The sequence below is a fragment of the Aminobacter niigataensis genome, assembly GCF_014200015.1.
Classification (GTDB): Bacteria; Pseudomonadota; Alphaproteobacteria; order Rhizobiales; family Rhizobiaceae; genus Aminobacter; species Aminobacter niigataensis.
Genome location: NZ_JACHOT010000003.1, coordinates 53,743 through 110,203, shown reverse-complemented (window position 1 = coordinate 110,203; position 56,461 = coordinate 53,743). Strand labels below are relative to the sequence as shown.

At 62.8% G+C, this 56,461-nt stretch carries 52 protein-coding genes and 1 tRNA gene (2 of these 53 running past the window's edge); 41 read left to right on the top strand and 12 right to left on the bottom strand.

All coding sequences use genetic code 11. The annotated features are described in order from the left end of the window. On the top strand, positions 1-172 hold the 3' portion of the coding sequence (locus GGQ99_RS13570; protein WP_183262948.1) for an NAD(P)/FAD-dependent oxidoreductase. 1,112 nt of this gene lie to the left of the window's left edge; only the last 172 of its 1,284 coding nucleotides appear in the window; its start codon lies beyond the left edge, outside the window; its stop codon occupies positions 170-172. A gap of 100 nt (positions 173-272) precedes the next feature. Then, on the top strand, positions 273-1,070 hold the full coding sequence (locus GGQ99_RS13565) for a M55 family metallopeptidase (RefSeq protein ID WP_183262947.1): 798 nt from the start codon (positions 273-275) through the stop codon (positions 1,068-1,070). Between the two features lie 124 nt (positions 1,071-1,194). On the opposite strand, the gene GGQ99_RS13560 is transcribed toward GGQ99_RS13565, so the two are convergent. Continuing rightward, positions 1,195-2,526, bottom strand: a complete 1,332-nt coding sequence (locus GGQ99_RS13560; protein ID WP_183263176.1) for an aminotransferase-like domain-containing protein — start codon at positions 2,524-2,526, stop codon at positions 1,195-1,197. A 104-nt stretch (positions 2,527-2,630) separates the two neighbouring features. Between GGQ99_RS13560 and GGQ99_RS13555 the strand changes: the two genes are divergently transcribed. From GGQ99_RS13555 to GGQ99_RS13490, 14 genes are all read left to right on the top strand, one after another. Next, entirely contained in the window at positions 2,631-3,623 is a 993-nt protein-coding gene (locus GGQ99_RS13555) for an ABC transporter substrate-binding protein (RefSeq protein WP_183262946.1), read from the top strand. 198 nt (positions 3,624-3,821) lie between these two features. After that, on the top strand, positions 3,822-5,402 hold the full coding sequence (locus GGQ99_RS13550) for a peptide ABC transporter substrate-binding protein (RefSeq protein WP_108605516.1): 1,581 nt from the start codon (positions 3,822-3,824) through the stop codon (positions 5,400-5,402). Positions 5,403-5,514: 112 nt separating this feature from the next. Beyond that, positions 5,515-6,675 (top strand): M20 aminoacylase family protein, encoded by a 1,161-nt coding sequence (locus GGQ99_RS13545; protein WP_108609553.1) that lies wholly within the window; start codon positions 5,515-5,517, stop codon positions 6,673-6,675. A gap of 139 nt (positions 6,676-6,814) precedes the next feature. After that, a complete protein-coding gene (locus GGQ99_RS13540; protein ID WP_183262945.1) occupies positions 6,815-8,092 on the top strand; it encodes an NAD(P)/FAD-dependent oxidoreductase in 1,278 nt (425 codons plus the stop codon). 75 nt (positions 8,093-8,167) lie between these two features. Further along, entirely contained in the window at positions 8,168-8,797 is a 630-nt protein-coding gene (locus GGQ99_RS13535) for a glutathione S-transferase family protein (protein WP_210307878.1), read from the top strand. 42 nt (positions 8,798-8,839) lie between these two features. After that, positions 8,840-10,453: a peptide ABC transporter substrate-binding protein gene (locus GGQ99_RS13530; RefSeq protein WP_183262944.1), complete on the top strand. Its 1,614-nt coding sequence runs from the start codon at positions 8,840-8,842 to the stop codon at positions 10,451-10,453. 43 nt (positions 10,454-10,496) lie between these two features. Next, positions 10,497-11,420 (top strand): oligopeptide ABC transporter permease OppB, encoded by a 924-nt coding sequence (gene oppB, locus GGQ99_RS13525; RefSeq protein ID WP_108605513.1) that lies wholly within the window; start codon positions 10,497-10,499, stop codon positions 11,418-11,420. Further along, positions 11,413-12,543: an ABC transporter permease subunit gene (locus GGQ99_RS13520; RefSeq protein ID WP_183262943.1), complete on the top strand. Its 1,131-nt coding sequence runs from the start codon at positions 11,413-11,415 to the stop codon at positions 12,541-12,543. Before oppB ends, GGQ99_RS13520 begins: the two co-directional genes overlap by 8 nt. A 46-nt stretch (positions 12,544-12,589) precedes the next feature. Next, a complete protein-coding gene (locus GGQ99_RS13515; protein WP_183263175.1) occupies positions 12,590-14,230 on the top strand; it encodes an ABC transporter ATP-binding protein in 1,641 nt (546 codons plus the stop codon). A gap of 774 nt (positions 14,231-15,004) precedes the next feature. Next, positions 15,005-16,105 (top strand): mandelate racemase/muconate lactonizing enzyme family protein, encoded by a 1,101-nt coding sequence (locus GGQ99_RS13510; RefSeq protein ID WP_183262942.1) that lies wholly within the window; start codon positions 15,005-15,007, stop codon positions 16,103-16,105. After that, entirely contained in the window at positions 16,035-17,138 is a 1,104-nt protein-coding gene (locus GGQ99_RS13505) for a TRAP transporter substrate-binding protein (protein WP_245439559.1), read from the top strand. The genes GGQ99_RS13510 and GGQ99_RS13505 overlap by 71 nt, the downstream gene beginning before the upstream one ends. A gap of 93 nt (positions 17,139-17,231) precedes the next feature. Next, positions 17,232-17,837 (top strand): TRAP transporter small permease, encoded by a 606-nt coding sequence (locus GGQ99_RS13500; protein ID WP_183262941.1) that lies wholly within the window; start codon positions 17,232-17,234, stop codon positions 17,835-17,837. Further along, a complete protein-coding gene (locus GGQ99_RS13495) occupies positions 17,837-19,117 on the top strand; it encodes a TRAP transporter large permease (RefSeq protein ID WP_108605507.1) in 1,281 nt (426 codons plus the stop codon). Before GGQ99_RS13500 ends, GGQ99_RS13495 begins: the two co-directional genes overlap by 1 nt. 340 nt (positions 19,118-19,457) lie before the next feature. Continuing rightward, positions 19,458-20,441, top strand: a complete 984-nt coding sequence (locus tag GGQ99_RS13490; RefSeq protein WP_245439556.1) for a LysR family transcriptional regulator — start codon at positions 19,458-19,460, stop codon at positions 20,439-20,441. A gap of 381 nt (positions 20,442-20,822) precedes the next feature. Here GGQ99_RS13490 and GGQ99_RS13485 read toward each other — a convergent pair. After that, positions 20,823-20,912 (bottom strand) — tRNA-Ser (locus GGQ99_RS13485). Positions 20,913-21,254: 342 nt separating this feature from the next. Here GGQ99_RS13485 and GGQ99_RS13480 point away from each other — a divergent pair. From GGQ99_RS13480 to GGQ99_RS13460, 5 genes are all read left to right on the top strand, one after another. Next, a complete protein-coding gene (locus tag GGQ99_RS13480; protein WP_183262940.1) occupies positions 21,255-21,947 on the top strand; it encodes a hypothetical protein in 693 nt (230 codons plus the stop codon). Positions 21,948-22,038: 91 nt separating this feature from the next. Continuing rightward, positions 22,039-22,359 carry a hypothetical protein gene (locus tag GGQ99_RS13475; RefSeq protein WP_183262939.1) on the top strand — a complete coding sequence of 107 codons (321 nt, stop codon included), beginning with the start codon at positions 22,039-22,041 and terminating at the stop codon, positions 22,357-22,359. A 59-nt stretch (positions 22,360-22,418) separates the two neighbouring features. Next, entirely contained in the window at positions 22,419-23,084 is a 666-nt protein-coding gene (gene msrA, locus GGQ99_RS13470; RefSeq protein ID WP_108605504.1) for a peptide-methionine (S)-S-oxide reductase MsrA, read from the top strand. 194 nt (positions 23,085-23,278) lie between these two features. Then, complete coding sequence (locus tag GGQ99_RS13465; protein WP_108605503.1) at positions 23,279-24,268, top strand: BMP family lipoprotein; 990 nt, start codon at positions 23,279-23,281, stop codon at positions 24,266-24,268. Between the two features lie 101 nt (positions 24,269-24,369). Then, entirely contained in the window at positions 24,370-24,741 is a 372-nt protein-coding gene (locus GGQ99_RS13460; RefSeq protein WP_108605502.1) for a VOC family protein, read from the top strand. Positions 24,742-24,762: 21 nt separating this feature from the next. Here the strand turns inward: GGQ99_RS13460 and GGQ99_RS13455 are convergent, their stop codons facing one another. Beyond that, a complete protein-coding gene (locus GGQ99_RS13455) occupies positions 24,763-24,972 on the bottom strand; it encodes a SlyX family protein (protein WP_108605501.1) in 210 nt (69 codons plus the stop codon). A 164-nt stretch (positions 24,973-25,136) separates the two neighbouring features. On the opposite strand from GGQ99_RS13455, the gene GGQ99_RS13450 reads away from it, so the two are divergent. The 6 genes from GGQ99_RS13450 (at position 25,137) to deoA (ending at position 31,708) form a co-directional block, all read left to right on the top strand. Beyond that, positions 25,137-26,669: an ABC transporter ATP-binding protein gene (locus GGQ99_RS13450; RefSeq protein ID WP_183262938.1), complete on the top strand. Its 1,533-nt coding sequence runs from the start codon at positions 25,137-25,139 to the stop codon at positions 26,667-26,669. Next, positions 26,666-27,805: an ABC transporter permease gene (locus GGQ99_RS13445; RefSeq protein ID WP_108605499.1), complete on the top strand. Its 1,140-nt coding sequence runs from the start codon at positions 26,666-26,668 to the stop codon at positions 27,803-27,805. Before GGQ99_RS13450 ends, GGQ99_RS13445 begins: the two co-directional genes overlap by 4 nt. A 1-nt stretch (position 27,806) precedes the next feature. Continuing rightward, positions 27,807-28,778, top strand: a complete 972-nt coding sequence (locus GGQ99_RS13440; RefSeq protein ID WP_108605498.1) for an ABC transporter permease — start codon at positions 27,807-27,809, stop codon at positions 28,776-28,778. Positions 28,779-28,916: 138 nt separating this feature from the next. Further along, positions 28,917-29,309: a cytidine deaminase gene (gene cdd / locus GGQ99_RS13435; RefSeq protein WP_183262937.1), complete on the top strand. Its 393-nt coding sequence runs from the start codon at positions 28,917-28,919 to the stop codon at positions 29,307-29,309. Continuing rightward, the gene (locus GGQ99_RS13430; RefSeq protein WP_108605496.1) at positions 29,306-30,112 is read left to right on the top strand and encodes a purine-nucleoside phosphorylase; all 807 of its coding nucleotides are present in this window, start codon (positions 29,306-29,308) and stop codon (positions 30,110-30,112) included. Before cdd ends, GGQ99_RS13430 begins: the two co-directional genes overlap by 4 nt. A gap of 276 nt (positions 30,113-30,388) precedes the next feature. Then, positions 30,389-31,708: a thymidine phosphorylase gene (deoA, locus tag GGQ99_RS13425; protein ID WP_183262936.1), complete on the top strand. Its 1,320-nt coding sequence runs from the start codon at positions 30,389-30,391 to the stop codon at positions 31,706-31,708. Between the two features lie 37 nt (positions 31,709-31,745). Here the strand turns inward: deoA and GGQ99_RS13420 are convergent, their stop codons facing one another. Continuing rightward, complete coding sequence (locus tag GGQ99_RS13420) at positions 31,746-32,960, bottom strand: MFS transporter (RefSeq protein WP_183262935.1); 1,215 nt, start codon at positions 32,958-32,960, stop codon at positions 31,746-31,748. A 72-nt stretch (positions 32,961-33,032) separates the two neighbouring features. Between GGQ99_RS13420 and GGQ99_RS13415 the strand changes: the two genes are divergently transcribed. Then, positions 33,033-33,983, top strand: coding sequence for an AraC family transcriptional regulator (locus GGQ99_RS13415; RefSeq protein ID WP_183262934.1), 951 nt, complete (start codon positions 33,033-33,035; stop codon positions 33,981-33,983). Between the two features lie 10 nt (positions 33,984-33,993). Here the strand turns inward: GGQ99_RS13415 and GGQ99_RS13410 are convergent, their stop codons facing one another. The 3 genes from GGQ99_RS13410 to GGQ99_RS13400 form a co-directional block, all read right to left on the bottom strand. Next, positions 33,994-34,536: a TIGR02281 family clan AA aspartic protease gene (locus tag GGQ99_RS13410; protein ID WP_183262933.1), complete on the bottom strand. Its 543-nt coding sequence runs from the start codon at positions 34,534-34,536 to the stop codon at positions 33,994-33,996. Positions 34,537-34,638: 102 nt separating this feature from the next. Continuing rightward, complete coding sequence (gene upp / locus GGQ99_RS13405) at positions 34,639-35,265, bottom strand: uracil phosphoribosyltransferase (RefSeq protein ID WP_055981536.1); 627 nt, start codon at positions 35,263-35,265, stop codon at positions 34,639-34,641. 104 nt (positions 35,266-35,369) lie between these two features. Beyond that, a complete protein-coding gene (locus GGQ99_RS13400) occupies positions 35,370-36,344 on the bottom strand; it encodes an adenosine deaminase (protein ID WP_183262932.1) in 975 nt (324 codons plus the stop codon). Positions 36,345-36,453: 109 nt separating this feature from the next. Between GGQ99_RS13400 and ubiE the strand changes: the two genes are divergently transcribed. From ubiE to GGQ99_RS13340, 12 genes are all read left to right on the top strand, one after another. Beyond that, positions 36,454-37,230: a bifunctional demethylmenaquinone methyltransferase/2-methoxy-6-polyprenyl-1,4-benzoquinol methylase UbiE gene (gene ubiE / locus GGQ99_RS13395; protein WP_183262931.1), complete on the top strand. Its 777-nt coding sequence runs from the start codon at positions 36,454-36,456 to the stop codon at positions 37,228-37,230. Between the two features lie 13 nt (positions 37,231-37,243). Beyond that, entirely contained in the window at positions 37,244-38,818 is a 1,575-nt protein-coding gene (gene ubiB, locus GGQ99_RS13390; protein WP_183262930.1) for a 2-polyprenylphenol 6-hydroxylase, read from the top strand. An 86-nt stretch (positions 38,819-38,904) separates the two neighbouring features. Next, positions 38,905-39,165, top strand: coding sequence for a FitA-like ribbon-helix-helix domain-containing protein (locus GGQ99_RS13385; RefSeq protein WP_183262929.1), 261 nt, complete (start codon positions 38,905-38,907; stop codon positions 39,163-39,165). Continuing rightward, positions 39,162-39,560, top strand: a complete 399-nt coding sequence (locus tag GGQ99_RS13380) for a type II toxin-antitoxin system VapC family toxin (protein ID WP_183262928.1) — start codon at positions 39,162-39,164, stop codon at positions 39,558-39,560. The genes GGQ99_RS13385 and GGQ99_RS13380 overlap by 4 nt, the downstream gene beginning before the upstream one ends. Positions 39,561-39,569: 9 nt before the next feature. After that, positions 39,570-40,787 (top strand): bifunctional phosphopantothenoylcysteine decarboxylase/phosphopantothenate--cysteine ligase CoaBC, encoded by a 1,218-nt coding sequence (coaBC, locus tag GGQ99_RS13375; RefSeq protein ID WP_183262927.1) that lies wholly within the window; start codon positions 39,570-39,572, stop codon positions 40,785-40,787. Positions 40,788-40,911: 124 nt separating this feature from the next. Further along, a complete protein-coding gene (gene gstA / locus GGQ99_RS13370) occupies positions 40,912-41,517 on the top strand; it encodes a glutathione transferase GstA (RefSeq protein WP_183262926.1) in 606 nt (201 codons plus the stop codon). A gap of 356 nt (positions 41,518-41,873) precedes the next feature. Next, on the top strand, positions 41,874-41,963 hold the full coding sequence (locus GGQ99_RS13365) for a K(+)-transporting ATPase subunit F (protein ID WP_183262925.1): 90 nt from the start codon (positions 41,874-41,876) through the stop codon (positions 41,961-41,963). A 34-nt stretch (positions 41,964-41,997) separates the two neighbouring features. Continuing rightward, positions 41,998-43,701: a potassium-transporting ATPase subunit KdpA gene (gene kdpA / locus GGQ99_RS13360; protein WP_183262924.1), complete on the top strand. Its 1,704-nt coding sequence runs from the start codon at positions 41,998-42,000 to the stop codon at positions 43,699-43,701. A gap of 37 nt (positions 43,702-43,738) precedes the next feature. Next, on the top strand, positions 43,739-45,811 hold the full coding sequence (gene kdpB, locus GGQ99_RS13355; RefSeq protein ID WP_183262923.1) for a potassium-transporting ATPase subunit KdpB: 2,073 nt from the start codon (positions 43,739-43,741) through the stop codon (positions 45,809-45,811). 13 nt (positions 45,812-45,824) lie between these two features. After that, positions 45,825-46,394, top strand: a complete 570-nt coding sequence (kdpC, locus tag GGQ99_RS13350) for a potassium-transporting ATPase subunit KdpC (RefSeq protein WP_183262922.1) — start codon at positions 45,825-45,827, stop codon at positions 46,392-46,394. A gap of 63 nt (positions 46,395-46,457) precedes the next feature. Continuing rightward, positions 46,458-49,181 carry a sensor histidine kinase gene (locus tag GGQ99_RS13345; RefSeq protein WP_183262921.1) on the top strand — a complete coding sequence of 908 codons (2,724 nt, stop codon included), beginning with the start codon at positions 46,458-46,460 and terminating at the stop codon, positions 49,179-49,181. After that, a complete protein-coding gene (locus tag GGQ99_RS13340; RefSeq protein WP_183262920.1) occupies positions 49,178-49,870 on the top strand; it encodes a response regulator transcription factor in 693 nt (230 codons plus the stop codon). The genes GGQ99_RS13345 and GGQ99_RS13340 overlap by 4 nt, the downstream gene beginning before the upstream one ends. A gap of 22 nt (positions 49,871-49,892) precedes the next feature. On the opposite strand, the gene map is transcribed toward GGQ99_RS13340, so the two are convergent. The 3 genes from map to gyrB all read right to left on the bottom strand — a co-directional run bounded on the left by map (position 49,893) and on the right by gyrB (position 53,444). Then, positions 49,893-50,669, bottom strand: coding sequence for a type I methionyl aminopeptidase (map, locus tag GGQ99_RS13335; RefSeq protein ID WP_108605479.1), 777 nt, complete (start codon positions 50,667-50,669; stop codon positions 49,893-49,895). Continuing rightward, positions 50,666-50,875 (bottom strand): ParD-like family protein, encoded by a 210-nt coding sequence (locus tag GGQ99_RS13330; protein WP_108605478.1) that lies wholly within the window; start codon positions 50,873-50,875, stop codon positions 50,666-50,668. Before GGQ99_RS13330 ends, map begins: the two co-directional genes overlap by 4 nt. Positions 50,876-50,996: 121 nt before the next feature. After that, the gene (gene gyrB / locus GGQ99_RS13325; protein WP_108605477.1) at positions 50,997-53,444 is read right to left on the bottom strand and encodes a DNA topoisomerase (ATP-hydrolyzing) subunit B; all 2,448 of its coding nucleotides are present in this window, start codon (positions 53,442-53,444) and stop codon (positions 50,997-50,999) included. 378 nt (positions 53,445-53,822) lie between these two features. On the opposite strand from gyrB, the gene GGQ99_RS13320 reads away from it, so the two are divergent. Next, positions 53,823-55,658 (top strand): PAS domain-containing sensor histidine kinase, encoded by a 1,836-nt coding sequence (locus GGQ99_RS13320; RefSeq protein WP_183262919.1) that lies wholly within the window; start codon positions 53,823-53,825, stop codon positions 55,656-55,658. 21 nt (positions 55,659-55,679) lie between these two features. Here the strand turns inward: GGQ99_RS13320 and GGQ99_RS13315 are convergent, their stop codons facing one another. Continuing rightward, positions 55,680-56,114: a response regulator gene (locus tag GGQ99_RS13315; protein ID WP_108605475.1), complete on the bottom strand. Its 435-nt coding sequence runs from the start codon at positions 56,112-56,114 to the stop codon at positions 55,680-55,682. A 138-nt stretch (positions 56,115-56,252) separates the two neighbouring features. Then, on the bottom strand, positions 56,253-56,461 hold the 3' portion of the coding sequence (locus tag GGQ99_RS13310) for an NADPH-dependent FMN reductase (RefSeq protein WP_183262918.1). It continues 361 nt past the right edge of the window; only the last 209 of its 570 coding nucleotides appear in the window; the start codon falls outside the window, past its right edge; the stop codon is at positions 56,253-56,255.

The following is a 56,461-nucleotide window of genomic DNA, read 5'->3' as shown; positions in this document are numbered from 1 at the left end:
GCCCGGCACCGTGTTTGGCCGCGAGCTGGCCTTGCTGATACTTGGCGAGAAGGGGCAGGACGACCTGCCACTGCCGATGAGTGGCTTGAAGCCCCCCTCGCTGCGCGGTCTGAAGGAGATCTATTACGAGGGAGGTGCGCAGGTCGCCCATCTGGTTCGTGACCGCGTGTGAAGCAAATTCCGGAAAGCGGGAAGGGCTAGTGGCCGCCGCGAGCTTCGATGAACCTCAATTGCCGCAGATGTGTAGACAATAAGGCAAAAGGACCAGCCAATTGAAAGTCTTTATTAGCGCTGACATCGAGGGCACAGCCGGCATTTCCAGTTGGGATGAAGCGCGCAAGTCTGGCCCCGGCTATGCCGAGTTTCGTGAATATATGAGCGCCGAGGTGGTTGCTGCCTGCGAAGGTGCCCGGGCAGCTGGAGCTTCTGAAGTGGTTGTGAAGGATGGACATGAAACTGCGCGGAACGTCATTTCGGCCCGTCTGCCGGACTATGTGACGATCATCCACGGTTGGCCCGGCAATCCACATTCAATGATGTGTGGATTGGATGACAGCTTTGATGCGGTCCTTTTCACCGGCTATCACGCCAAGGCCGGCAGTTCCGCAAATCCGTTGGCGCACAGTTTCAACGGACGCATTTCGCGGTTCTACTTCAATGGTGAACTATCCTCCGAATTCACCCATAACGCCCACATTGCCGCTTATCATCGTGTGCCTACCGTATTCATCTCAGGAGACGCGGGCATCTGCGGTGACGCCTCGGCGCTGGTTCCGGCAATCGCCACGGTGGCCGTCTCGACAGGCATAGGGCCGGCCTCTGCATCAATGACTCCCGCGCGGGCATGCGCCGATATCCGCTCTGGCGTTGAGAAGGCCCTGAAGGCAGATCTTTCGGCCTGCCTTCTGCAAATGCCAGACGAAGTGGACATGCAGATCGAATATGCAAACCCGACGGAGGCCTATCGCTGCAGTTGGTATCCGGGTGCTGAGCTCATGTCAGACTGTCGATTGCGGTTCCGGCATAAGGACTTTTTTGAGGTCATGCGGGCGTTTCGCTTCATCGGCTGATTATTGCCAGCCGTCTTGCCGCTTGCTCCTTCGTGGTTTTAGGCAGCTTGGGGCTCAGGGGTTCAAAGGCATCGGTACTTGGTATGAGAGTTCCAGTGTCGAAGTTTGCCTGCGAGGACCGTCTTCATGTTGCCCCTCCGATCGCCACCGTGATGGCATCCGCCACTTCGTCGTAGCGGTTTTCCAGCGTGCTGGTGGAAACTCGGATATGGTGTGTAGGGTTGATGAGAAATTTGGATCCCGGTTGAACCGCGATGCCACGAGCAGCCAGCGTTATCAACGCGAACTGCTCCGACTGTACCGGAACCCAGAGGCAAAAGCCTTCGCCGTCCGGGAGCGGTATTCCTCGTTTTGCTAGCGCTTCGGAAAGTTCTGTGCGGCGCTGGCGATAAACTTTTCGCGCTTTATCGATGGACCCAAGCGTATCCGCATCATTGAGTAGCCAGGCAGCAGCCGACTGCAGGATGCGGCTGGTCCAGCCCGCACCGAAGCTGCGAAAGGATTGGATCTGATCGACCAGCTTGGTCGAGCTGGAGAGGATGGCCAGCCGCAGATCGGGGCCCAGCGTTTTCGAAAAAGACCGGATGTGAATGACCTGGTCGGGAAGGACCCCGCCCAACGAAGTGGCAGGCGAAGTGGCGATGTCGGCGATGCCGTCGTCTTCGATGATCAGCGTGTCGCTGCCCTCCAGTACGTTTGCAAGTTCACCGATGCGTTGCTGGCTGACGGTCTGGCAGGTCACTGAATGCAGGCGGGGCTGAAACAGGAAGGCAGCCGGTTTGTGAGCCATCGCGGCCGCGAGTGAGGCGGGGAGCGGCCCGTCCCGGTCACTTTTGACTGGCAGGATGCGAGCTCCCAGATCCTCAAGGATATCAAGCAGGCGCAGCGCCGTGGGATCCTCGATCGCGATGTGGGAACCGGGCACGAAGAACGCATGAAGCACTGTGTAGACGGCATTGTAGCCGCCGCTGGTGGCCAAAAACGCCTCTGGCCGATAGGGCCATGACCCCTGCACGGCGTCCCGCAGTTCAGGAAGGATACGAATGCGTTCGTAGCTGTTGAGATTTGCGGCACTGGCACCGTGTCTCAACGCTTCCACGAGCGGTGGAAGCAGTGCCGGATCAGGCCCCGCTTTGGACAGGTCTAGGACGTGTTCTCCGTAATCGCCGGACTGAGCAAGCCGGAACGGTCGGGCCGCAATGTGATCGCCACTGACCCAACTGCCGTTACGGCCGCGGCCTGTAATGATCTTCTGTTTTCTCAACTCGCTCCAGGCGTCGGAAATAGTGGCCGGGCTAACCCCGAGCGCGAAGGCAAGGTCGCGCACCGGCGGAAGCTTGGTTCCCATAGTCAGCGAGCCTGCCCGGATGAGCGCGCTGGTCTCCACCGCTATCCCCCGCTTGGTTCGGTCGTTCAAATGTTCTGCAAACCATCCAACCGACCCCGGTTCCGCCATTTCTTCGGTTCCTGTCATTTAATGTTCAGTAACATAATAGCATTTGATCAGGTAATTCTGAACATATAATCTGTATCTAACGATGACACTTGAGTGAAGTGCCCATGTCCATAAAGATTCATTTGGCGGTTCGAGATTGGGATTTTCTCATCCCCTTGCTGCGTGGCGACGTTGCGTCCGACAAGGTCGATATCGAGATCCAACATGTGAGTACTGTTCCGAAAAATTTCGCGGCTGAACACGCGCACGACGCCGGCGAAATATCCTTCAGCCGCTACGTTTCCGCCCGGGGTAGGGGTGAGACTGATGTGGTCGGCGTTCCCAATTTCGTCCTGAGAAGCTTTCGGCATCGCTGCATCATTACGAAGAAAGACAGCCACATCGTCCGACTTGAAGAGCTCGCCGGCAAGCGGATCGGCCTATCGGGCTGGCAGGATACGGGCAGTGTATGGACCCGCGCCGCGCTCGCTCATGCCGGCGTCGGCATCGACGACGCCTTTTGGTTTCTGGGCCGGCTGACGCGGACGGAGCCGCTGGGCAGGGATGTTCTGGAAGGGTTCGGCCGGCCGGGCCGAATAGAGGCGGTGGCAGGCGAGCGCTCCCTGCTGGAGCTTCTGGTCGCCGGAGAACTTGACGCGGTTTTTTGCCCGGTCCTGCCGGAGGGCTTCTTCAGCCCGAATTCTGAGCTTCGCCATCTGCTTCCCGATTTCAGGGATCAGGAACTCGCCTATAGCCGAGCGGTCGGTTACGTGCCGGGCGTCCATACATTTGGCGTCAAGGCGCCGCTTGTGGCTGCTCATCCATGGCTCCCGCAGGTGCTTAGCGATCTGATCGACGCATCGAGACGGATGTGGCTCGAACAACGCCGCATCAATGTCGAAACCACACCCTGGATGATGGATGAACTATGCCGGGTGGCGCGCGATCTTCCGGCAAGCTGGAGCGACAGCGGGTTTGCGGCCAACAAAGCCATGATCGCCGATTTCGCCAGGCAACTTCACGTCCAGGGGATCGCGCCGAGGCTGCTATCGCCAGCCGAGATTTTTCCCGAATACGCAAACGGCTCGGGCTCCAAGGAGGAGGGCCAGTTGGCGTAAAGCGGCGGCTGGGGAGTTTTCGATCGGGCCGGTCGGCCCATCGGGTACCTGAGGCAGACGCCATTTTCCTGTCACGGATGCGCTCAATGGAAGCGCTTCTGTTCTTCTGTGGCGTGCAAGCTGCAGTGGATGTTTCGTTTGATGTTTATCTGCAATGGGAGAGCAATGATGTCGCAACGATCCAGAATTTTGCCAATCATGTCCGGTGTGGTCACGGGGCTTCTATGTGTGACGCTACTCGGGCTGACGCCGGCTTCGGCCGAGTCGGTGTTGCGCCGCTCGGTGACGGGCGAGCCGAATTCCCTCGATCCGGCGCGGGTCAATACCGGCGGCCAGTTTGCTTTGAGGGATCTTTTCGAGGGGCTGACCGTCTATGATCCGGCCGGCAAGATCATTCCGGGCGCGGCCGAGTCCTGGACGATCTCGCCGGATGGCATCGTTTACACCTTCAAGATCCGCGAACAGGCGAAATGGTCGGACGGTTCGCCAGTGACGGCGGAAGACTTCGCCTATTCCCTGCGCCGCCTTCAGGATCCGAAGACGACGGCCCTGCACCCCGACCTGCTGTATCCGATCAAGAACGCCGAAAAAATCAACAAGGGCGAACTGCCGCTCGACCAACTCGGTACGCGCGTCATCGACGATCACACGCTGGAAATCACGCTTGAGCGGCCGACCTCTTATTTCCTCAATCTGTTGGCGCACCATTTCACATTGCCTGTAAACCGGGCCAGCGTTGACAAAGAGGGCATCGACTTCGTCAAGCCCGGCCGCATGGTTTCGAACGGCGCGTTCAAGCTGGCGGAACACGTAGCCAACGACAGCATGACCATCGTCAAGAACGACCAGTACTGGGACGCGGCCAACGTCAAGCTGGGCAAGGTGATCTACTATCCGATTCCGGAACAGGCAGCCTTGGTTCGCCGCTTCGAAGCTGGTGAAGTGGACATGGTTTTCAACTTCCCAGCCTCCGAGTTGCCGCGGCTTCGCACGGCCTATGGCGATCAGGTCCATGTCGCGCCGGTGCTGCGTACCATCCACTACACCTTCGATACGCGCACCGCGCCGTTCGATGATGTGCGGGTGCGCAAAGCCTTGTCGATGGCCGTCGATCGGGATTTCCTCGCCGAGACGATCTACTATGGCTCGGCGACGCCGACCTACTCGTTCATCCCGCACGGCATTGCATCCTACGGCAAGCCGTCTGAGCCGGACTATGCGACCTTCTCCCAGATCGATCGCGAAGAAAAAGCAATCGAACTGATGAAGGAAGCCGGCTACGGAACGGGTGGAAAGCCGCTGGAAATCACCATCCGCTATAACATCGACGCCAATGTCGAGCGGACGGCAACGGCGATCGCGAACACCTGGAAAGAAGCGTTCGGCGCGGATGTGAAATTGCACAACCTCGACCCGGCTTCGCACAATTCCTACCTTCAGGAAGGCGGCGCGTTCCAGGTGTCGGCCAATTCCTTCCTGTGCGACTATCCGGATGCCGAGAACTTCCTGGTCCTGCCGATGAGCACCAGCACGATCTACAACTACTCGCACTACAAGAATCCAAAATACGACGAATTCATGCATGCGTCCTATGCGGAGCTCGATCCGGTGAAGCGCGCCGCGGCCATGCACGGTGCGGAATCGGCGCTGCTGGAAGACCAGCAGGTCATGCCGCTGCTGAACCCCGCCGATCTGTGGCTCGTTTCATCGCGGGTCCACGGCTACCAGGACAACGTCTCCAATGTTCACCTGAGTAAATTCATCAGCGTTCACGAATAAACCGCCTGAGCGAAATGAGCTGGCCAGAAGTCAGCTCACTTCGAACACTTCAAGAATTGACCTGAGTTGCGATCAGCACGGACGCAGACGCCAAGCTGTGATGAGGATTATCATGCCTGTACTAGAACGAATAAATTCCTTCAAGGATGAGCTTGTCGCAATCCGCCGGGACATTCATGAGTATCCCGAACTCGGCTTCGAGGAAGTCCGCACGTCGAAGATCGTTGCCGAGAAGCTGAAGAGTTGGGGCATCGAGGTTCACACCGAAATCGGCAAGACCGGCGTCGTCGGCGTCGTCAAGGGTTCGTCAGAAGGCACGCGCATGATCGGCCTGCGCGCCGATATGGATGCCTTGCCGATGGATGAGGAAACCAATCTCCCCTACGCCTCGAAGCATCCCGGCCGCTTCCATGGCTGCGGCCATGACGGCCACACGGCAATGCTTCTGGGCGCGGCCCGCTACCTTCAGGAGACGCGCAATTTTTCCGGCACCGCCGTCCTGATCTTCCAGCCGGCGGAGGAAGGGCTTGGCGGCGCGCGTGCCATGATCGCGGATAAGCTGTTCGACCGTTTCCCTTGCGACGAGATCTACGGCATCCACAATTCGCCGAACGGTTTCCCCAACCGGGTTGGCATCAAGCCGGGCATATCAATGGCTGGTGCAGACTTCTTCGACGTCCGCATCCGCGGCAAAGGCAGTCACGCCGCCAAGCCTGAAGCATCCAAGGACCCCATCCTGATCGCCTCGGTCATCGTGCAGATGCTGCAGACGATCGTCGCCCGCAATCTCGATCCGATGAAAGCTGCCGTATTGTCCGTGACGCGGATCAACTCCGGCACTGCCTACAATGTCATTCCGCAGGAATGCGTCATCGCCGGCACGTTGCGTTTCCTTGACCGCGAGGTCGCCGAAACCCTGCGCCAGCGCATGCGCGCTATTATTGCGGGGGTGGCGACGAGTTTCGATGTCGAGATCGAAGTCGATCTACGCAATGTCTTCGACGTCCTGGTCAACACCGAGGAACTGGTTGAAGGCTATGCCGCAGCCGCCCGCGATATCGTCGGCGCTGAAAATGTCGTGATGCGAAACGAAGCGGTCATGGGCAGCGAGGATTTCTCGGACATGCTCTTCCTGAAGCCGGGCGTTTACTGTCACCTGGGCCACGCTGAAACAGTTTCCGTCCACAACCCGGGCTTCCTGCTCGACGAGAACATCCTTCCGGTCGGGGCCAGTCTCTACGCCAGAATCGTGGAACGACGCCTGGCCGCCTGAACGGCGTATTCAAGCCTGTAGGCACTGAAATCGGAGTGGAATGGATGCGGTCCATTCCTCCGAACGAGAGAGCTATTTCGATCCGACACCGGAAGTCCCGTGCCGGCAAAAATCAAAACTGTAAGAACGAGGTCAAACCATGTCTGCTCCCAAAACTAGCCGGAAGAAAGCCATCGTCGTCGGAGCCGGAGCCGTCGGCGCAAGCAGCGCGGCATATCTTCAGCGCGACGGCTTCGATGTCACGATGTTCGACCCGGACGGCATGGGTCGGGGCTGCGGCGAAGGCACCGTCGGCATCTTCGCGACCAACATCATCGCGCCGGCCAGCTCCGAAGGTGGCGTCAAGGCGATGCTCGCGGCGGCGAAAAGTGACAAGCTCGACACGCTTATGGTGAACAAGCCGCATTTGCCCGATTTTCTACCCTGGCTGGCTTCGTTCGTGTCCGCGTCCGGCCCGCAGACTTTCGAAGCCGGCAAGAAGGTTCTGCAAGAGGCGCAAAGCCTGGCCGTCTCAACGGTCCGAGACATCATGGGCGGCGCTGCCTTTGACGCGCACGCCGAAGAGCGCGGCTGGATGTTCGCCTATGAGAGCGAAGAGGCATTCCAGGCGGCGCAGGGCGACCGCGATCTGCGTAAGCGCCATGGTGTCGTCCTCGAGGAAATCGGCGAGGCTGAAATACGAGAGCTTGAGCCCGATCTGCCGTCCATCTTCAAGCGCGCGACCCTGTTCCCCCGCGCATATCACACCGCCGACGTACGCAAGATGGTCTCGGCGATCGGCGATGTAGCGCTTCGCGGCGGCGCCACCCTGCAGCAGCGCGCGGTGGACGCGGTCCAGTGCCTGAGCGACGGTAGTTTCTCGGTGACGGCTGGCGGCGAAACCTTTGCGGCCGACGTCGTGGTCATTGCGGCGGGGCCGCACTCCTCTAAGTTTGCAGATGATCTGGGAAGCCCCATCCCGCATTCGGCGGAACGCGGTTACGGCGTGACCTTCCCGAAGGCCGCAATCAAGCTCAACCGGCCGGTGACGTTCACGAAGCAGAAGATGGTTGCAGCACCTATGGCGGCGGGGCTTCACCTGATCTCGACCGGTGAGTTCGCGCCACTGGAGACCGCCCCCGATTATCGCCATACCGATAATCTGACGGCGGCAGGCAGCAGCATCTTCGCAGGCCTGAACACCGAAGGCGCGAGCCGCTGGTCCGGCTGGCGCTCGACGGTGACCGACGGCCTGCCGGTCATCGGCGAGTCGCCGCGTCACAAGGGCCTGATGTTTGCCTTCGGTCATAGCCACCTCGGCCTGACGCTGGCGGGTTTGAGCGGATCGCTGATCAGTGCCCTGGCGATGGGTCGCAAGCCGGTCATGGACGTGGCGCCGTTCCGCGTCGACCGCTTCTCGCTGGTGCCCAAGGTCTGACCACGCAAAGCCATTCGACATGAAGCTTCGCCCCGGCTTTCGAGCTGGGGCGAGAGAAAGCCAAGGGACATTCGCATGATCAGATTATTTTACTCTCCCCGTTCGCCCTACGTCCGCAAGGTGATGATCGTGGCGCATGAGCTCGGTCTGGCTGAGCAGGTCGAGTTTATCGACTGCGCCGCGCACCCGATTGACCGCGATGCGTCGATCGTCAAGCACAACCCACTCGGTCAGGTTCCGACTGCGTTGCTCGACGATGGAACCATGCTCGCCGACAGCGGTGTCATCTGCCAGTACCTCGACGCAATGAAGCCAAGCAGCATGTTTCCGGTGAGCGGCCCCGCCCGCTGGCGCGCGCTGACCGACGAGGCGGTTGCCGACGGCGTGCTGGAAGCGCTGCTTCTGGCCCGCTACGAGATGGTCGTCCGTCCGTCGGAAAAGCTGTGGCCGGAATGGCGGGATGGACAGTTCGACAAGATGAACAAGAGCCTCGATGCGTTCGAACGCGCTGCCGGCGACCTCGGCAAGCGCTTCGACATCGGCACCATTGCCATCGCCTGCGCGCTCGGCTTCATCGATCAGGTGCCGTGTTTTATTGACATAGACTGGCGAACCAGCCGCCCGGCCTTGAGCGCCTGGTATGCGGCAGAGACGGCGAAACGGCCCTCGTTCCAGATCACCAAGGCCGAACGACCGGCTGCATAACATCTCAGAACGACACCATAGAACAACAAGGAGGAGGAATTGATGTCTCTGCTATCGCTATGCAAGCCCGCGAAGTTCGGACTGGCCTTGCTGATTTCGTGCAGCGCCCTGTTAGCCGGTGCGTCGGCGCAGGCGGAATCCGTGCTGCGTCGCGGCATAGTCGGCGAACCGAACGCCTTCGATCCGGCAAAGGCTTCGCTCTGGCACGAATACTATCTCATGAAGGACATTTTCGAGGGCTTGGTCAGCTACGATTCGACGGGCAAGATCGTTCCAGGCGTGGCGGAATCGTGGAGCACCAGTCCGGACGATACGGTCTACACGTTCAAGTTGCGGCCTGACGCGAAGTGGTCGGACGGCACGGCCGTCACCGCGCATGATTTCGTCTACTCGCTTCGCCGCGAACTGGATCCGGCGACCGCCGCGATGGACCCGCGCCTTCAGTTCCCGATCAAGAACGCTCGAGCCATCAACAAGGGCGAAATGCCGGCCGACCAACTCGGCGTGCGTGCGATCGACGACCACAATCTGGAAATTACACTGGAGCGCCCGACGCCCTATTATATCAATCTTGCGGCTCACGGCACGGCTTTGCCTGTCAACAGGGCGAATATCGAAAAGGACGGCAGCAAGTTCGCGCGGCCTGGCACGCTGGTCTCCAACGGACCGTTCAAGCTGGTGGAGCATGTCTCCAACGACCACATCACCCTGGCAAAGAACGAAGCCTATTGGGACGCCAAAAACGTCAAGCTCGACAAGGTGATCTTCACGCCGCTGGTCGATCAGGCCGCATCGGTTCGCCGCTTCGAAGCACGCGAAATCGACATGATCACCGGCTTCCCAGCCGCCGAGTTGGGGCGCCTTCGCAAGGCCTTTGGCGACGAAGTCCGCGTCTCGCCGAGCCTCACCGTCGAGTACTATGTCTTTGACACAAGGCAGCCTCCGTTCGACGACATCCGGCTTCGTCGCGCGCTATCGATGGTCATCGACCGCGATTTCCTCGCCAAGGAAATCTTCTACGATTCGGCAAAGCCGTCCTATTCCATGATGGCGCCCGGCATCCCGGCATATGGCGCGCCCTCAAAAGTGGATTTCGCCGATCTTTCCATGATCGACCGCGAAGACATGGCACTGGAGCTGATGAAGGAGGCCGGCTACGGCCCTGGCGGTAAGCCGCTCGACATCACCATCCGCTACAGCACCAGCGCCACGAACGAACAGGCGGCAACGGCGATTGCCAGCATGTGGAAAGAGGCGTTCGGCTTCAATGTCACGCTGCACAATCTCGACCTCGCCTCGCACTATGGCTACCTGCAGCAAGGTGGCGAATTTCAGGTAGCGCGCGCTTCCAGAACACCGGAATATGCTGATGCCGAGGCTACCCTGTCACTCGACTTGAGTAGCCAGAAGACCTACAATTACGGCCGATACAACAATCCCGAATATGACGCCCTGTTGGCCCGTTCCTATACGGAAGCGGACCCGTCAGTGCGTTCGGCTACTCTCCACAAGGCTGAATCCCTGCTCATGCACGATCAGGTCATCATGCCTTTGCTGAACATAGGAAATTTGTGGATGGTTGCGTCCAAGGTCGAGGGTTTCCACGACAACGCCCTGAATGAGCACCCAAGCAAATATCTGAGTGTCTCTGAATAGAAACCGGTAGCCGCTTCAAGAAGGCGATGGATAGGAGTTGCGGATGATTTTCTTCGTCCTGCGCCGTATGTTAAGTGCCGTTCCGACATTGTTCGTCGTCGCTACACTGTCGTTCTTCTTGATGCGGTTCGCGCCTGGCGGTCCGTTCTCGCTGGAACGGCCGCTGCCGCCCGAGACCATGGCGAATCTGATGAGGACCTACCACCTCGACGAGCCGTTGTGGCTTCAGTATGTCTATTACATACGCAATGCGCTGGTCGGCGATTTCGGCCCGAGCTATGTCTACAAGGACAGTACCGTTGCCGAACTGATCGGCAGCGGCCTGCCCTATTCGTTGCAACTGGGCAGTATGGCGTTGCTGCTGGGGTTGCTGGGCGGCGTCACCGTCGGCACGATCGCGGCGCTGCGCCAGAACAGCTTCATCGATTTCGCCGTGATGTCGGTGTCGACCATCGGCATTACCGTGCCGAACTTCGTCGTCGGACCAGTGCTGACCCTGATTTTCGCCATCGGGCTTGCCTGGCTGCCTGCCGGCGGTTGGGGTGACGGATCAGCAAGATATCTGCTGCTGCCCGTCATCACGCTGGCCCTGCCGCAATTGGCCGTCTACGCCCGTCTGATGCGCGGCTCGATGATCGAGGCGCTTCATGCCGATCACGTCCGCACCGCTCGCGCTTATGGCCTGCCGCCACGGGTCGTCGTTGTCATGCACGCGATGCGCGGCGCGCTGTTGCCGGTGGTGTCCTATATGGGGCCGAGCGCCGCCGCTTTGTTCACAGGCTCGGTGGTAGTCGAAACCATATACTCCGTTCCTGGGATCGGCCGCTACTTCGTGCTCGGCGCGCTCAACCGCGACTACACGCTGGTGATGGGTACCGTCATTCTCATCGCCGTTCTCGTCATTGTCTTCAACCTGCTGGTCGACATTCTCTATGGCCTGTTGGACCCGAGGGTACGCCATGACTGATGCCGTTTCCGTAACCGCACCGGCCGCGCCGACCGTCGGTCGCAGCCTGTTCCAGCTGGCGGCCATGCGCTTCCGGCGCAACCGTGCCGCGATGGCGAGCTGCGTCGTGCTGGCGATGATCACGCTGTTTTCTTTCCTCGGACCGTTCTTCGTCGCGCACAAATATGACCAAGTCTACTCGTCTTATGTCGCAATACCGCCGAGTCTCGAGGCGCGGCCAGCCGTTTCGACGCTTCGAGATGTGGCGGAAAGCATCGTCAAGCGTGCCCGGGTGACGCTTCTGGAGTTCTCGACAGAGGGTCAGGAATTCAGCGCGACGATCACGTCGCCATCCCCTATCGATCCACGCTCCATCCGCTACTTTGACCGGGTCGACGAATTTGCCGATACGCGGATTGTCGAGACGCTGGACGGCGGCAATACGTTGAAGCTGGCTGGCTCGCTCAACCGGCAGTACTTTCTATTTGGCACCGACACCAACGGCCGCGATCTTATGACCCGCATTATGCTCGGCGGGCAGATATCCATCGTCGTCGGCTTGCTGGCCAGCCTGGTGTCGCTCGGCATCGGCGTGCTCTACGGCGCGACTTCGGGCTATCTCGGCGGCCGTGTCGACAACGTCATGATGAGGCTGATCGAGATCCTTTATTCGCTGCCTTTCGTGTTCCTTGTCGTGGTGCTGGTGGTGTTCTTCGGTCGCAGCTTCATCTTGATCTTTATCACGATCGGCGCGGTGGAATGGCTCGACATGGCGCGTATCGTGCGCGGCCAGACGCTGGCGCTCAAGCGGCGGGAATTTGTTGGTGCAGCCGAAGCTCTTGGACTGTCCGACTGGCAAATTATCCGCCGGCATATCATTCCCAACACCATCGGCTCGGTCATTGTGTTCGTGACGGTGGTGGTACCCAAGGTCATCCTGCTGGAAAGCTTCCTGTCTTTCTTGGGATTGGGCGTGCAGGCGCCGCTGACCAGTTGGGGCGTGCTGATCTCGGACGGCGCCAATTCGATGCAGTCCGCGCCGTGGCTGCTGATTTTTCCTGCCGCATTTTTCGTAGTAGCGCTTTTTTCGTTGAATTTCATTGGCGACGGACTGCGCGACGCCCTTGATCCCAGGGATCGCTGACATGATGAACTCCACCATCACCGATACCCGCGCCAACAGCGTCGAAATGGCCGAAGTCCCCGACATGGTGCTGAGCGTGCGCGGCCTAACCGTAAATTTCACTACGCCGGACGGGACGGTTTCAGCGGTCAAGGGTATTGACCTCGACGTGCGCGCCGGAGAAACGCTGGCCGTGGTGGGCGAATCCGGTTCAGGCAAGAGCCAGAGCATGATGGGCATCATGGGACTTCTCGCCGCCAATGGCCGCGTCAGCGGGTCAGCCCGGTATCGCGGCCGCGAGCTGATTGGCGCGAGCGAGGCCGAACTCAACAAGGTGCGTGGCGCGCGCATTTCCATGATCTTCCAGGAGCCGATGACCTCGCTGGATCCGCTCTATACAATCGGGCGGCAGATTGCAGAACCTATCGTATACCACCGCGGCTGCAGTTTTTCGGCGGCTCGCAAGCAGGTGCTCGAACTGCTGGAACTGGTCGGAATTCCCGAGCCGGAACGGCGCATCGACAGCTATCCGCATGAGATGTCGGGTGGCCAGCGCCAGCGCGTCATGATCGCCATGGCGCTGGCCAACGAACCCGATCTGCTGATCGCGGACGAGCCGACCACCGCGCTCGACGTAACCATTCAGGCACAGATACTGGAACTGCTTGGTTCGCTTCAACGCCGCTTCGGCATGGCCATCGTGCTGATCACCCACGATCTCGGCGTCGTCCGCCATTTCGCCGAGCGCGTCATGGTGATGCGCAACGGCGAAGTGGTCGAACAAGGCTCAAGGAGCGATATCTTCGAGCGCCCGCAGGCCGACTACACGAGAATGCTGCTAGACGCTGAACCGAGCGGCCGTAAGGAGGCTCCGTCAGCTTCTGCGCCGGTCATTCTGGAAGCCAAGGACGTGGTCGTCGACTTCGGCCGCCGCCGCCGTTTTTCCAGCCCCAAATTCAATCCCATTCTGCGGGCCGTCGACCACATCTCCCTGCAACTGCGTCAGGGCCAGACCATCGGCATCGTCGGCGAATCCGGCTCTGGCAAGTCGACGCTGGGGCGCGCTTTGCTGCGCCTTGTGCCTAGTACCGGCGTTTATCGCTTCGACGATCAGGATATTTCCAATTTTGACAAGGCCGCGATGCGCCCGCTTCGCCGCCGACTGCAATTGGTGTTTCAGGACCCCTATGGCTCGCTTTCGCCACGCCTCACGGTCGGTGAAATCATCACCGAGGGCTTGCGCATCCACGAACCCTCCCTCGACAAGGCGGAACGCGACAGGCGTGCCATACTGGCACTTGCCGAGGTCGGGCTCGATCCGACGGCGCGCAACCGCTATCCGCATGAATTCTCCGGCGGCCAGCGCCAGCGCCTCGCCATTGCCAGGGCCATGATCATAAAGCCTAGCGTTGTCATTCTCGACGAACCGACCTCGGCGCTTGACCGATCCGTTCAGGGCCAGGTGATCGAACTGCTGCGCACGCTCCAGCTGACCCATGGCCTGTCCTATGTCTTCATCAGCCACGATCTGTCGGTGATCCGGGCGATTTCCGATTATGTAGTGGTCATGAAACGCGGCCGCATCGTTGAGGAAGGCACGACACAGGCCATCTTCGAAAAACCATGCGAGCCTTACACGAGAACGCTGATCGGCGCGGCGCTGAACTTGAAGGCTGTTGATGACGAGGCGGATTGCACCACTCGTTGACACAAGTGGAAAACCTCATGTCGCTTGGCATCTAGCTGGGTCTGCCTCACTTGCGTTGATTTTACGACTGACAGATTGCGTCTCTTCGATAGGAAGACGGGCAATAAGTTAGACTTTGTTGCCGGAGAAGAGCCGCCTCTCATCTTTGAGATGCGAGGATTTGCCGTTGATTTCTCCTAGGTGCGCCCGTCAATCGGGCATCCGTTTGTCTGCATGCGAGGAGCAGGCGAATTTCCCAGGCATCCGGCCCTGTCCGCGATCTCAACCCTTGTGATACCGGTCTTCGCCTTCAGCTGTGCGCATCTCTCGAGCGCCGTGCATCTGGCCCTGGCATGGGCCGGGAGGTCCTGCCCGCCGACGATGTTGCGGCGGCAGCGCGCAACGATCAACGGTCGACGGAAAGCAGGGCCGACCCGGCTTCGCTCATAAGGGTCTGAAGTCTTGCTTCGGCTCATTCCGGGGAGACTGACTTGATGCGCGGCATCAAGCTCGGTTTCTCGGAACCAAGGTATCGGAATTACAAATTTGTAAATACGTCCGAAGATTATATTGTTTATCTGAATAAAAACATTGAATGAGATGGGTCTTCTGACATCAAGATGAAAGAAGCATTATCAGTTTTTATTTCTGGAATTCGAGATCTTCTCCGTTCTTTCCTTATACATCGAAATATCAAATCAACCGTTCTGCTGAACGACCGCGGTCGAAACCCATTGTGACTTTGCGCGCCTTAAGGTGCTGCGAAGTCCATACCAACGAGAGTATGCAACAGGCATGAAAATCAAGGATATCCGCGTCAGCATCCATGCTTTCAAGAACTTCATCCCGATCATCAATAAGCCCATCGAGGATGACTATCGCATAATCTGCGAGATCGAGACCGACGACGGGCATGTAGGCTTCGGCATGGCGTCGCGGTTTCTCTGGCACGGCGTGGCCGGTATCGTCGCGCACCACATCGCCCCGGCCATCATGGGCATGGACCCGCGCGATCTCGAACTGATCCATGCTCGTCTCCAGCCGATCCTTTCGGAGCGCGGTCAGATGACAGGCATCAATCTTTCCGCGCTGTCTTGCGTCGACCTGGCGCTGTGGGACCTTATCGGCAAGCAGAGCGGCCGCACGGTCGCGCAGCTGCTGGGCGGGCACAAGGACTACGCTGACGCATACGTGACCTACGGTTTCCTCGCCTACAGCACAGACGAATTGATCGAGATGGCACGTCGCCTGATCGGCAAGGGGCATACGCGGCTCAAGATGCTCGTCGGGTCGAAGGCCGGCGTGGTCGAGGACGCCCGGCGTGTTCGCATGGTGCGCGAGGCGATCGGCGAGGACATCATGCTCGCAGTTGACGCCAATGAGAGCCTCAACGCCGAGAATGCGATGCGCCTGTGCCCGATGATACAGGACTACAACATCGCCTGGTTCGAGGACCCTCTGCGCCGCGTCGATGCGCGTGACCTCGGCATGCTGCGCAAGCGCACGACGATCCCGTTTTCGGCCGGCCAGATGGACGGCCATGTGCTCCGGTTCCGGGAGTGGGTGGAGCATGATGCGATCGACATTTTCATGCCCAACAGCATGTACAACGGCGGCATGACGGAGACCCGCAGGGTCGCTCATCTCGCCCAGGCCTACAACAAGCCTTTGTCCGACGCCGGCGGTGGCGGAATCTGGTGCCTGCATCACGTCGCGGGCTTCCGAAACGGCACGCTGGCCGAAATTCACCTCGGGTCAGAGCAGGTCGAAGAACAGATGTTCATCAATCCGCCCAAGGCGGAGAACGGTCGGGTCGCTATTCCAAATGCGCCCGGCTTTGGCGTCACACTCCACCGGGAACGGCTCAAGGAGACGCTCGTTCAGAAGTACCTTTAGACATTTCAAGAAACAAAAAAGAGAGGGAACTAAAATGCTTGATACTGTCAAACGTATCGCCGGAGGCGGTCTGCTCTTGTTGGGAGCAGCCTTGCTTGAGGCGCCGGCCAGCGCTGAGACGCTGACGCTGAAGATGTCCAGCCCTTCGCCGGTCACCACCATGGACACGATCATGTTGCAGGACATGGCCGACAAGCTCAAGGCCAAGTTGGGCGATGACTTCAAGAGTGACTTTCATCACAGTGCGGCGCTGGGTGACGAGGATGTCCATCAACAGCAGATCCGCACCGGCCAGATCGACATCACCACTTTGACCTCCGACGCGGTGCAACTTGATCCGTCCTGGGCCGTGTTCGATCTACCTTTCCTGTTCGGCGATCGCACCGACGTCGCGCGTATGGTCGATGGCGAGATTGGCGAAAAGCTTCGCCAGTCGATGCGAGAAAAGATCGGCGTGGAGGTCCTGGCCTTCGGCGAAATGGGTTTCAGGCAGATCACCAACAATGTGCGCCCGATCACCAAGCCGGAAGATCTGCAAGGCATTAAGTTGCGGGTGCCGGGAAGCCCGTCGCGGATGCTCATGTTCAAGACGCTTGGCGCAAACCCGATGACGATGAACTATGGCGAGATTTATCTTGCGCTTCAGAGCGGCACGATCGACGGCCAGGAAAACCCGCTGAACAATATTGTTACCAGTTCGATGCACGAGGTGCAGTCCTATCTGTCGCTCTCCAATCACGTCTACACACCTGTGACTCTCGTGATGAACGGCGCCAGGTTCGACAGCTTGAGCGACGAGCAGAAGGCTGTGGTGAAGGAGGCGGCCCTGGCGGCTGCAGTCGATTCGCGCAAGCTCGGCGAGCAGAAGGACCAGGAGCTGCTCGACAAGCTGAAGGCTGGAGGCAAGATCTCGATCAACGAGATCGATCGTTCCGCCTTCCAGGCCAAATCGGCGGCGATCTACGCCTCGGTGGAGGGCATTGCCGGCGCGGAGTTCACCAAGGCCGTGCTTGAGGCTGCCGCCTCCAAGTGATGCGATCGGAGCGCGTGGGTCGGATGCCCACGCGCTCCAATTGTTCAAGGCGGCCACCGCCAGGGCACTGCAAATGAATCAGGAGAATTTTTCATGACCGTTCGAGATGGCGGAGCGCCTGACGACCTCGCCCGCGCGATAACCAAGGCGTCGATCGAGGCAGAACTTTCAACTACGGTGGACGAAACCGGTATCGACAAATGGATAAACAGCGTCGTGGAGTTTTTCGGCGTTGTCGTGCTCCTCGCCATCACGCTTCTGGTTTTCGCCAATGCGGCCCTGCGCTACACGTTCAATTTCGGCATCATCTGGGCCGATGAAGTCGTGATAGCTCTGGTGCCGTGGCTGGCGATGCTGGGCATGTTCCTGTCGGTACGTCGGCGCGAGATCATCCGCATCGGCTCTCTGGTGGACCGTCTGGCGCCACGCTCGCGCCGCTTGCTGCGGATCGTGACGGAACTCGCCTCCACGGCAGCCTTCGGCTACCTGACCATAATGTCCTTCAACTATCTGTTGCTCTTCGGTTCGGATCGCTCCGTCTATCTGGACATGTCGGCAGGCTGGTTCACCTCCGCCATGTTTATCGGGGCAGGACTTGTCTGTCTGGCCTTCCTCGCTGAAGCGGTAAGTCATTTCCGCCGCGGCGATGACGATAAGGAGATCGACGCGCAACATCCCGTGACTGCCGGAGGACTGTGATGATCGGCGCTTCCATCGGTATCGTCTCGCTCGTCGGCTTTCTCGTCGCGGGTGTCCCCATGATCGCCGCGCTGATGATCGCGGTCAGCATCAGCCTTTTCCTCGGCAATCAGTGGGGACTGGTTCTGCCACAGAACATGGTCGCCGGCATGAGCAGTTATACGCTCATTTCGTTCCCGCTCTTCGTGCTTGGCGGCATCTACATGAACGCCGGCGGAATATCCGGCAAACTGTTCAATTTTGCCCGATCGCTGGTCGGCTGGATGAAAGGCGGCCTGGCACAAGTCGACGTGCTGACCAGCATCTTCTTCGGCGGCATGGTCGGTTCTTCCACGGCCGACCTTGCCGGGAGTGCCTCGATCCTCATCCCTGAGATGAAAAAGGAAGGATACAGCGCGCCATTTGCTGCGGCTGTCAGCGCCTCGTCGGCCGGTGTGGGGCCTCTGATCCCGCCAAGTTCACCTGCAATCCTGTATGCAGCCGTTACCGGTACCTCGCTAGGTGCACTATTTTTGGCCGGGCTTATCCCGGGTCTGCTCCTTGGGGCATGTTTCATGATCGCCGTCGGCTATCTCGCGCGCAAGAACGGCTATCCGACGTTCGGCCGATTTTCCTTTGCCGAGTTCTGGCGCACGGCACTCGCGGCCAGCCTTGCCTTCGGCATGCCGGGCATCATCGTTGGCGGATTGGTACTCGGCATTTTCACACCTTCTGAAGCCGGCGCTTTCGGTGCGGTCTACGCTGCATTCCTGTCGCTGTTCGTTTATCGCTCGCTTGACTGGAAGGGCCTCTACCGGGCAACCGTGGCTGGTGTTCAGCTTTCGGGTGAGCTGCTTCTCATCGTCAGCTTGTCGGCGGCCTTGGGTTCGGTGCTGTCGGCCGCGCATGTACCGGCAGCCCTGGCATCGCTGATCGATGTCCTGCCCATCGGCGACAGCACCTTCATGCGCCTTTGCGCGCTGATGGTCGTAGCGATCATTGCAGGCATGTTTCTCGATCCGTTGATCCCGGTCCTGGTGCCAATTCTACTGCCGACGCTTATTGCCTTCGAAATCGACCTCGTGCATTTCGGCGTGCTGATGGTCATGGCCGTTGTCATCGGACAGGTGACACCGCCGGTCGCCATGTCGCTCATGATCGCCGGTCGCATAGCCAAGTGTGATCAGATCGAGGTGTTCCGGGCCAACATGCCATTCTTCATAGTGACATTGTTGTTCACGGTGCTTTTGATGGCGGTTCCGGAGCTGGCGACGTGGTTTCCGAACTTGATGGCGGACTAGTCAGACTGATGAGGCAGAGCCGTGAGCTTCCACGGCACTGTTGTCGATAGTGCCCGAACGGGTATGCCACTGACATGGAAAAGGGACCGATCGGACCCTTTTCCGGTCCTGCCGGGAGCCGAAGCTGATCCTATCGGTCGGCGAACTCACCAGGTGGAAGTTGTGGGAGCCGCAACTGGACGCTTACGTGTCGCGCGGGATCAACCCGTCGGTCGCGCCGTCCTATGGAGTGCCGCGATCTGTAAGGGCGCCGACGCCTTGACAGTAAAATTCACAGCCGCCATCGTCCGCGATGGTTTCTTACGCAATCGTCCAACCGGCGCCGCGAGGAATACCTAGCTTGAATACCAACCTAGCTCAGGGCCTTGTGAACGATCTCGATTTACGTACCTTTTCGATGCGGTTTACGTTGCGGCAGCTCGCCTACTTCGTGGCTGCGGGCGAGGTGGGTGGAGTTACTCTGGCCTCGGAACGCATCAACATTTCCCAGCCAGCTATTTCGGCTGCCATCTCTCAGCTCGAAGCCGAGTTTGGCCTCCAACTCTTCGTCCGCCATCATGCGCAGGGATTGTCCCTGACGCCGGCAGGTCAACGCTTTTTGCATGCCGCCAAGGCACTTCTGCAGCAGGCCGAGAATATTCATGGCATTGCCGACGAAGTGACTCAGTCTGCTTCTGGCCCCCTGAATGTTGGCTGGTTTCGTACTCTCTCGCCGATGCTCATTCCCGAGCTCTGCAAGAGGTTCATGCTTCAAAGCCCGGCAGTCAGACTGCAGGTCTGCGAGGAGGACGAAGCCACATTGATGGCGAAGCTGCGTCGGGCAGAGATCGACTTGGCACTCACCTATGCCATACATCTCACCGACGACATCGCCTTCGAGCCGCTGGCAGAGCTGCCGATCTACGTTCTATTGGCTTCGGACGATCCGCTTGCGCAGAGAGAATCGATCTCGCTATTTGAAGTCGCCGCAAAGCCGTTCATTCAGCTGGATATGCCGCTAAGCAAGGAGTATTTTCTCTCGCTTTTCATGATGGAGGGCCTCACTCCGTACATTGCGGCAAAGTTTGAGTATCCCGAGACAGTTCGTAGTTTCGTAGGTTCTGGCTTTGGCTATTCACTGACGACAGCGAGGCCAATCAGTATGGTTGCCCTCACTGGCAAAGGCTTGTCCTATGTACGGCTGCAGGGCGATTATCCCCTTATGGTTCTCGGCATTGCAAGCCTGAAGGGGTTGCGCATGACACGTGCTGCAGAGAGCTTCGTAGACATTTGCCGCGCGCTGATTTCGACTAAGGATCTGCCGGGCATGTCTCCTTGGCGCTGAGCTGTTGAGTGAGGGCCTGCGCCTGCCCGGCTTGTTTGAAAGCCCCGCAACATCGACATGCCCCACTCGGATCAGTGCGCGTGTTCGATCGAGCCTTGCGACATGACGCGCGCCAACCTGGAAATCGTCAGCCAGCAGCACGCTCGCACGGTCGCCCGCCAAGCCTGCCTCCGCGCCGAGCTGCTGGGCCTTGCGGAAAATCACAATGCCGGACAGCCGGGTGATGCGGGTCAACGATCCCGACGTCGCCGTCATCCTCGAGGGAAAACAGGAGCCGCTCCGAGGCCCTTGCAGGCCTGAAGTCGCAACAGCCTACGTCCCAGCGACTTTAGGCGAATGCTCGGAAGCATAAAAGACAAATGATTACAATTATTTAGGGGATGGCGGAGAGAGCGGGATTCGAACCCGCGTTACGGTCTCCCGTAAACACACTTTCCAGGCGTGCGCCTTCAACCACTCGGCCACCTCTCCGCATGCGCGCTTTGCGCCGGCTGGTTATGCCGGGCCGGTTGGGAGTGCACGCATCTCCTTGGCGTCGGCTCGTTGAGCCGTCATTCGGGTGCGGCCAACCTGCCGGGCACCCATCGCCTGCCACCGAACACATTGAGCATCCGACTGCGGGGCTCATCTAGTCGATCCTGCGCCACTTGCCAAGCGCTGACGTGGCAAATGTTATCAGGCAAAATGATCGGGGTCGCGCGCAGCACCACGAACGGGGCGGGCCGCGACCGCAGGGCGATGGTCCAGGGCCGTGATCGGCCTTCTTGCAAGTGGCTGGCGCTCTGTCACAAAGTGCGGGGCAGGGGAGATTCGATGCCGTCCGAGAACGAACCGTCCGGCTGGGACATCTGGCGCTGGCTGCCGGTGGCATGGCTTTGCCTTGTCATGGCGCTCAGCGCACGCGGCATCGACGCCAGCATCGGCATCATGCTGGATTTCTCGATGCCGGCGGCGGTGTTGTACCTGATTTATGCCTCGGTCGGCTTCAGCGCGGTGACCATCGCCTGGGGGATTTATCTGCTTGTCCTTGCCTACAATCGCGATGTTCGCTTCCCGCGCAACTTCACCATCTGGCAATGGACGATCATCGCCTTCCTGGTGGCCAAGCAGATCTATGTCCTTGTCATGCCCGACTTCGCCTTTGGCCTTGTCGGTCTCGCCTGGGACGGCGGCGAGATCGCGATAGGCCTTGTTATGATCTGGCTGGTCAGCCGACAGGATCAACCGCGTGCCTTGGTAGGGAATGACGAACGCGCCCGTCCCGGCCTGCTGGTTTCGCTTTTCGCTGGTCTTATCGGCGTCATCGTCGGCGGGGCGGTCGGTGCAGTGGCCGGGCTTGCGGCCGGCACCGGCATTTCCGAGGTCACCGACATCAGCTGCTTCGAGGGCGCTTGCGGCTACTTCGTAGTGCTGGTCGGCCTGGTCGGCGGGCTGATCGGCGCGATAGGTGGCGGCATCTTCGCCGTTTGGCGCATCAATCGCCGCAGGCCCAAGGTCGCCGCCTAGCCATTTGCCTGTCAATTCGGCGTGTCCGTGATTGCGCCCGGGCGCCGCACACCCTATTTCTGCTGTCGAAACCGGTATCCTAGGGCCTCGCATGATCCGCTTCGTGTTCCGACTTGCCGCAGCGATCGCGCTTTCGGTGGCCGTCATCATGGCAGTGCTCGACGCCACCCGCACGGTGGCCGTGTCGCGGCTGGTGATGACCCCGCTCGACACCAGCTGGCAGACGGCCTCGCCGAGCACGCTTGCCGCGACCGAGGCTTTCGTCCGCGAAAAGACGGGCCCCGCATTGTGGGATGCGGCCATCGTGCCGGTGCTCAATCTTCCCGGCTTCGCGGTCTTCGCCGTCCTGGCTTTCCTGCTCTACGCGATAGGCCACAGGCGGCGCCCGGGCCGCTTCACTGCCGAAGTCTGACCGCCGGCCGCTGCCGCGGCGCGACAGGGTTTCGGCTCTATGAGAAAGGCAGACTCCCGATGTTTTTCCTGAGCGACATGCTGAACAAGAAGCTCAAGCTGCCGGTGCCCGGCGAGGCACTGCCCGGCCGCGAGCGACCGCTTCCGACCGCCAACAAGCATCATGTCTCCAAGCGCCCGCTCAAGGGGCCTTACCCCGAGGGGTTCGAGCAGGCGCTGTTCGGCCTCGGCTGCTTCTGGGGCGCCGAGCGGCTGTTCTGGCAGACGCCAGGCGTCTGGGTGACGGCTGTCGGCTATGCCGGCGGGCTTACCCCCAATCCGACCTACCAGGAGACCTGCACCGGCCTCACCGGCCATGCCGAGGTCGTGCTTGTCGTCTTCGACCCCAAGGAGGTCGCCTACGCCGATCTGCTGAAGATCTTCTGGGAGAGCCACGACCCGACGCAGGGCATGCGCCAGGGCAACGATGTCGGTACCACCTACCGCTCGGCGATCTACACCTTCTCCGACGCCCAGCAGGCGGAGGCGATCGCCTCGCGCGATGCCTATCAGGCGGCGCTCAAGGGGGCGGGGCGCGACAAGATCACCACCGAGATCGCAGCCGCGCCGGAGTTCTATTTCGCCGAAGAGGATCACCAGCAGTATCTGGCCAAGAATCCCTATGGCTATTGCGGCCTGAAGGGCACCGGCGTTGCTTGCGCGATCCCTCAGCGGGCCGCCATTTAGGCATTCGTTTCACACACCATTTGCGACGCCTGTGCATTTTTCCAAAAGGTCAAGATTCCGCGTGAATTTTGTCTTGGCCCGTGCAAGAAATGGCTATGCGTGGGGGGATAGGGCCCTCGCCATGTGCTGTGCGGCAACCGGAGGAACGGTGCGTGCGGCGATCGCAAAAAGACAACCGACAGGGTGTGGATCACATGAAACGTATCGTTCTCGGCCTTCTGGCGGCTACCGCCATGTGTCTTCCGGCGTTTGCCGCTGATGTCCAGCCGGCACTGCTCTACGATCTCGGCGGCAAGTTCGACAAGTCGTTCAACGAAGCGTCCTTCAACGGCGCGGAAAAGTTCAAGGCCGAGACCGGCATCTCCTATGTCGAGTTCGAAGTCTCCAATGCCTCGCAGCGCGACCAGGCGTTGCGCCGCTTTGCCGAGGACGGCCGCAACCCGATCGTCATGGCCGGCTTCGCCTGGTCCGAGGCGCTCGACAAGGTGGCGACCGACTATCCGGACCTCAAGTTCGCCATCATCGACATGGTCGTCGAAAAGCCCAACGTGAAGTCGATCGTCTTCAAGGAACATGAAGGTTCCTACCTCGTCGGCGTGATGGCGGCGCTCGCCTCCACCACCAAGAAGGTCGGCTTCGTCGGCGGCATGGACGTTCCGCTGATCCGTAAGTTCGGCTGCGGTTACGTTGGCGGCGCCAAGGCTGCCGGTGCCACCGAAGTCATCCAGAACATGACCGGCGACACGCCGGCTGCATGGAACGACCCGACCAAGGGCGGTGAAATCACCAAGACGCAGATCTCGCAGGGCGCCGACGTGGTTTACGCCGCTGCCGGCGGCACCGGCGTCGGCGTGCTCCAGGCTGCGGCAGATGCCGGCAAGCTCGGCATCGGCGTCGATTCCAACCAGAATGGCCTGCAGCCCGGCAAGGTGCTGACCTCGATGCTCAAGCGCGTCGACGTTGCCGTCTACAACGCCTTCATGGATGCCAAGAACGACAAGTTCGAAGGCGGCATCAACAATCTCGGCCTCAAGGAAGGCGGCGTCGACTACGCCATGGACGACAACAACAAGGCGCTCGTCACCGACGAGATGAAGGCTGCGGTCGAAAAGGCCAAGGCCGACATCATCGCCGGTACCGTCCAGGTCCACGACTACACCTCGGACGACAAGTGCCCCTATTGATCGGCTGAAGACCGGAAATGCGAACCACCGGGCTGTGCCTGGTGGTTCGTTTCGTTCAGGCAGGAGAATTTCACGGAGCTCGCCACCGGCGGGAGGATGTGATGGCCAAGGTCACCGGCATAGGCGGTTTCTTCTTTCGCGCCAGAGAGCCCCAGTCGCTCGCCGCCTGGTACGAGAAGCATCTCGGTATCCTCGACATCGCCAAGGAAGTCTGGAAGCAGCAGGCGGGTCCGACCGTGTTTGCACCCTTCAGCCACGACACCGACTATTTCGGGCGCGCCGAACAGCAATGGCTGATCAACCTGCGCGTCGACGATCTCGATGGCATGATGGCCGACCTCACGGCGGCGGGAATAGCAGTCGAGACGCGTGCCGAATGGGATTCCGAGGTCGGGCGCTTCTGCCGCATCCACGATCCCGAGGGCAACCCGATCGAGCTGTGGCAACCGTCTGATGCGGCCGGCCTGACCTGAAAGCCTTGGCAGCGTGCGGTTCTACCAGTGCGGAGGTTTCGTCACCGGCGTGTCGGGCAGGGTCTGCTCCTCGAGGACGAGGAAGCGGTCGGCCAGCGCGTCGAGCTTCTTCTGCAGGCGGTCGATCACCTTCCACTGCTCCGCGACCTGGCCCGAAAGCTCCTCGATCACGTGCTCCTGTTCGGCATTGCGGATTTCCAGCGTCGTCAGCCGATCCTGTGGCGTGGTCATGGTCAATGCTCCTCGGTCCGCAATGGTCGGGACCAGTTGAAAGTGGGCATCCGCGCCCGGTTTGTCGAGTACGGGAGCCGAGCCGATTGGCAGGGCAGGGCGACCGTGCTAGCTCTTCGGACAAGCCATAACAAGAACATAAGAACCTGAGGTGGGACGGTCGAATGGCTGAAAATGCGATCGAGCTGATCGGCATCAACAAGAGTTTCGGCGCCGTGCGCGCCAACCGCGACATCGCGCTCGAAATTCCGCGCGGCACCATCCACGGCATCATCGGCGAGAACGGAGCCGGCAAGTCGACGCTGATGTCGATCCTGTACGGTTTCTACCAGGCCGACAGCGGCGAAATCCGTGTCAACGGCAAGCCGACGGCGATCAAGACACCGAACGACGCCATCGCCGCCGGCATCGGCATGGTCCACCAGCACTTCATGCTGGTCGAGAACTTCTCGGTGCTGGAGAACGTCATCCTTGGCGCCGAGGGCGAGGCCCTGCTGACGAAGTCGATCGCCAAGGCGCGCTCGGAACTGCGCCGCCTGGAGAAGGAATACGGCCTCGAGGTCGATCCCGACGCGCTCATCGAAGAACTGCCGGTCGGGCTCCAGCAACGCGTCGAAATCCTCAAGGCGCTTTATCGCGGCGCCGAGATACTGATCCTCGACGAGCCGACGGGCGTGCTGACCCCGGCCGAGGCCGACCACCTGTTCCGCATCCTCGAGCAGCTCAAGGAGCAGGGCAAGACGGTGGTGCTGATCACGCACAAGCTGCGCGAGATCATGGCCATCACCGATAATGTCTCGGTCATGCGCCAGGGCACGATGGTGGCGACACGCAAGACCAGCGAGACCACGGTCGAGGAGTTGGCCGAGCTGATGGTCGGCCGCCGCGTCCTGCTGCGCGTCGAAAAGGGCGAGGCAAAGCCCGGCGCGGTCAAGCTTGCGGTCAAGAACCTGACGGTCAAGGACTCGCGCGGCGTCACCATGGTCGACGACGTCTCCTTCGACATTCGCGCCGGCGAGATCGTCGGCATTGCCGGTGTTGCCGGCAACGGCCAGTCAGAACTGATGGAAGCCGTTTCCGGCATCCGCAAGGCGGTGTCCGGTACGGTCATGCTCGATGGCACGCCGATCGACCTGACCGGCCAGGCCGACCCGGGCGAACTGCGCGACCGTGGCCTCGCCCATGTGCCGGAGGACCGGCATCACGTCGGCCTGGTGCTCGCCTTCGACGAAAGCGAGAACTCGATCCTCGGCTATCACGACAAGCCGCAATATCTGAAGGGCCCGTTCCTCAATCTCGAGGCGATCCAGAAGGACGCGCAGGACAAGATCGAGAAATACGACATCCGCCCGGCCAATCCCCGGCTCAAGACCGCCAATTTCTCCGGCGGCAACCAGCAGAAGATCGTGCTCGCCCGCGAGATCGAGCAGGACCCCGGCGTCCTGATCGTCGGCCAGCCAACCCGCGGCGTCGATGTCGGCGCCATCGAATTCATACACAAGCGGCTGATCGCCATGCGCGATCAGGGCAAGGCCGTGCTGCTGATCTCCGTCGAGCTCGACGAGATCCGCTCGCTCTCCGACCGCATCCTGGTGATGTTCGCCGGCCGCGTCGTCGGCGAGCGCGGACCCGAAACCAGCGAAGGCGAGCTTGGTCTGCTGATGGCCGGCGTCGAGCACAAGGAAGCCGCCGAATGAGCACGCCTTACGCAAAACTGCCGGCATGGGCCGACTACGGCCTCATTCCCCTCATCAACCTGCTTGTTGCCTTTGCGGTGGCCGGCCTTGTGGTGCTGCTCGTCGGCGAAAACCCGCTGCGTGCCGCCGTCATCCTCGTCGAGGGCGCTTTCGGTAGCGGCCAGGGCATTGCCTACACGCTCTACTACGCCACCAACTTCATCTTCACCGGCCTTGCTGTGGCGGTCGCCTTCCATTGCGGCCTGTTCAACATCGGCGGCGAAGGCCAAGCCTATATCGCCGGCCTCGGCATCGCCATCGTTGTCCTGGCCTTCGACAGCACGCTGCCATGGTGGGTCGTCTTCCCGATGGCGATCATAGCCTCGGCGCTGTTCGGCGCGCTGTGGGCGCTGATCCCGGCCTATCTCCAGGCCAAACGCGGCTCGCACATCGTCATCACCACCATCATGTTCAACTTCATCGCCGCCTCCGTGATGGTCTACATGCTGGTCAACGTGTTGAAGCCCGCCGGGTCGATGGCGCCGCAAACGCGCCAATTCCTCGAAGGCGGGCAACTGCCCAAGCTCGGCTGGCTGCTGGCCGAGTTCGGCCTCAAGGTCAGGCCGTCGGCGCCGCTCAACATCTCGTTCCTGCTGGCGCTGGCCATGGCCTTCCTGGTCTGGGTGCTGATCTGGCGCACCAAGCTCGGCTACGAAATCCGCACTTACGGCTTCAGCTCGAAGGCTGCGCGTTATGCCGGAATTTCGGAAACCCGCATCATCATCGTCACCATGCTGATCTCCGGCGCCCTGGCCGGCATGATGGCGCTCAACCCGATCATGGGCGACCAGCACAACGTTCCGCTCGACTTCGCCGGCGGGGCCGGTTTCGTCGGTATCGCGGTTGCGCTGATGGGCCGCTCGCATCCGGTCGGCATCGTGCCGGCGGCGATCCTGTTCGGCATGCTCTATCAGGGCGGTGCCGAACTCGCCTTCGAGATGCCGAACATCAGCCGCGACATGATCGTCATCATCCAGGGCTTGGTCATCCTGTTTGCCGGTGCGCTGGAAAACATGTTCCGCCCGACGATCCAGGGCATCTTCGCGAGCTTCAGTCCACGATCGGTCGGCATCGCGGCCAAAGGGGAGCGTGCCTGAAATGGAATTCGTCGACACGCTCATCAACATCCTGAACTCGACGATCCGCGTTTCGGTGCCATTGCTGCTCGCCTGCCTGGCCGGCCTCTATTCCGAACGCGCCGGCGTCTTCGACATCGGCCTCGAGGGCAAGATGCTGGCCGGCGCCTTTGCCGGTGCTGCTGCCGCTGCCGTCTTTGCCTCGGCATGGATCGGCCTGCTCGTCGCCGTGCTGGTCTCGGTCGGCATGGCGCTGATCCACGGCTTTGCCTCGATCACCCACCGGGGCAACCAGATCGTCTCGGGCGTTGCCATCAATTTCATCGCCGCCGGCTCGACGATCATCCTCGGACAGGCCTGGTTCCAGCAGGGCGGCCGCACGCCCTCACTGCCGCCCGAAGGTCGCTTCGGCGCCATCCACCTGCCGGGTGCCGATGCCCTGCGCGATGTGCCGATCATTGGCCAGCTCTATTCCGGCCTGCTGTCGGGCCATTCGCTGCTGACCTACGTCGCCTTCCTGGCGGTGCCGTTCACCTGGTGGGTGCTGTTCCGTACCCGCTTCGGCCTGCGCCTGCGCGCCGTCGGCGAAAATCCGGCAGCTGTCGACACGGCGGGCATTTCTGTCGCCTGGCTGCGCTATCGTGCGGTCATCTGCACCGGCATCCTGACAGGCCTAGCCGGTTCCTACATGGCGCTCGCCCAGAACGCCGGCTTCGTCAAGGACATGACCGCCGGCCGCGGTTACATCGCGCTCGCCGCCCTGATCTTCGCCAAGTGGAAACCGGTGCCGGCGATGTTCGCCTGCCTGCTGTTCGGCTTCCTCGACGCGCTGTCGATCCGCCTGCAGGGCTCGCCCTTGCCGGTCATCGGCAAGGTGCCGGTGCAACTGATGCAGGCGCTGCCCTACATCCTCACCGTCATCCTGCTCGCCGGCTTCATCGGCAAGGCCATCCCGCCGCGCGCCGGCGGCGTGCCTTATGTCAAGGAGCGCTGAACGTGGTCGCATTTACCCCCACCCCTAACCCCTCCCCACAAGGGGGAGGGGAACAACGAAGCGCCACCGCCAAGTTCCCCTCCCCCTTGTGGGGAGGGGCTAGGGGTGGGGGTATCCATTCAGTTAGGTGCCTCCGCCATGAGCCATGACCTTTTCGAAGCCGCCCGCGCCGCCATGGCCAAGGCCTACGCACCCTATTCGAAATTCCCGGTCGGTGCGGCACTGCGCACCGAAGACGGACGTGTCTTTGCCGGCGCCAATATCGAGGTCGCCTCCTATCCCGAGGGCTGGTGCGCCGAGACCACGGCACTTGGCCACTACATCATGGCCGGCGGCGGCAAGATCACCGAGATCGCCGTCGTTGCCGAGCGCATGGCCCGCATCACCCCGTGCGGCGGCTGCCGCCAACGCCTCGCCGAATTCACCAGCCCCGACACCAAGCTCTATCTCTGCGACGATGCCGGCATCGTCGAAACCGTGACCATGGGTCAGATGCTGCCTTATGGCTTCGAAGGCGAGATGCTCAAATGAAGGAAGCCGTCGATCGCCTTGTCGAGCAGCTCGACGGTCTCGCCCCGGCAACCGCCATGGTGCTGGGCTCCGGCCTCGGCGGTCTCGTCGATGAGGTCGAAAACGCCGTTCGCATTCCTTACGCCGCCTTGCCCGGTTTCCCCAGGAGCGGCGTCACCGGTCATGCCGGCGAATTGGTCGCCGGGCTGTTTGGTGGCCGGCCTGTGGTCATGATGGCCGGCCGTGCCCATTATTACGAGCATGGTGACGCCTCGGTGATGCGTCCGGCGCTCGAGACTCTCGCCGGTATCGGCGTCACCAAGCTGGTGCTGACCAATGCGGCGGGCTCTGTCGATCCCGAAATGCTGCCCGGTTCGATCATGCTGATCGAGGACCACATCAATTTCGCCGGCACCAACCCGCTGTTCGGCGAGCCCACCGACCGCCGCTTCGTCGGCCTGACCGAGGCCTATGACGGCCGCCTGCGCAAGGCCTTCGAGGCCGCCGCCGATGCCGCCGCGATCGAACTGCACAAGGGCGTCTACATGTGGTTCTCCGGCCCGTCCTTCGAGACCCCGGCCGAGATCCGCATGGCCCGCATGTTCGGCGCCAATGCAGTTGGCATGTCTACCGTGCCGGAAGCGATCATCGCCCGCTTTCTCGGCCTTCGTGTCGTCGCCTGCTCGGTCATCACCAACCTTGCCGCCGGCATGACCGGCGCCGAGCTGTCACATCGCGAGACCAAGGACATGGCGCCCATCGGCGGCGCCCGCCTCGCCACCGTGCTGCGCAAGGCCTTCGAGAAAGGCTCGTTTGATGAGTAAGCGTTGGGTGGCGCCGGCGAGGAACGCTGCGTTCCTTCACGCCCCCCTCTGGCCTGCCGGCCATCTCCCCCTCAAGGGGGGAGATCAAGCCTTAGCAGACGCCTCGCCCAATCGTCAGCGGCAGAATGGAATCTCCTTGTCGGCCAAAGTGCCCCAAGTTGCAGGAATTGGCGCGGCGTTGACGAGACTGATCTCCCCCCTTGAGGGGGAGATGGCCGGCAGGCCAGAGGGGGGCAACATGGAGCGCCAACCTTCGCCGACCGCGAGCGCCTTCTGATGCTCCCCCAGGAAATCATCCGCCGCAAGCGCGACGGCAAGCCGCTGGGCGCCGACGAGATCAAAGCCTTCGTCGGCGGCGTCACCTCGGGCACAGTCTCCGAAGGCCAGATCGCGGCCTTCGGCATGGCTGTCTTCTTCAACGGCATGAGCCGCGACGAGGCTGTGGCGCTGACCATTGCCATGCGCGACTCCGGCGATGTGCTCGACTGGTCCGACCTGCCCGGTCCCGTCACCGACAAGCATTCCACCGGCGGCGTCGGCGACAACGTCTCCTTGATGCTCGCCCCCATCGTCGCCGCCTGTGGCGCCTATGTGCCGATGATCTCGGGCCGTGGCCTCGGCCATACCGGCGGCACGCTCGACAAGATGGACTCGATCCCGGGCTATGCCAGCCAGCCCGATCTCGCGCTGTTCCGGCGCACGGTGCGCGAGGCCGGCTGCGCCATCATCGGCCAGACCGCCGACCTCGCCCCTGCCGACAAGCGCTTTTACGGCGTCCGCGACGTCACCGCCACGGTCGAATCCGTGCCGCTCATCACTGCCTCGATCCTGTCCAAGAAACTGGCCGCCGGCCTCGGCTCGCTGGTGCTCGACGTCAAGCTTGGCAACGGCGCCTTCATGGAAAAGACGCGCGACGCATCGGCACTCGCCACCAGCCTCGTCGAGGTTGCCAACGGTGCGGGCCTCAGGACCACGGCGCTGATCACCGGCATGAACGAGCCGCTGGCCTCCGCCGCCGGCAATGCCGTCGAGGTCCAGAACGCCGTCGATTTTCTCACCGGCCGCTTCCGCGATCCGCGCCTCGAGGAGGTCACGCTGGCGCTCGCCGCCGAGATGCTGCTTTCGGCCGGCCGGGCCACCTCGCAACGCGAGGGGTTGGCGCGGGCGCGCACTGCGCTCGACGATGGCACCGCCGCCGACATCTTCGGCCGCATGGTCTCAATTCTGGGCGGGCCGGCCGACTTCGTGGCGAACCCGCCCAAGTACCTGCCCAAAGCAGATGTAGAATTCGCCGTGACGGCCCCGCGCAACGGCTTCGTGACTGCCATCGCCACCCGTGACGTCGGCCTTGCCGTGGTAGCGCTCGGTGGCGGGCGCACTCGGCCGCAGGACAAGGTCGACCACGCCGTTGGCATCACGCGGCTGCTGCCGGTGGGTGCGGAGGTCAACAAGGGCGACACCCTGGCACTCGTCCATGCCCGCAGTGCTTCCGATGCCGAGGCCGCCGCAGCCGCCGTGCGCGCCGCCTACGGTCTTGGCGAGGCAAAGCCCGCTGCCGCCAAGGTCATCGCCAGGCGCATCGCGCCGCGCAGCTAAGTCTGGCCACGCGGCGCCAAAGGCACGTCCAGTATCATCAGCGTGCGTGCTTGCGGCCGAAGCAGGCGACGGCCAGTGCGGCCAGAAGTGTGGCTGCGGCGCTGTAGATGAAGGCGCTGTTGACGCCGGTGTTGTCCACGAGCAGGCCGCCGAAGACAGCGCCCAGCGCGATCGCCACCTGGAACGTCGCCACCATCAGGCCGCCGGCGCTTTCAGCCTGGTCGGGCGCGGCACGTACCATCCACGTCTGCACGCCCACCGGCACGGCCCCGAAGGCAAAGCCCCAGGCAGCGATGGCGATGGTCGAGATAGTCGGCGACACGCCCGCGAGCAGGAGCGCGAGTGCGGCAATCGAGATGAGCAGGGGAGCCAGCGTCACCGCCGACTTCAGGCTGCGCTCGGCAAGGAACCCGCCGCCAAGATTGCCGAAGAAGCCGCCGATGCCGAACGCCAGCAGCACGAGCGAGATGGTCTCGATGCCGAGCGCCGGCACCTGTTCGAGGAAGGCACGGAAATAGGTGAAGCCGGCGAAATGGCCCGACGCGGTCAGGATCACCAGGAGCAGGCCGACCCGGATCATCGGGTTCTTGCTCACGTCGAGCAAGGCGCCGAAGCTCGCAATGCCGATGGGCGGCAGCTTAGGCAGCGTGGCGAATTGCACGATCAGCGTGACCACGCCGACGCCTGCCGCGATGACGAAGGCGCTGCGCCAGCCCCAGACATCGCCGACATAGGCGCCCACGGGTGCGGCGCAGACAGTCGCGACCGACACGCCGGTCAGGATGATCGACATGGCGCGCGGCAGCACATCGCTGGGCACCAGCCGCATCGCAATTGCCGCCGACATCGACCAGAACCCGCCAAGCGCGATCCCGAGCAGCACGCGAGCGAACAGCAGCGACGGCAGCGACCAGGCAGTGGCTGCAAGCAGGCTCGAGACGACCAGAAGCACCGACAGGCCGATCATCACGTGCCGCCGGTCGATCCGTTTTGTCGCAATGGCCATGGTAGGTGCAGCAATGGCGCCGACGATTGCTGTTGCGGTCACCGCTTGCCCCGCTGTTCCTTCGCTGATGCCCAGATCCTGGGCCAGCGGCGTCAGCAGGCTTGCCGGAAGAAACTCGGCCGTGACAAGGCCGAACACCCCGAGCGACAGCGAAACCACAGCGCCCCACTTGGGTTCCGCACGCTCCGCGGGTCTCGATTGCTGGAGTGGGATACCGTCCAGTGTTGCGGCCGCGATATCGTTCATGGTGGGTCTCCGATTGTGATGCGGTGCAAGATGGGGCTGGAGATTTGGCGTTTCCATGCTAGAAACGCCAGCATGAATGATCATTCGTCCAAACTTTCCGGCGATCCTTTGACCGACATCCTGCGCGGCCTTCGTCTCGAAGGTGTCGAATACGGCCGCTGGGAACTGAAGGAGCCGTGGAACATCGAATTCCCGGCCCAGGCCACGGCGCGGTTCTATTTCGTCGGCCAGAAGGCTTGCTGGCTGCGCCAGCCGTCGGGCGAATGGGTCGAACTTAAATGCGGCGACGCTGTGCTTCTGCCGCGGGGCGCCACCCATGCACTGGCGAGCGAACCTGGCGCCAGATCCTCGCCTGTCAACGGCTACGAGATCCGGGAGGTCTGCAAGGACGTCTTTTGCCTGTCGACGCAAGGCTGCATGCCGGGCACGCTCCTCTTCTGCGGCAGCATGCATTTCAACCTCGACGGTCTCCATCCGCTGCTCGGCATGATGCCCGATGTCATGCGCACCACCGAACTCGTGGCCCACGATCCCGGCATCACGGACCTGTTGGAGGCCATGGCGCGCGAGGTTCGCCTCGAGCGCGTCGGTTCCGCCGGTATCGTCGCAAGGCTTGCCGACGTGCTCGCCGCTATCATCATCCGCTCGTGGGTCGAGCGCGGCTGCGGCGATTCGAGCGGCTGGATAGCGGCAGTCCGGGACCCCAAGGTCGGAAGGGTGCTCGCTGCCATCCATCTCGAACCGACCCGCAACTGGACGGTCGAGGCGCTGGCCCGGATCATGGGCGCTTCGCGCTCGGGCTTCGCCGATCGCTTTGCCGCCATCGTCGGCGAAACGCCGGCGCGCTACGTCACCCAGGTCAGGATGCATCAGGCCAGGCAGTGGCTGGTCCGCGACCGTCTCAGGATTTCGGTCGTCGCCTCACGGCTGGGCTACGATTCGGAGGCGGCGTTCAGCCGTGCCTTCAAGCGTGTCATCGGCCAGCCGCCCGGCCACTTCAGGACATCGGACCCGGCGTATTGAGCCGAGCGTCCTACTGCACTAGCAGCAGCGCGCCGTCCTCGACCTGGTACTTCTTCAGCCGCGACAGGAAGCTCATGCCGATCAGCGTGCCTTCGAGCGCCTTGTCCTCGAGCACGACCACCGGAACGTCGTCGACGCTGATGCGCCCGATCTGCAGCCGCTCGATGCGCGCCACGGCCGCCTTGGCCACGCCGTTGGCGGTGTTCACCTCCCGGGTGAAGTCGCCCGCCGCGACCTTCACGCCGGCGCGCCGCGCCGTCGAAAGGTTGATGGCGACCAGCGTCGCACCTGTGTCGACCATGGCCTCCACAGTGCGGCCGTTGAGCTTGAAGCTTGCGGTGAAATGCCCACGCATGTCGGCGTCGATCGTGACGCGCCGGCCCGCCGTCGATGCGGTCGCCGCGCTGACGGCCATCGGCTGCGGCGCAGGGACGTTGCCCGCCGCACTCGTTCCCAGCAGCGTCTTCAGCGTATCGCCGTGCTTTTCGTAGAGCGACGGCAACGACGCCGACGCGCTGGCGCAAAGGCCGAATATGATGATCTTACGCAGCATGGTGACGCCTCGAATTCAGGCGTCACCCTAGGCCGTGGATGGTGATCGCGCCTTTAACGGCGCCACCCCAATGGCAAAGGCGGTAAACCGTGGGTTAAGCGCCTATTTGGTGCCGTACATGCGGTCGCCGGCGTCGCCGAGGCCGGGGATGATGTAACCCTTGTCGTTGAGCTCGCGGTCGATCGAGGCGGTGAACACCGGCACGTCGGGATGCGCCTTGGTGAAGCGCTCGATGCCCTCGGGCGAAGCGAGCAGGCACAGGAAGCGCAAATTGGTGGCGCCGCGGCCCTTCAGCTTGTCGATGGCCGCGATCGCCGAATTGGCCGTCGCCAGCATCGGGTCGACGACGATCACCAGGCGGTCGCCGAGATCGCTTGGCGCCTTGAAGAAATACTCGACAGCTTCCAGCGTCTCGTGGTCGCGGTAGAGCCCGACATGGGCGACGCGCGCCGCGGGCACCAGGTCGAGCAGGCCTTCGAGCAGGCCGTTGCCGGCGCGCAGCACCGAGGCGAACACCAGCTTCTTGCCTTCGAGCGTCGGCGCTTCCATCGTCTCGATCGGCGTTTCGATCATCTTGGTGGTCAGTTCGAGGTCGCGCGTCACCTCATAGCCGAGCAGCAGCGAAATCTCGCGCAGCAGGCGGCGGAAGCCGGCCGTCGAGGTTTCCTTGTCGCGCATGATGGTCAGCTTGTGCTGGACAAGCGGATGGTCGACGACGGTCACGGTCATGGGTGTACGCTCCTGGAACTCGGAAAATTGACGCCATTCTATCGGCTGGCGCGCTGCCGACCAATGTCGCACCAGCCTTGAACCACAGTTTTGTCGGCCGAAATTCAGCGTTTATGGCCGTCCAGCCGGGCCAGCAGCGCCGATTTTGTCTTGCGGTCGACGAAGGCCGCCTCGATCGCCGTCCGTGTCGTCGCCATCAGCGCCTTTTCGTCCATGCCGAAATGCTCGGCGGCGAGGTCGTATTCGCGCTTCAGGTTGGTCCAGAAATAGGGCGGATCGTCGGAATTGAGCGTCACCTTGCAGCCGGCTTCTCGCAGCTTGCGGAACGGATGCTCGCCGAAACTATCGAACACCTTGAGCGCGATGTTCGAGCCCGGGCAGATCTCGAGCACCACGCCCTCGTCGGCAATGCGCTTGACCAGGTCGGGGTTCTCGATCGCCCGCACGCCATGGCCGATGCGCGACGGGCGGATGTGGTCGAGGGCTGCGGCCACGCTCTCCCAGCCCATCAGTTCGCCGGCATGGATGGTGATGCCGAGGCCGGCCTCGCGGGCGATCTCGAAGGCGCGGACATAGTCCTCGAAGTCGCCCATGCGCTCGTCGCCGGCAACACCGAAGCCGGTTACCAGCGGATGGTTGCACTTGGCCGCGAAGCGCGCGGCCGCCTCGATCGATTCGACGCCGACATGGCGCACGCCGGTGACGATCATGCGGCCTTCGATGCCGGTCTTGGCTTTGGCCCGTTCCATGCCTTCGCCGAGCGCGTCGGTATAGGCCTTGGGCGACAGCCCCGCCTTGATGGCGTGGTCGGGGGAGGTGAAAACTTCCGAATAGATGGCGCCGTCGCGGGCAAGGCTCGTCAGGTAGTGTTCCGATAGCCTGGCATAGTCCTCTTCGGTACGGAAAAGGTCGGCGGCGAAGTCGTAAGCCGCGAGAAAGGAGGTGAAGTCGTTCCAGACGAAGGAGCCGTTCTGGATGAAGGGCGAGACGTCCTTGCCGTATTTCTGCGCCTGGCGGATGACGAGTTCGGGTGCGGCCGCGCCTTCTATGTGGCAGTGCAGCTCGGCTTTCAAAGGCATTCGTTGTTCCTTGTCTGTCGGCGCGGGCGCGGCCTAAAACCGCGCCTCAAACAATAGCGCCCGCTGGTGTGATCGGCTATGGTCCCGCCGGATTTGATTGGACAACAAAATGTCAGAACAACGGACGACAGCTGTCGGCGGCATGGAAACTTCCTACGGTTTCCGCAATGTCGGTGCGGGCGACAAGCAGGGCCTGGTCAATGAGGTCTTCCACAAGGTCGCCAACCGCTACGACATGATGAACGACCTGATGTCGGGCGGACTGCATCGGGTGTGGAAAGACGCCATGGTCGCCTGGCTCAATCCGCCCAAGCGTCCCGGCTGGAAGGTGCTCGACGTGGCCGGCGGCACCGGCGACGTTGCCTTTCGCATCATCGATGCCTCGCATGGCAACGCGCATGCGACCGTGCTCGACATCAATGGCTCGATGCTTGGTGTCGGCCGCGAGCGCGCTGAAAAGCGCGGGCTCGCCGGCAAGACCGATTTCGTCGAGGCCAATGCGGAGGAATTGCCCTTCGCCGACGAGACCTTCGACGCCTATACGATCGCCTTCGGCATTCGCAACGTGCCGCGCATCGATGTGGCGCTGTCGGAAGCGTACCGCGTGCTCAAGCCTGGCGGACGCCTGCTGGTCCTCGAATTTTCCGAGGTCGACATGCCGCTGCTCGACAAGGTCTATGAGGCCTGGTCGTTCAACGCCATTCCCCGCATCGGTCAGGCCGTTACCGGCGATGGCGAGCCCTACGCCTATCTTGTCGAATCGATCCGCAAGTTCCCCAACCAGCAGAATTTTGCCGCGATGATTTCCCGCGCTGGCTTCGATCGCGTCACCTTCCGCAATTATACCGGCGGCATCGCAGCGCTTCACTCGGGCTGGAAGCTTTGACGGACGCCGCGCGATGAGCAGTATCGGGGCGTCTTTCCGGCTCGCGCGCGCGGGCTGGGTTCTGGTGCGCGAGGGCGTGGTCGCGGCTTTGCCGGGCGACCAGCTAACTGGCTTGCCGAAATTCGGCTGGCGCGTGGCCAGGCTGCTGACCCGCCGGCGCGCGCTCAAGCGCGTCCGCAGCGACCGCCTCGCCAATGCCGTTGCCCGGCTTGGGCCGTCCTATGTCAAGCTTGGTCAGTTCCTGGCGACCCGTCCCGACGTCGTCGGCGACGACATCGCGCTCGACCTCGCCCTTCTCCAGGACAGCATGGCGACCTTCCCGATGTCGGAAGCCGTCGCCGCCATCGAAGACTCGCTCGGCCGCAAGGTATCAGATCTCTACATCAGCATCGACGCGCCGATCGCTGCGGCTTCCATCGCCCAGGTCCATCCGGCCGAGGTGGCGACGCCGGACGGCCAGCGCAAGGTCGCGGTCAAGATCATCCGCCCCGGGGTCCGCAAGCGCTTCTTCCAGGACCTCGAGAGCTATTTCCTCGCCGCCCGGCTGCAGGAACGCTACGTCCCCTCGAGCCGTCGTCTGCGTCCGGTCGAGATCACCGAGACGATGGCCCAGACCACCAAGATCGAAATGGATTTCCGGCTCGAGGCGGCCGCCTATTCCGAGCTCGGCGAAAACACCAAGGACGATCCTGGCTTCCGCGTGCCGGCAGTCGACTGGGAGCGCACCGGCCGCGACGTGCTCACCATGGAGTGGATCGACGGGGTCAAGCTAAACGATATCGAGGGGCTCCGCGCCGCCGGCTTCGACCTCAAGGCGATTGCCGCAACGCTCGTCCAGTCGTTCCTGCGTCACACGCTGCGCGACGGCTTCTTCCATGCCGACATGCACCCCGGCAACATGTTCGTCGACGCCAAGGGTGACATCGTTGCCGTCGATCTCGGCATTTCCGGCCGACTCGGCAAGAAGGAGCAGCGCTTCCTCGCCGAGATCCTCTACGGCTTCATCACCCGCAACTACATGCGTGTTGCCGAAGTGCATTTCGAAGCCGGCTACGTGCCGCGCCACCACAATGTCGCGGCCTTCGCCCAGGCCATCCGCGCCATTGGCGAGCCGATCCACGGTCAGCCGGCCGAGACGATCTCGATGGCCAAGCTGCTGACCCTGCTGTTCGAGGTCACCGAACTGTTCGACATGGAAACGCGGCCCGAACTGGTGCTGTTGCAGAAGACCATGGTCGTTGTTGAAGGCGTTGCCCGCACGCTCGATCCTGCGTTCAACATGTGGAAGACCGCGGAGCCCGTGGTCGGTCACTGGATATCAGGCAATCTCGGCCCGCAGGGCCTGCTCATCGACGCCCGCGATGGCCTCGGCGCGCTGATGTCGCTCGTCCGCCAGGCGCCCGATCTCGCCGCCCGCACCGAACGCCTGTCGCGTCAGATCGACGCCATGGCCGAGAACGGCCTGCGTTTCGATCCCGAGACCGCCAAGGCCATCGGCAAGGCCGAGGCGCACTACAACCGCTCCGGCCGCATCGCGCTCTGGATCATCGCGGCGACGCTGGTTTTCCTCGCTTGGCAAATCACCTGATCGGACAATGATAGCATTGCTAGCAGTGCTATCATTGAATGCAGCCGCCGACGGCGCTATCTTTGGGCAGAGACTGGAGCCGTGCCATGGCCACGCTGGTGATCCGCAACCTCGATGACGATGTGAAGCAGGAGCTGCGCACGCGCGCCGCCGCCCGCGGCGTGTCGATGGAGCAGGAGGCGCGTGACGTCATCACCCGCGATGTCAGGAACGGCAATCGCCGCCTGCTCAAGGTCTCCTTCGACGACATCATGAGCCTGTCCCGCAAGCCCGCCGCGCCGATAGATTCCAAGAGGGTGCAGGACGAGGTCTGGGACTATCTCTACGAGTCCGAACGTTCCCGATGATCGTCATCGACACCTCGGCATTGTTCGCATTTCTTGCGGCCGAGCCTGAGGCCGAGGACGTGGCCCGTGTCATGTATGGTTCGCCGGTTCTGGTGTGTGCGCCGACCTGGGCCGAAACCGGCATTGTCGTTTCGAACCGGCTTGGGCCGGACGGCCTGGATCGCCTGCAACAGCTTGCCCAAGCGCTGCAGTTCGACGTCGCCTTCGATCGCGGCCTCGCCGACGCTGCCGTCGATGCGCATCGCCGCTTCGGCCGGGACTCGGGGCATCTGGCCAATCTCAACTTCGGCGATTGCTTCGCCTATGCCCTGGCGAAAACCCGGAACGTCCCACTGCTTTTCAAGGGCGACGATTTCATCCATACCGACATCGTGCCGGCGCTGAAGCCGGCCTGAGGGCCAAGCATGATCCTTTCCGGCAAGCGCATCCTGCTCATCATCGGCGGCGGCATCGCGGCCTACAAGTCGCTCGACCTGATCCGGCGGCTGCGTGAGCGCGGCGCTTCGGTGCGGGCGGTCATGACCTCGGCTGCCCAGCAGTTCGTCACGCCGCTGTCGGTGGGTGCGCTGACCGCCGACCACGTCTTCACCGATCTCTTCGACCGCCAGGACGAGCAGGATGTCGGCCACATCAGGCTGTCGCGCGAGGCCGACCTGATCGTGGTCGCGCCCGCCACCGCCGACCTGATGGCCAAGCTCGCCAACGGCCATGCCGACGATCTCGCCTCCGCCGTGCTTCTTGCCACCGACAAGAAGGTGCTGCTGGCGCCGGCCATGAACCCCCGCATGTGGTCGAACCCGGCGACGCGCCGCAACCGCGCCACGCTGGAAAAAGATGGTATCCATTTCATCGGCCCGATGAAGGGCGAGATGGCTGAGAGCAACGAGGCCGGCGAGGGCCGCATGGCCGAGCCGCTGGAGATCGTGGCGGCCATCGAAGCGCTGCTCGATAGCAAGCCGAAGCCGCTGTCGGGCAAGAAGGTTATCGTCACCTCGGGGCCGACGCACGAACCCATCGATCCGGTGCGCTACATCGCCAACCGCTCGTCGGGCAAGCAGGGCCATGCGCTTGCCGCTGCCCTGGCCCGGCTCGGCGCCGACGTCCGCCTCGTCTCCGGCCCGGTCACCATTGCCGATCCTGCCGGCGTGAAGACCGTGCATGTCGAGAGCGCGCGCGAGATGCGTGACGCCGTCGAGCAGCTTCTGCCGGCTGATGCCGCGGTCTTTGTCGCCGCCGTTGCCGACTGGCGCACCGACAATGCCGCCGGCGAAAAGATCAAGAAGGTGGCGGGCGAGGGCGCACCGACGCTCAAGATGGTCGAGAATCCGGATATCCTCGCCGGCGTCGGTCATCACGCCAGGCGACCATTCCTCGTCGTCGGTTTCGCTGCCGAGACCCAGGACGTGCTCAAGAACGCCCAGGCCAAGCTGGCGAAGAAAGGTGCGGATTTCATCGTCGCCAACGATGTCAGCCACGAGGGCGGCGTCATGGGCGGCGACCGCAACCGGGTCCGCATCGTCAGCAAGGGTGGCGTCGACGAATGGCCGGATCTTTCCAAGGAGGAGGTCGCAACGCGGCTGGCCGCACTCATTGCCGAGAGGCTGAAGACGATCACTGTGTAGCGGCGCGCGATTTCAAGATCGCGATCAGGTTGCAGCGGCAGACATAGTGTTCACCGATTGGGTGCTTTGCCGCCTCGCCCGCGCATGCGAGAGGAGGGCCCACCCATCCGGAGTTCTCCTTGAAATGAAGCTTTTCTATATGCCCGGCGCCTGCTCGCTGGCACCCCACATCGTCGCCAACGAAGTCGGCATCGACCTCGATCTCGTCAAGGTCGACGGCAAGACCAAGACCACCGAAGCCCAGCAGGATTTCCTCGCCACCAACCCCAACGGCTATGTGCCGGCGCTCGTGCTCGGCGACGGAGAGCTGATGACCGAGGCCTCGGTGCTGGTCCAGTACCTTGCCGACCAGAAGCCCGAGAGCGGCCTGATGCCCAAGGCCGGCGACATGGCGCGCTACCGTGTCCAGCAGTGGCTGGCCTTTGTCGCCACCGAGCTGCACAAGGTCTTCGGCGCCTTCTTCAAGCCCAACACGCCCGAGGCCACCAAGGAGATCAACCGCGAGCTTCTCGCCAGGCGCCTCGCTTATGTCGACGCCAAGCTCGATGGCCGTTCCTACCTGATGGGCGATGCCTTCACTGCCGCCGACGCCTATCTCTGGACGATCCTCGGCTGGGCCAAGCATGTCGGCATCGACCTGTCGTCCTTCACCAACATCCAGCGCTATCTCGGTACCGTGGCCGCCCGCCCAGCGGTGCAGAAGGCGCTGCGCGCCGAAGGCCTGGCCTGACGTATTGCTTGCCGCTCTACTGATGCGGCAATCACATGCTGTGACCACAGAAAACGGCCCCAGGCATCCGCCTTGGGGCCGTTTTCTTTATGAAATTCCTATTTCTTTCAGTGCGCCGCTCTCTCGAACCTTAATGCGGTTCTGCCCCAGATTCCCCCTGACATCGACAGTTCTGCCGACGGCGCCCGCAACGCAGGCGCCGTCGCGTCGTGCATCGACCCAACGCCCGGCCTGCCGGGACGATTTCAGGAAAGGATTCCGGAGATGGACATCTTCGTACTCGCCATAGGCGTCGTCTTCTTCGCCATGTGCTTCGCCTACGTCAAAGCCTGCGACATCCTCTGAAGGAGCGTCCGATGTTGTTCGACTACATCCTCGGCGGTGCAGTGACCGTGTTCCTGCTCGCCTACCTGACCTACGCGCTCGTCCGCCCCGAACGGTTCTGAAGACCGTCCCGCGCATGTTCGGAAAGCTTTTCTCATGACCATCAATGGCTGGCTACAGATCCTCGTTTTTTGCGGGGTCGTCGTTTTGCTCGTGAAGCCGCTCGGCGGCTACATGTACCGCGTCTTCAGCGGCGAGCGCACTTTCCTCACCCCCGTCCTCGTCCCGGTCGAGCGCCTGCTCTACGGCCTTGCCGGCACCAGCGAGCGCGAGGACCAGCACTGGACCGGCTATGCCGCGGCCATGCTCGCCTTCAACGTTGCCGGCTTCCTGCTGCTCTACCTGTTGCAGCGCGTGCAGGGCGACCTGCCGTTCAACCCGGCGGCCATGGGCGCGGTGCCGCCTGAACTCTCGTTCAACACCGCCGTCAGCTTCGTCACCAACACCAACTGGCAGAACTACGGCGGCGAAAGCACCATGTCCTACCTGGTGCAGATGGCCGGCCTGACGGTGCAGAACTTCGTCTCGGCGGCCACCGGCATCGCCATCGGCATGGCGTTGATCCGCGGCTTCGCCCGCGCCTCGGGCAAGTCGATCGGCAATTTCTGGGTCGATCTGACCCGCGCCACGTTCTACGTGCTCCTGCCGCTGTGCATCGCGCTGACGCTCGCCTATGTCTGGCTCGGCGTGCCGCAGACGATCGGCGCCTACGTCACCGCAGCGACCGTCGAGGGTGCCCAGCAGACCATCGCCGTCGGCCCGGTCGCCTCGCAGCTCGCCATCAAGATGCTCGGCACCAATGGCGGCGGCTTCTTCAACGCCAACTCGGCGCATCCGTTCGAAAACCCCGACGCCATCTCCAACTTCATCCAGATGGTTTCGATCTTCGCGCTGGGTGCTGCCCTCACCAACGTCTTCGGCCGCATGGTCGGCAACCAGCGCCAGGGCTGGGCGATCCTCGCCACCATGGGCATCCTGTTCGTCGCCGGCGTCGCCGTCACCTATTGGGCCGAGGCTGCCGGCAACCCGCTCGTCCATGCCCTCGGCATCGACGGTGGCAACATGGAAGGCAAGGAAGTCCGTTTCGGCATCGTCCTGTCGTCGCTCTTCGCCGTGGTCACCACTGCCGCATCCTGCGGCGCGGTCAACGCCATGCACGGCTCCTTCACCGCGCTCGGCGGCTTGATCCCGCTCATCAACATGGAGCTCGGCGAAGTCATCGTCGGCGGCGTCGGCGCAGGCTTCTACGGCATCCTGATGTTTGTCATCATCGCCATCTTCGTCGCCGGCCTGATGGTTGGCCGCACGCCGGAGTATCTCGGCAAGAAGATCGAGGCCAAGGAGGTCAAGATGGCCGTGCTCGCCATCCTGTGCCTGCCGCTCGCCATGCTCGGCTTCACGGCCATCGCCGTGCTGATCCCCAGTGCGGTGGCCTCGGTCGGCACGCCCGGTCCGCACGGTTTCTCCGAGATCCTCTATGCCTACACCTCGGGCGCGGCCAACAATGGCTCGGCCTTCGGCGGCCTCACCGGCAACACGCCCTGGTACAACATCACCATCGGCCTCGCCATGCTGATGGGCCGCTTCCTGGTCATCATCCCGGCGCTTGCCATTGCCGGCTCGCTGGTCGCCAAGAAGACCGTTCCCGCCTCGGCCGGCACCTTCCCGACCGACAGCACGCTGTTCGTCGGCCTGCTCGCCGGCGTCATCCTGATCGTCGGCGGCCTGACCTTCTTCCCGGCGCTTGCCGTCGGCCCGATCGTCGAGCACCTCGCCATGATCGTTGGCCAGACCTTCTGATGCAGCGCCGCAAAACGAAAGAATTGGAGTCTCTCACATGAGCACCCACAAATCCGCGAGCCTGCTCGACGCTCGCATCCTTCTTCCGGCGATCGGCGATGCCTTCAGGAAGCTCGACCCGCGCAGCCTGGCCAGGAACCCGGTCATGTTCGTCGTCGCCGTCGTCACGGCGCTGACCACCGTGCTGTTCCTTAAGGACCTGGCCACCGGCGCCGGCGGCCTCGGCTTCTCGTTCCAGATCATCCTCTGGCTCTGGTTCACCGTTCTGTTCGCCAACTTCGCCGAGGCTGTCGCCGAAGGCCGTGGCAAGGCCCAGGCCGACTCGCTGCGCAAGGCGCGCACCGAAACCCAGGCCAAGCTGCTCGAGGGCGAAAGCCGCACCGCCTGGAAGATGGTGCCGGGAACGGCCCTCAAGGTCGGCCAGGTCGTCCTGGTCGAAGCCGGTGACATTATCCCCTCCGATGGCGAAGTCATCGAGGGCGTCGCTTCGGTCAACGAGGCCGCCATCACCGGCGAATCCGCACCAGTCATCCGCGAATCCGGCGGCGACCGCTCGGCCGTGACAGGCGGCACGCAGGTGCTGTCCGACTGGATCCGCGTCCGCATCACCGCCGCTGCCGGCTCGACCTTCCTCGACCGCATGATCTCACTGGTGGAAGGTGCCGAGCGCCAGAAGACGCCGAACGAAATCGCGCTCAACATCCTGCTCGCCGGCATGACGCTGATCTTCGTGCTCGCCGTCGCCACCATCCCGAGCTTTGCCACCTATGCCGGCGGCTACATCCCGGTCATCGTGCTGGTCGCGCTGTTCGTCACGCTGATCCCCACCACCATCGGCGCGCTGCTGTCGGCCATCGGCATCGCCGGCATGGACCGTCTCGTCCGCTTCAACGTGCTGGCCATGTCGGGCCGCGCCGTCGAGGCCGCAGGCGACGTCGATACGCTGCTGCTCGACAAGACCGGCACCATCACCCTTGGCAACCGCCAGGCCACCGAGTTCCGCCCGGTCAAGGGCGTCACCGAGCAGGAACTGGCAGATGCCGCCCAGCTCGCCTCGCTCGCCGACGAGACCCCCGAGGGTCGCTCCATCGTCGTGCTGGCCAAGGAGCGCTACGGCATCCGCGCTCGCGACATGGGCTCGCTGCACGCGCATTTTGTGCCCTTCACCGCCCAGAGCCGGATGAGCGGCGTCGATTTCGACGGCTCCTCCATCCGCAAGGGCGCGGTGGATTCGGTGCTCGCCCATGTGAAGTCGATCGCGGCATCGGCTTCCGGCACGCCTGCCGATAGCGAGGCGGTGCGCAACATCCAGGCGATCTCGGACGAGATCGCCAAGCTCGGCGGCACGCCGCTGGCCGTCGTCCGCGATGCGCGCCTGCTCGGCGTCATCTACCTCAAGGACATCGTCAAGGGCGGCATCAAGGAACGCTTCACCGAGCTGCGCCGCATGGGCATCCGCACCGTCATGATCACCGGCGACAACCCGATGACGGCTGCTGCCATTGCCGCCGAGGCCGGCGTCGACGACTTCCTCGCCCAGGCGACGCCTGAGAACAAGCTCAGCCTGATCCGCGAGGAACAGGCCAAGGGCAAGCTGGTGGCGATGTGCGGCGACGGCACCAACGATGCCCCCGCCCTTGCCCAGGCCGACGTCGGCGTGGCCATGAACACCGGCACGGTCGCTGCGCGCGAGGCCGGCAACATGGTCGACCTTGACTCGGACCCGACCAAGCTCATCGAGATCGTCGAGATCGGCAAGCAGCTGCTGATGACCCGCGGCGCTCTCACCACCTTTTCGATCGCCAACGACATCGCCAAGTATTTCGCCATCATCCCGGCGATGTTCCTGGCCTTCTACCCGCAGCTCGGCGCGCTCAACATCATGGGGCTTACCACCCCGCAGAGTGCCATCCTGTCGGCCATCATCTTCAACGCGCTGATCATCGTCGCGCTCATCCCGCTGTCGCTGCGCGGCGTGAAATACCGCGCCGTCGGTGCCGCAGCCCTGCTCCGCCGCAACATGCTGGTCTACGGCCTCGGCGGCATCGTCGTGCCCTTCATCGGCATCAAGGCCATCGACATGGCGATCACCGCCATCGGCCTCGTGTAAAAGGATAGTCTTCATGTTGAAGCAAATCAGACCCGCGCTCGTCATGATCCTGGCGCTAACCGCCATCACCGGCCTTGCCTATCCGCTCGGCATGACCGGCATCGCCCAGGCGCTGTTCCCTAGGCAGGCCAACGGCAGCCTGATCGAAAAGGATGGCGCGGTGATAGGCTCCGAGCTGATCGGCCAGGCCTTCGTCGGCGAGCACTACTTCCATGGTCGCCCCTCGGCCGCCGGCGACGGCTACAATGCCGCCGCCTCATCCGGTTCGAACCTCGGACCGACCAGCGCCAAGCTGATCGACCGCATCAAGGCCGAGGCCGAAAAGCTGAAGCAGACCGATCCCGGCGCACCGCTGCCCATCGAGATGGTCACCACCTCGGGCAGCGGCCTCGATCCGCACATCTCGCCGGAGGCGGCCTATTTCCAGCTTGCCCGCGTCGCCAAGGCGCGGGGCGCCGATGCGGCCTTCGTCCGCAACCTCGTCGACCAGCATGTGGAGGGCCGCGAGCTGGGCTTCATGGGTGAGCCGGTGGTCAATGTGCTCAAGTTGAATTTGGCACTCGACGCTGCGATTGCGCCCTGACAAGGTCGCGCCGGAGTTCTAACACTGTAAGAACTCCGGCGCGCATAGCGATACAAAGAATAGATGCCAGACGACATCAGAGACAAGGAGGGCAGGCCTTCGCCGGACGCGCTGCTGGAGACAGCCGAGCGTGAAGGACGCGGCCGTCTCAAGATATTCCTCGGCGCCGCACCTGGTGTCGGCAAGACCTACGAGATGCTGATGTCGGGCCGCGCCCGGCTTGCCGATGGCACCGACGTCGTCATCGGCGTCGTCGAGACCCACGGCCGCAGGGAAACCCAGGCGCTGGTCGAGGGCTTCGAGATCGTCCCGCGCAAGGCGGTCGACTACAAGGGCCGCTCCCTTGAGGAAATGGACCTCGACGCCATCATCGCCCGCCACCCCGCGTTGGTGCTGGTCGACGAACTTGCTCACACCAACGCCCCCGGCAGCCGCCATCCCAAGCGGTACCTCGACGTCCAGGAAATCCTCGGTCGGGGCATCGACGTCTACACCACGCTCAACATCCAGCATGTCGAGAGCCTTAACGACATCGTCGCGCAGATCACCCGCGTCATCGTGCGCGAGACGGTGCCTGATCTGATTATCGACCGCGCCGACGATGTCGAGATCATCGACCTCACGCCCGACGACCTGATCAAGCGCCTGCACGAAGGTAAGGTCTATGTCCCGACCACGGCGCGCCGCGCCATCGAGAATTACTTCTCGCCCGGCAACCTGACGGCACTGCGCGAACTCGCGTTGCGCCGCACCGCCCAGCGCGTCGACGAGCAGTTGCTCACCCACATGCAGGCTCACGCCATCGAAGGACCGTGGGCGGCGGGCGACCGCGTGCTGGTTGCCGTCGACGAGCACCCGCGCAGCGCTTCGCTTGTTCGTTACGCCCGCCGCCAGGCCGATCGCCTGCGTTGTCCCTGGGCTGCCCTCCATGTCGAGACGTCGCGCTCGGCCAACCTGCCCGATGCCGACAAGGACCGGCTCGCCGCCACCATGCGCCTTGCCGAACAGCTCGGCGGCGAGGCGGTCACCATTCCCGGCCAGGCAGTCGCCGAAGACATCGTCCGCCATGCCGGCACCCACAACTTCACCCACATCGTCGTTGGCAGGCCGGGTAAGTCGCGCTGGCGCGAATATTTCGAGGGCTCGGTCACCCACGACCTGATCCGCCAGGCCGGCAACATCTCCGTCCACGTCGCCTCGGGCACGGATCAGGATGCGGCCCTCGCCTCGCAGGGCGTCAAGACCGCCGCCCCGCGCCGCAGCTTCAACCTGTGGCCCTACTTCATCGCGACGCTGCATGTCACCGGCGCGCTGGTGGTCGGCTTCCTGCTCGACCAGTTCCTCGACGTCCGTTCCATTGCACTCGTCTTCCTGATGGCGGTGCTGACCTCTGCCGTGACGCTCGGCCTGTGGCCGGCGCTGTTTGCCTCGCTGCTCAGCGCCGGCACCTACAACTTCTTCTTCCTGACGCCGCTCTACACGCTCGACATCGGCGATCCCGAGAGCGTGGTCGCATTCCTGTTTTTCCTCATTGTTGCTGTCATCGCTTCCAACCTGACCGGCCGCGTCCAGCGCCAGGCCGCCGCCGCGCGTGAACGTGCGCGCATGACCGAGGACCTCTACCTTTTCGCAAAGAAGCTCGCCGGCACAGGCACGCTCGACGACGTGCTCTGGGCCACCGCCTTCCAGATCGCCTCGATGCTCAAGGTCCGCGTAGTCCTGCTCCTGCCCGAGGATGGCAGCATCGCCGTCAAGGCCGGCTATCCGCCCGACGATACGCTTGTCGACGCCGACATCGCCGCAGCCAAATGGGCCTGGGAGCACAACCGCGCCGCCGGCCGCGGCGCCGACACCTTGCCAGGCGCCAAGCGCCTCTATTTGCCGCTGCGTACCGGGCGCATGGCGGTCGGTGTCGTCGGCCTCGACAACGACCGCCAGGGTCCGTTGCTGACGCCGGAACAGCAGCGTCTGTTCGACGCGCTGGCCGACCAGGCAGCGGTTGCCATCGAGCGCATCCAGCTCGTCGCCGATGTCGATCGGGCCCGGCTCGCCGTCGAGGCCGACCGGCTGCGCTCGGCGCTGCTCACCTCGATCTCGCACGACCTCAAGACGCCGCTCGCCGGTATCATGGGCGCGGCAGGCGCGCTGCGCGAGTTCGGCACCTCGTTGCCGGAGGAGGGCAGGGCGGAGCTCGTCACGACCGTGCTCGACGAGTCAGAACGTCTCAATCGATTCATCGCCAACCTGCTCGACATGACCAAGCTCGAGTCGGGCGCCATGGAGCCCAACTACGCGCTGCACTATGCCGGCGACATCGTCGGTTCGGCCTTGCGCCGCGCTGTCAAGATTACCGCCCAGCACAAGACCGAAGTCGACATGCCGGCCGATTTGCCGATGCTGAAGCTCGACCCGGTGCTGTTCGAACAGGTGCTGTTCAACCTGCTCGACAATGCCGCGAAATATGCCCCCGAGGGTTCGCTGATCCGCATCCGCGGCTGGGCCGACGGCACTTCGGTCGCGATCCAGATGATGGATGAGGGCCCCGGCATCCCGCAGGCGGATCTCGAACGCATTTTCGATACGTTCTACCGCGTCCGCAAGGGCGACCACGTTCGCGCCGGCACCGGGCTTGGCCTGTCGATCTGCCGTGGTTTCGTCGAGGCGATGGGCGGCACCATCGTTGCCTCCAACAGGGCCGATCGCCCCGGCGCGGTCTTCACCATCACCATGCCGGTGCCGGCCGAGCGGCCAAGCCTGGACGGACCGAACATGGATGGAATTGCATGACCAGCGCTTCGGTGAAGATCCTGATCGTCGATGACGAGCCGCCGATCCGCAAGCTGTTGCGCGTCGGCCTCGGTACCCAAGGCTATGCCATCAGCGAGGCGCCGAATGGCAAGACGGCGATGGCGTTGGTCAAGGAGGAAAAGCCGGATCTCATCCTGCTCGACCTTGGCTTGCCCGACATGGCCGGCCACGACCTGCTCGCCGCCTGGCGGGCGGAGGGGCTTGCGGTGCCCGTCATCATCCTGTCGAGCCGAACCGACGAGGCTGGCATCGTCAAGGCGCTGGAACTCGGCGCCGACGACTATGTCTCGAAACCCTTCGGCATGAACGAGTTGGCCGCGCGCATCCGCACCGCGCTTCGCCACCGGTTGCAGCAGCAGGGCGAAAAGCCGGTGTTCCAGACCGGCGAGTTGTCGGTCGACTTGGTCAAGCGCATCGTCAGGCTGGCCGGGCAGGAGGTGAAGCTGTCGCCCAAGGAATACGACATCCTGCGCGTGCTCGTGCAGCACGCCGGCAAGGTTTTGACTCACCGCTTCCTGCTCGAACACGTCTGGGGCGGTTCGGCCGACGTGCAGTATCTCAGGGTCTATGTCCGGCAACTGCGCCAGAAGATCGAAAAGACCCCCGACGAGCCGCAATTCATCACCACCGAGACCGGTGTTGGCTACCGGCTGCGCGAAGCCGATTGAGGCAACGGCGAGGGCTCCGCCGTCAGGGCAAAGCCGAACGCTGCATTTCGTCGGGCCGCAGCGTTAGCACCGACACGCCTGACGCCGTCACCGCAACCGTGTGCTCGAACTGCGCTGAAAGCGACCCGTCCCGCGTCACCACGGTCCAGCCGTCGTCCTCGGTCCGCACGCTGCGCCGGCCGCGATTGAGCATCGGCTCGATGGTGAACACCATGCCCTCGCGCAGCGTGAGCCCGGTGCCCGGCTTGCCGTAGTGCAGGACCTCGGGCTTCTCGTGCATCTCCCGGCCAATGCCGTGGCCGCAAAAGTCGCGCACCACCGAATAGCCGTTGCGCTTGGCATGACGTTCGATCGCCCAGCCGATGTCCCCGAGCGTGGCGCCGGGGCGAACCGCCCTGATGCCCTGCCACAGCGCCTCTTGGGTGATCTCGACCAGCCTCCGGGCGGCCGGGTGCACCTCGCCGACGAGATAGGTCTTGCTGGAATCGGCGATGTAGCCGTTCTTCTCCAGCGTGATGTCGAGATTGATGATGTCGCCGTTCTTGAGCACGTCCGATTGCGACGGAATGCCGTGGCAGACCACCTCGTTGATCGACGAATTCAGCACGAAGCCATAGCCGTACTGGCCCTTGCTCGCAGGGCGGGCCTGCAGGTCGTCGACGATGAAACGCTCGACCATGTCGTTGATCTCGAGCGTCGACCTCCCTTCGAGCGGGGTGCGATCCAAAAGCGCGAACACAGACGCCAGAAGCCTGCCGGACTCGGCCAGCAACAGCAGTTCCTCGGGCTGCTTGGTCATGCGGTCGCAGCCAGGGACTGGGCCGACACGCCCGCGGAAATCAGCTCGCGCTCCATGATCTCGTTGAAGCTCAGCGTCGGATTGGTCTCGCACAGCATGCCGACCTTGATCCAGAAGCCGGCCTGCGCGTTGATCGAGCGGCACGACACCTTGCTCGCCCGGCGCAGCTGCTCGTGCAGCTCATCGTCGATGTTCACAATGCCCATGGCGGTTCCCCATATACGATTCATATACATAACGTATATGGAGAAGCCAAGCCCTGAAAACATGATCGCCCCCTCCGCTGAACGAAGGGGGCGAAATGAGCCTGCTTGGAAAAATCTGCGGTCAAACGTCCAGGTTGGCCACGCTCAGCGCGTTCTCCTGGATGAAGTCGCGGCGCGGTTCGACCTCGTCGCCCATCAGGCGTGCGAACAGCGCATCGGCGTCGGTGGCGTCGTTGACCTTCACCTGCAGCAGCGAGCGCACGTTCGGATCGAGCGTGGTTTCCCACAGCTGCTCGGCGTTCATTTCGCCCAGGCCCTTGTAGCGCTGCATGGTCAGGCCCTTGCGGCCCGAAGCGAACACCGCGTTCAGCAGCGCCAGCGGTCCCGCCAGGGCTTCCGAGGTTTCCTTGCGGCGCAGCACTGGCGGCTGGGCATAAAGCTCGGTGAGACGACCGGCATATCGGTCGAGCGCACGCGCGTCGGCCGAGTTGATCAGCGCCATGTCGAGATGCACGCTCTCCTTGACGCTGCGCAGCGTGCGTTCGAACACATAGCCGCCGGAGCCGTCATTGTCGGTCGAGATGTGGCCGGTCCAGCCGCGCTCGATGTCCTCCGAAATCAGGTCGAGGCGCTGGGCGATCGTTTCGGCCATCGCCTTGGCGCGGCCGAGGTCGTTGAAGATGTCTGGATTGAGCGCGCCGGCAATCGCCGCCTGCTCGACCACCGGGCGCGAGTAGCGGGTGTGCAGGCCGTCGATCAGCGTGCGCACCCCGAGCGCGTCTGCCACCGCCGCGCGCAGGTCCTGGCCGGTCCGCACTTCACCCGACGACAGCGTCAGCGAGGCCTCGTCGAGGCCGACGTCGACAAGATAGGCCTCGAAGGCACTTTCGTCCTTGAGGTACTGCGAACTCTTTCCGCGCATCACCTTGTAGAGCGGCGGCTGGGCGATATAGAGGTGCCCGCGCTCGATCAACTCCGGCATCTGGCGGAAGAAGAACGTCAACAGCAGCGTACGGATGTGGGCGCCGTCGACGTCGGCGTCGGTCATGATGATGATCTTGTGGTAGCGCAGCTTGTCGGCGTTGAACTCGTCCTTGCCGATCGACGTGCCCAGCGCGGTGATCAGCGTGCCGATCATTTCCGACGACAGCATGCGGTCGAAGCGCGCGCGCTCGACGTTGAGGATCTTGCCACGCAGCGGCAGGATCGCCTGGTTCTGGCGCGAGCGTCCGCTCTTGGCCGAGCCGCCGGCGGAGTCACCCTCGACGATGAAGATTTCCGACTTGGCTGGATCGCGCTCCTGGCAGTCGGCGAGCTTGCCGGGCAGCGAGGTGATGTCGAGCACGCCCTTGCGGCGGGTCAGCTCGCGCGCCTTGCGGGCGGCTTCGCGTGCCGCGGCGGCTTCCACCACCTTGGCGATCAGCGTCTTGGCTTCTGCCGGGTGTTCCTCGAACCAGGTGCCGAGCGCCTCGTTGACCAGGCTCTCCACCACCGGGCGGACTTCCGACGAAACCAGCTTGTCCTTGGTCTGCGACGAGAACTTCGGATCGGGAACCTTGACCGAAAGCACCGCCGTCAGGCCCTCGCGGGTGTCGTCGGCGGTAATCGATACCTTTTCTTTCTTGGCGATACCCGAGGTTTCGGCGTAGCCGGTCACCTGGCGCGTCAGCGCGCCGCGGAAGCCGGCCAGATGGGTGCCGCCGTCGCGCTGCGGGATGTTGTTGGTGAAGGCCAGCACGTTCTCGTGGTAGCTGTCGTTCCACCACATCGCCACCTCGACGGTGATGCCGTCGCGCTCCGCCCTGATCGCGATCGGAGCGCCGATGAGCGGCTTCTTGGCACGGTCGAGATACTTCACGAACTCGATCAGGCCACCGTCATAAAGCAGTTCCTGGCTCTTGATGTCGGCGTGGCGCTTGTCGGACAACAGGATGCGGACACCCGAATTCAGGAAGGCGAGCTCGCGCAGCCGGTGCTCCAGCGTGCCGAAGTCGAATTCGGTCATGGTGAATGTTTCGGACGAGGGCAGGAACGTCACCTCGGTGCCGGTCTCGTCGCCGGCAACGCCCGTCACCTTCAGCGGCGCATCGGCATTGCCATGCGTGAAGCTCATCTCGTGGATCTGGCCCTTGCGGCGGATCTTGAGCTTCAGCCAGACCGACAGCGCGTTGACGACGGACACGCCGACGCCATGCAGGCCGCCCGAAACCTTGTAGGAATTCTGGTCGAACTTACCGCCGGCATGCAGCTGCGTCATGATGACCTCAGCCGCCGAGATGCCTTCGCCGGTGTGGATATCGGTAGGAATGCCGCGGCCGTTGTCGGTCACGGTCACCGAACCATCGGGATTGAGCGACACCGTGACCAGCGTCGCGTGGCCGGCCAGCGCCTCGTCGATGGCGTTGTCGACGACCTCGTAGACCATGTGGTGCAGGCCCGAGCCGTCATCGGTGTCACCGATATACATGCCCGGACGCTTGCGGACCGCATCCAACCCCTTCAAAACCTTGATGGAATCTGCGCCGTACTCGGCTTCGGCGCCGGGAAGGTTCTCGGACTGGTCGCTCATGAAAAACTTTCGTCTGACTGCCGCAGGAGGACGCGGCAGAATCGGCCCCGAATCGCACGTCCGTTGATCCCCAGATATAGGGGTTAAGTGTGGTTTTTCCAAGTTTTACGGGCCTGTTCGGCGTGGATAACGGCGCACGCCGGGGTGCTCCCGGCATGCCCATGGAGCGATGTTCTTGCGCCTCGAATTGCCGCCTGTTTGGAACTTCTGGCCGGCAGGTCTGTTGATGTCGGTCGTTTTGTGATCCTAACTGCCGGCCGCCACTTGTTTTCATCGTACGGCCCTCGTTTTTTAACTGAGAATTGCGCCCGCCCTATGCCAACAACCCTTCCGTCAAGAGCTGATTCCGCGGGTCTTCACCCCACCCTCGAGGGGGAGATGAACGGCCGCATCGCCGCATTGGATTGGGCTGCCACGCCGCTCGGCCCGATCAGCTCGTGGCCGGCCGTCATCCGCATGAGCGTCCGCATCATGCTGTCGTCGGCGGTGCCGATGTGTCTGATGGTCGGACGCGAAGGCATCATGATCTACAACGACGCCTACGCCCCGATCGCCGCGGGCCGACATCCCGCCTGCTTGGGCAGCTCCGTCTTCGAAAGCTGGCCCGAGGTTGCGGAGTTCAACCGCGCCGTCGTGGCGAAGGTCCTCGAAGGCGACACAGTTACCTTCGAGGACCAGGAGTTCGTGTTCCGTCGCAACGGTCTGCCCGAACGCGTCTGGCTCGACCTCGACTACAGTCCGTTGCTGGACGACGACGGCAGCGCGGTTGCAGCACTCGCCATCCTCGCCGAGACGACCAAGCGTGTCCGCGCTGAAAAGGCGCTTGCCCGCAGCGAGGAGCGGTTGTCGTTGGCGCTGGCGGCCTCGGGCATCGTCGGCGCGTGGGACATGGACATCTCCAGCCGTTGGATCACCGCCGATGCGCGTTTCGCCCAGATGTTCGATATCGACGTCGCCGATGCCGAGCGCGGCATTCCACAGGCACGCTTCCTTGAACGGATCCACGAAGCCGACCGCGACCGGGTGCTGAAAGCCATCGAACAGGCAATTGCCGAACGCGGCGAACTCAGCGTCGAGTACCGCCTCCCAGGTGCAGACGGCGCGTTGCGCTGGGTATTGGCCACCGGCCGGGTGGTCGGCGATGCGGAAGGTGGCGAGCGCCTGCCCGGCGTCGTCATCGACATCACCGAGCGCAAGGCGTTCGAGGCCGCGCTCGCGGCAAGCGAAGCCGGCTTCCGCACGCTTGCCGACACCATGCCGCAGATGGTCTGGTCGACGCGGCCCGACGGCCATCACGACTACTACAACGCCCGCTGGTACGATTTCACCGGCATGGCGGAAGGGACGACCGACGGTGCCGGCTGGAACGGCATGTTCCATCCCGACGACCAGGAGCGGGCCTGGAACCTCTGGCATCACTGCCTGGCAACGGGCGAGCCCTACCAGATCGAGTACCGCCTGCGGCACCACAGCGGCGAGTATCGCTGGACCCTCGGACGCGCCCTGCCAATCCGCAACAAGGCCGGTGATATCATCCGCTGGTTCGGCACCTGCACCGACATCCACGAAACAAAGCTGGTCGCCGAGGAGCGCGAGGTGGTTGCGCACGAGCTCAGCCACCGCATCAAGAACATCTTTTCGGTCCTCAACGGCATTATCGGCCTGTCGGCGCGTTCCTATCCCGATCTCAAGCCGCTAGCCGACGAATTGCGCCAGCGCATCGTCGCCATGGGCAAGGCGCATGATTTCGTCAGGCCGCACAGCGCGGCCTCCCGTCCGATCGCCAACAATTCGTCGCTGCAGGCGCTGGTTACGCTTCTGCTCGCGCCGCATGTCGGCGCCGATGGCGGCCGGTTTGCCTTCGAAGGCGACGATGCCATCATCGACGATGCGGCGGCCACGCCGCTGGCCCTGCTCATCCACGAACTCGCCACCAACGCTGCCAAATATGGTGCGCTCGCCAGCCCCGGCGGCCGGGTCGTGCTGAGTTCGGCCGAATCCGGCGACGATTACCGCCTGGTCTGGAAGGAGACCGGCGGGCGGCCGTTGGAAGGCGACCCGCAAGCCGAAGGCTTTGGTAGCCGCCTGGTCAAGCTCAGCGTCGAAGGCCAGCTCGGCGGCAAGCTCGAGCGCAACTGGCAACGAGACGGCCTTGAGGTGTCGATAGTCGTGCCTAAGAGCCAGCTCAGCCGTTCGTCGACACTGCGCCGCTGATGCAGGCAGCCGGTGCCGCTATCAGGGTTCGTCGGTAAGCTGGACGTTTGAATTGTCGGCGAAAAGCCTAAGCCGCACCGGTGGCTCGGCAGGGAGACTATGGCGCCGCGCTACCGCATAGGCGATCGCCTGCCGCAATTCCTCGTCGATGACAGGTTTCGGCATCACCCCGATCGTGCCGGGAATACCGTCGCCCAACTGCGAGGGATTGGCGGTCATGTAGAGCACCGTCACCCCGAACTGCTCGGCCAGGACGCGCCCGACATGCGACCCCGTCGGTCCGTCGCGGAGATTGAGGTCGACAAGCGCGACCTCGGCCATATGCGCGAGGTCGAGCGCCGCCGCGGCGTCCATGGCGATGCCGACGGGGTGATGCCCCAGTTCTTCGAGTACGCTTTCGATTTCGGTGGCGACGAAGATCTCGTCCTCGACCACCATCACTTTGCAGTTCGTCATTTTCCTACACGTGGGTTCCTGTTGGCTTTTGACCTGAGGGGCCAACGACCATGGCTGCAATAGGTTGCATTCTAGTTGCTGGAATCTGGTGCAGCGGCAGTTTGTCGCCCGCCTTTTCGGTCGGGCGACAAGGTTCGATCAGGCCGCACGCAACGGCTTCAGCGCTTCGCTCCAGCGGAACAGCTCTTCGAGCATCGTCTTGGCGCTGTCGTCGATCAGCGCGTTCGACTTGAACTCGCCATTCTCGTCAAGGTGCTGGGTGAAGGCCGGGATCGCGATTGCCTCGGGGATCGGCATGATCTTGACCGAGGTCAACAGCAGTTTTTCCGACTGCACGGCGCGCAGGC

What these genes read in the sequence shown, in the direction of transcription:
- GGQ99_RS13560 (WP_183263176.1), bottom strand. Translation starts at nt 2,526, where the DNA reads ATGGCGGAACCGGGGTCGGTTGGATGGTTTGCAGAACATTTGAACGAC.
- GGQ99_RS13555 (WP_183262946.1), top strand. Translation starts at nt 2,631, where the DNA reads ATGTCCATAAAGATTCATTTGGCGGTTCGAGATTGGGATTTTCTCATC.
- GGQ99_RS13550 (WP_108605516.1), top strand. Translation starts at nt 3,822, where the DNA reads ATGTCCGGTGTGGTCACGGGGCTTCTATGTGTGACGCTACTCGGGCTG.
- GGQ99_RS13545 (WP_108609553.1), top strand. Translation starts at nt 5,515, where the DNA reads ATGCCTGTACTAGAACGAATAAATTCCTTCAAGGATGAGCTTGTCGCA.
- GGQ99_RS13540 (WP_183262945.1), top strand. Translation starts at nt 6,815, where the DNA reads ATGTCTGCTCCCAAAACTAGCCGGAAGAAAGCCATCGTCGTCGGAGCC.
- GGQ99_RS13535 (WP_210307878.1), top strand. Translation starts at nt 8,168, where the DNA reads ATGATCAGATTATTTTACTCTCCCCGTTCGCCCTACGTCCGCAAGGTG.
- GGQ99_RS13530 (WP_183262944.1), top strand. Translation starts at nt 8,840, where the DNA reads ATGTCTCTGCTATCGCTATGCAAGCCCGCGAAGTTCGGACTGGCCTTG.
- oppB (WP_108605513.1), top strand. Translation starts at nt 10,497, where the DNA reads ATGATTTTCTTCGTCCTGCGCCGTATGTTAAGTGCCGTTCCGACATTG.
- GGQ99_RS13520 (WP_183262943.1), top strand. Translation starts at nt 11,413, where the DNA reads ATGACTGATGCCGTTTCCGTAACCGCACCGGCCGCGCCGACCGTCGGT.
- GGQ99_RS13515 (WP_183263175.1), top strand. Translation starts at nt 12,590, where the DNA reads ATGGCCGAAGTCCCCGACATGGTGCTGAGCGTGCGCGGCCTAACCGTA.
- GGQ99_RS13510 (WP_183262942.1), top strand. Translation starts at nt 15,005, where the DNA reads ATGAAAATCAAGGATATCCGCGTCAGCATCCATGCTTTCAAGAACTTC.
- GGQ99_RS13505 (WP_245439559.1), top strand. Translation starts at nt 16,035, where the DNA reads ATGCGCCCGGCTTTGGCGTCACACTCCACCGGGAACGGCTCAAGGAGA.
- GGQ99_RS13500 (WP_183262941.1), top strand. Translation starts at nt 17,232, where the DNA reads ATGACCGTTCGAGATGGCGGAGCGCCTGACGACCTCGCCCGCGCGATA.
- GGQ99_RS13495 (WP_108605507.1), top strand. Translation starts at nt 17,837, where the DNA reads ATGATCGGCGCTTCCATCGGTATCGTCTCGCTCGTCGGCTTTCTCGTC.
- GGQ99_RS13480 (WP_183262940.1), top strand. Translation starts at nt 21,255, where the DNA reads ATGCCGTCCGAGAACGAACCGTCCGGCTGGGACATCTGGCGCTGGCTG.
- GGQ99_RS13475 (WP_183262939.1), top strand. Translation starts at nt 22,039, where the DNA reads ATGATCCGCTTCGTGTTCCGACTTGCCGCAGCGATCGCGCTTTCGGTG.
- msrA (WP_108605504.1), top strand. Translation starts at nt 22,419, where the DNA reads ATGTTTTTCCTGAGCGACATGCTGAACAAGAAGCTCAAGCTGCCGGTG.
- GGQ99_RS13465 (WP_108605503.1), top strand. Translation starts at nt 23,279, where the DNA reads ATGAAACGTATCGTTCTCGGCCTTCTGGCGGCTACCGCCATGTGTCTT.
- GGQ99_RS13460 (WP_108605502.1), top strand. Translation starts at nt 24,370, where the DNA reads ATGGCCAAGGTCACCGGCATAGGCGGTTTCTTCTTTCGCGCCAGAGAG.
- GGQ99_RS13455 (WP_108605501.1), bottom strand. Translation starts at nt 24,972, where the DNA reads ATGACCACGCCACAGGATCGGCTGACGACGCTGGAAATCCGCAATGCC.
- GGQ99_RS13450 (WP_183262938.1), top strand. Translation starts at nt 25,137, where the DNA reads ATGGCTGAAAATGCGATCGAGCTGATCGGCATCAACAAGAGTTTCGGC.
- GGQ99_RS13445 (WP_108605499.1), top strand. Translation starts at nt 26,666, where the DNA reads ATGAGCACGCCTTACGCAAAACTGCCGGCATGGGCCGACTACGGCCTC.
- GGQ99_RS13440 (WP_108605498.1), top strand. Translation starts at nt 27,807, where the DNA reads ATGGAATTCGTCGACACGCTCATCAACATCCTGAACTCGACGATCCGC.
- cdd (WP_183262937.1), top strand. Translation starts at nt 28,917, where the DNA reads ATGAGCCATGACCTTTTCGAAGCCGCCCGCGCCGCCATGGCCAAGGCC.
- GGQ99_RS13430 (WP_108605496.1), top strand. Translation starts at nt 29,306, where the DNA reads ATGAAGGAAGCCGTCGATCGCCTTGTCGAGCAGCTCGACGGTCTCGCC.
- deoA (WP_183262936.1), top strand. Translation starts at nt 30,389, where the DNA reads ATGCTCCCCCAGGAAATCATCCGCCGCAAGCGCGACGGCAAGCCGCTG.
- GGQ99_RS13420 (WP_183262935.1), bottom strand. Translation starts at nt 32,960, where the DNA reads ATGAACGATATCGCGGCCGCAACACTGGACGGTATCCCACTCCAGCAA.
- GGQ99_RS13415 (WP_183262934.1), top strand. Translation starts at nt 33,033, where the DNA reads ATGAATGATCATTCGTCCAAACTTTCCGGCGATCCTTTGACCGACATC.
- GGQ99_RS13410 (WP_183262933.1), bottom strand. Translation starts at nt 34,536, where the DNA reads ATGCTGCGTAAGATCATCATATTCGGCCTTTGCGCCAGCGCGTCGGCG.
- upp (WP_055981536.1), bottom strand. Translation starts at nt 35,265, where the DNA reads ATGACCGTGACCGTCGTCGACCATCCGCTTGTCCAGCACAAGCTGACC.
- GGQ99_RS13400 (WP_183262932.1), bottom strand. Translation starts at nt 36,344, where the DNA reads ATGCCTTTGAAAGCCGAGCTGCACTGCCACATAGAAGGCGCGGCCGCA.
- ubiE (WP_183262931.1), top strand. Translation starts at nt 36,454, where the DNA reads ATGTCAGAACAACGGACGACAGCTGTCGGCGGCATGGAAACTTCCTAC.
- ubiB (WP_183262930.1), top strand. Translation starts at nt 37,244, where the DNA reads ATGAGCAGTATCGGGGCGTCTTTCCGGCTCGCGCGCGCGGGCTGGGTT.
- GGQ99_RS13385 (WP_183262929.1), top strand. Translation starts at nt 38,905, where the DNA reads ATGGCCACGCTGGTGATCCGCAACCTCGATGACGATGTGAAGCAGGAG.
- GGQ99_RS13380 (WP_183262928.1), top strand. Translation starts at nt 39,162, where the DNA reads ATGATCGTCATCGACACCTCGGCATTGTTCGCATTTCTTGCGGCCGAG.
- coaBC (WP_183262927.1), top strand. Translation starts at nt 39,570, where the DNA reads ATGATCCTTTCCGGCAAGCGCATCCTGCTCATCATCGGCGGCGGCATC.
- gstA (WP_183262926.1), top strand. Translation starts at nt 40,912, where the DNA reads ATGAAGCTTTTCTATATGCCCGGCGCCTGCTCGCTGGCACCCCACATC.
- GGQ99_RS13365 (WP_183262925.1), top strand. Translation starts at nt 41,874, where the DNA reads ATGTTGTTCGACTACATCCTCGGCGGTGCAGTGACCGTGTTCCTGCTC.
- kdpA (WP_183262924.1), top strand. Translation starts at nt 41,998, where the DNA reads ATGACCATCAATGGCTGGCTACAGATCCTCGTTTTTTGCGGGGTCGTC.
- kdpB (WP_183262923.1), top strand. Translation starts at nt 43,739, where the DNA reads ATGAGCACCCACAAATCCGCGAGCCTGCTCGACGCTCGCATCCTTCTT.
- kdpC (WP_183262922.1), top strand. Translation starts at nt 45,825, where the DNA reads ATGTTGAAGCAAATCAGACCCGCGCTCGTCATGATCCTGGCGCTAACC.
- GGQ99_RS13345 (WP_183262921.1), top strand. Translation starts at nt 46,458, where the DNA reads ATGCCAGACGACATCAGAGACAAGGAGGGCAGGCCTTCGCCGGACGCG.
- GGQ99_RS13340 (WP_183262920.1), top strand. Translation starts at nt 49,178, where the DNA reads ATGACCAGCGCTTCGGTGAAGATCCTGATCGTCGATGACGAGCCGCCG.
- map (WP_108605479.1), bottom strand. Translation starts at nt 50,669, where the DNA reads ATGACCAAGCAGCCCGAGGAACTGCTGTTGCTGGCCGAGTCCGGCAGG.
- GGQ99_RS13330 (WP_108605478.1), bottom strand. Translation starts at nt 50,875, where the DNA reads ATGGGCATTGTGAACATCGACGATGAGCTGCACGAGCAGCTGCGCCGG.
- gyrB (WP_108605477.1), bottom strand. Translation starts at nt 53,444, where the DNA reads ATGAGCGACCAGTCCGAGAACCTTCCCGGCGCCGAAGCCGAGTACGGC.
- GGQ99_RS13320 (WP_183262919.1), top strand. Translation starts at nt 53,823, where the DNA reads ATGAACGGCCGCATCGCCGCATTGGATTGGGCTGCCACGCCGCTCGGC.
- GGQ99_RS13315 (WP_108605475.1), bottom strand. Translation starts at nt 56,114, where the DNA reads ATGACGAACTGCAAAGTGATGGTGGTCGAGGACGAGATCTTCGTCGCC.